Source organism: Halovenus anhuiensis, from assembly GCF_037080055.1.
Lineage (GTDB): Archaea > Halobacteriota > Halobacteria > Halobacteriales > Haloarculaceae > Halovenus.
This window is the reverse complement of record NZ_JBAOJI010000005.1, coordinates 111,342-166,326: the sequence shown is the minus strand read 5'-3', so window position 1 is coordinate 166,326 and position 54,985 is coordinate 111,342. Positions and strand designations below refer to the sequence as shown.

The 54,985-nt window shown below is 61.4% G+C and carries 60 protein-coding genes (2 of these 60 only partly in view); 38 read left to right on the top strand and 22 right to left on the bottom strand.

What is annotated here, in order from left to right:
* The 4 genes from V8P86_RS13250 to V8P86_RS13235 all read left to right on the top strand — a co-directional run.
* A protein-coding gene (locus V8P86_RS13250; RefSeq protein WP_336327753.1) for an NAD(P)/FAD-dependent oxidoreductase crosses the window boundary here: on the top strand, positions 1–942 show its 3' portion. 303 nt of this gene lie to the left of the window's left edge; only the last 942 of its 1,245 coding nucleotides appear in the window; its start codon lies beyond the left edge, outside the window; its stop codon occupies positions 940–942.
* A gap of 92 nt (positions 943–1,034) precedes the next feature.
* Positions 1,035–1,445, top strand: coding sequence for a DUF7124 domain-containing protein (locus V8P86_RS13245; RefSeq protein WP_336327752.1), 411 nt, complete (start codon positions 1,035–1,037; stop codon positions 1,443–1,445).
* Between the two features lie 2 nt (positions 1,446–1,447).
* Entirely contained in the window at positions 1,448–1,975 is a 528-nt protein-coding gene (locus V8P86_RS13240; RefSeq protein WP_336327751.1) for a DUF5815 family protein, read from the top strand.
* 115 nt (positions 1,976–2,090) lie between these two features.
* Positions 2,091–2,681 carry a DUF8054 domain-containing protein gene (locus tag V8P86_RS13235; RefSeq protein WP_336327750.1) on the top strand — a complete coding sequence of 197 codons (591 nt, stop codon included), beginning with the start codon at positions 2,091–2,093 and terminating at the stop codon, positions 2,679–2,681.
* Between the two features lie 4 nt (positions 2,682–2,685).
* On the opposite strand, the gene V8P86_RS13230 is transcribed toward V8P86_RS13235, so the two are convergent.
* The 8 genes from V8P86_RS13230 to V8P86_RS13195 all read right to left on the bottom strand — a co-directional run bounded on the left by V8P86_RS13230 (position 2,686) and on the right by V8P86_RS13195 (position 11,171).
* On the bottom strand, positions 2,686–3,222 hold the full coding sequence (locus tag V8P86_RS13230; protein WP_336327749.1) for a DUF7974 family protein: 537 nt from the start codon (positions 3,220–3,222) through the stop codon (positions 2,686–2,688).
* A gap of 49 nt (positions 3,223–3,271) precedes the next feature.
* Positions 3,272–4,654 carry an ABC transporter ATP-binding protein gene (locus V8P86_RS13225; protein WP_442909402.1) on the bottom strand — a complete coding sequence of 461 codons (1,383 nt, stop codon included), beginning with the start codon at positions 4,652–4,654 and terminating at the stop codon, positions 3,272–3,274.
* The gene (locus V8P86_RS13220; protein WP_336327747.1) at positions 4,647–5,996 is read right to left on the bottom strand and encodes an ABC transporter ATP-binding protein; all 1,350 of its coding nucleotides are present in this window, start codon (positions 5,994–5,996) and stop codon (positions 4,647–4,649) included. Before V8P86_RS13220 ends, V8P86_RS13225 begins: the two co-directional genes overlap by 8 nt.
* On the bottom strand, positions 5,993–7,018 hold the full coding sequence (locus V8P86_RS13215; RefSeq protein ID WP_336327746.1) for an ABC transporter permease: 1,026 nt from the start codon (positions 7,016–7,018) through the stop codon (positions 5,993–5,995). Before V8P86_RS13215 ends, V8P86_RS13220 begins: the two co-directional genes overlap by 4 nt.
* 1 nt (position 7,019) lies before the next feature.
* Positions 7,020–7,976: an ABC transporter permease gene (locus V8P86_RS13210; protein WP_336327745.1), complete on the bottom strand. Its 957-nt coding sequence runs from the start codon at positions 7,974–7,976 to the stop codon at positions 7,020–7,022.
* A gap of 33 nt (positions 7,977–8,009) precedes the next feature.
* On the bottom strand, positions 8,010–10,061 hold the full coding sequence (locus V8P86_RS13205; RefSeq protein ID WP_336327744.1) for an ABC transporter substrate-binding protein: 2,052 nt from the start codon (positions 10,059–10,061) through the stop codon (positions 8,010–8,012).
* Between the two features lie 353 nt (positions 10,062–10,414).
* Positions 10,415–10,837, bottom strand: coding sequence for a hypothetical protein (locus tag V8P86_RS13200; protein ID WP_336327743.1), 423 nt, complete (start codon positions 10,835–10,837; stop codon positions 10,415–10,417).
* A gap of 103 nt (positions 10,838–10,940) precedes the next feature.
* Complete coding sequence (locus V8P86_RS13195; protein WP_336327742.1) at positions 10,941–11,171, bottom strand: Lrp/AsnC ligand binding domain-containing protein; 231 nt, start codon at positions 11,169–11,171, stop codon at positions 10,941–10,943.
* Positions 11,172–11,266: 95 nt separating this feature from the next.
* Here V8P86_RS13195 and V8P86_RS13190 point away from each other — a divergent pair, with 95 nt between their 5' ends.
* Positions 11,267–11,950 (top strand): potassium channel family protein, encoded by a 684-nt coding sequence (locus V8P86_RS13190; protein ID WP_336327741.1) that lies wholly within the window; start codon positions 11,267–11,269, stop codon positions 11,948–11,950.
* A gap of 2 nt (positions 11,951–11,952) precedes the next feature.
* Positions 11,953–12,183 carry an Lrp/AsnC family transcriptional regulator gene (locus V8P86_RS13185; RefSeq protein WP_336327740.1) on the top strand — a complete coding sequence of 77 codons (231 nt, stop codon included), beginning with the start codon at positions 11,953–11,955 and terminating at the stop codon, positions 12,181–12,183.
* On the opposite strand, the gene V8P86_RS13180 is transcribed toward V8P86_RS13185, so the two are convergent.
* Complete coding sequence (locus V8P86_RS13180; RefSeq protein WP_336327739.1) at positions 12,180–12,698, bottom strand: DUF5813 family protein; 519 nt, start codon at positions 12,696–12,698, stop codon at positions 12,180–12,182. The two genes, V8P86_RS13185 and V8P86_RS13180, sit on opposite strands and share 4 nt — an antisense overlap.
* A 91-nt stretch (positions 12,699–12,789) precedes the next feature.
* Between V8P86_RS13180 and V8P86_RS13175 the strand changes: the two genes are divergently transcribed.
* The 8 genes from V8P86_RS13175 (at position 12,790) to V8P86_RS13140 (ending at position 18,310) form a co-directional block, all read left to right on the top strand.
* A complete protein-coding gene (locus V8P86_RS13175) occupies positions 12,790–12,960 on the top strand; it encodes a hypothetical protein (RefSeq protein WP_336327738.1) in 171 nt (56 codons plus the stop codon).
* 71 nt (positions 12,961–13,031) lie between these two features.
* Positions 13,032–14,210 carry a bifunctional sugar-1-phosphate nucleotidylyltransferase/acetyltransferase gene (glmU, locus tag V8P86_RS13170; RefSeq protein WP_336327737.1) on the top strand — a complete coding sequence of 393 codons (1,179 nt, stop codon included), beginning with the start codon at positions 13,032–13,034 and terminating at the stop codon, positions 14,208–14,210.
* A gap of 3 nt (positions 14,211–14,213) precedes the next feature.
* Positions 14,214–14,762, top strand: coding sequence for a GNAT family N-acetyltransferase (locus tag V8P86_RS13165; RefSeq protein WP_336327736.1), 549 nt, complete (start codon positions 14,214–14,216; stop codon positions 14,760–14,762).
* A 220-nt stretch (positions 14,763–14,982) separates the two neighbouring features.
* Positions 14,983–15,543, top strand: a complete 561-nt coding sequence (locus V8P86_RS13160; RefSeq protein WP_336327735.1) for a DUF7287 family protein — start codon at positions 14,983–14,985, stop codon at positions 15,541–15,543.
* Positions 15,543–16,163 (top strand): DUF7288 family protein, encoded by a 621-nt coding sequence (locus tag V8P86_RS13155; RefSeq protein WP_336327734.1) that lies wholly within the window; start codon positions 15,543–15,545, stop codon positions 16,161–16,163. The genes V8P86_RS13160 and V8P86_RS13155 overlap by 1 nt, the downstream gene beginning before the upstream one ends.
* Positions 16,151–17,095 carry a hypothetical protein gene (locus tag V8P86_RS13150; RefSeq protein WP_336327733.1) on the top strand — a complete coding sequence of 315 codons (945 nt, stop codon included), beginning with the start codon at positions 16,151–16,153 and terminating at the stop codon, positions 17,093–17,095. The genes V8P86_RS13155 and V8P86_RS13150 overlap by 13 nt, the downstream gene beginning before the upstream one ends.
* Positions 17,092–17,529: a DUF7266 family protein gene (locus V8P86_RS13145; protein WP_336327732.1), complete on the top strand. Its 438-nt coding sequence runs from the start codon at positions 17,092–17,094 to the stop codon at positions 17,527–17,529. The genes V8P86_RS13150 and V8P86_RS13145 overlap by 4 nt, the downstream gene beginning before the upstream one ends.
* Positions 17,522–18,310 carry a DUF7289 family protein gene (locus V8P86_RS13140; RefSeq protein WP_336327731.1) on the top strand — a complete coding sequence of 263 codons (789 nt, stop codon included), beginning with the start codon at positions 17,522–17,524 and terminating at the stop codon, positions 18,308–18,310. The genes V8P86_RS13145 and V8P86_RS13140 overlap by 8 nt, the downstream gene beginning before the upstream one ends.
* A gap of 32 nt (positions 18,311–18,342) precedes the next feature.
* Here V8P86_RS13140 and V8P86_RS13135 read toward each other — a convergent pair whose 3' ends face one another.
* The gene (locus tag V8P86_RS13135; protein WP_442909399.1) at positions 18,343–19,824 is read right to left on the bottom strand and encodes a DUF7289 family protein; all 1,482 of its coding nucleotides are present in this window, start codon (positions 19,822–19,824) and stop codon (positions 18,343–18,345) included.
* Positions 19,825–20,092: 268 nt separating this feature from the next.
* Here V8P86_RS13135 and V8P86_RS13130 point away from each other — a divergent pair, with 268 nt between their 5' ends.
* The 5 genes from V8P86_RS13130 to V8P86_RS13110 all read left to right on the top strand — a co-directional run bounded on the left by V8P86_RS13130 (position 20,093) and on the right by V8P86_RS13110 (position 23,116).
* Positions 20,093–20,554, top strand: coding sequence for a 30S ribosomal protein S15 (locus V8P86_RS13130; RefSeq protein ID WP_336327729.1), 462 nt, complete (start codon positions 20,093–20,095; stop codon positions 20,552–20,554).
* Position 20,555: 1 nt separating this feature from the next.
* Entirely contained in the window at positions 20,556–21,677 is a 1,122-nt protein-coding gene (locus V8P86_RS13125; RefSeq protein WP_336327728.1) for a hypothetical protein, read from the top strand.
* On the top strand, positions 21,674–21,934 hold the full coding sequence (locus V8P86_RS13120) for a KEOPS complex subunit Pcc1 (RefSeq protein WP_336327727.1): 261 nt from the start codon (positions 21,674–21,676) through the stop codon (positions 21,932–21,934). The genes V8P86_RS13125 and V8P86_RS13120 overlap by 4 nt, the downstream gene beginning before the upstream one ends.
* Entirely contained in the window at positions 21,931–22,557 is a 627-nt protein-coding gene (locus tag V8P86_RS13115; RefSeq protein WP_336327726.1) for a 30S ribosomal protein S3ae, read from the top strand. Before V8P86_RS13120 ends, V8P86_RS13115 begins: the two co-directional genes overlap by 4 nt.
* Positions 22,558–22,726: 169 nt before the next feature.
* Positions 22,727–23,116, top strand: coding sequence for a cupin domain-containing protein (locus V8P86_RS13110; protein WP_336327725.1), 390 nt, complete (start codon positions 22,727–22,729; stop codon positions 23,114–23,116).
* Positions 23,117–23,164: 48 nt separating this feature from the next.
* Here the strand turns inward: V8P86_RS13110 and V8P86_RS13105 are convergent, their stop codons facing one another.
* A complete protein-coding gene (locus V8P86_RS13105) occupies positions 23,165–23,608 on the bottom strand; it encodes a plastocyanin/azurin family copper-binding protein (protein WP_336327724.1) in 444 nt (147 codons plus the stop codon).
* Between the two features lie 370 nt (positions 23,609–23,978).
* Here V8P86_RS13105 and V8P86_RS13100 point away from each other — a divergent pair, with 370 nt between their 5' ends.
* From V8P86_RS13100 to V8P86_RS13075, 6 genes are all read left to right on the top strand, one after another.
* On the top strand, positions 23,979–24,119 hold the full coding sequence (locus tag V8P86_RS13100; RefSeq protein WP_442909398.1) for a DUF2080 family transposase-associated protein: 141 nt from the start codon (positions 23,979–23,981) through the stop codon (positions 24,117–24,119).
* 3 nt (positions 24,120–24,122) lie between these two features.
* Positions 24,123–24,788: an RNA-guided endonuclease InsQ/TnpB family protein gene (locus V8P86_RS13095; protein ID WP_336327722.1), complete on the top strand. Its 666-nt coding sequence runs from the start codon at positions 24,123–24,125 to the stop codon at positions 24,786–24,788.
* Between the two features lie 77 nt (positions 24,789–24,865).
* Positions 24,866–25,453 (top strand): DUF7310 family coiled-coil domain-containing protein, encoded by a 588-nt coding sequence (locus V8P86_RS13090; RefSeq protein WP_336327721.1) that lies wholly within the window; start codon positions 24,866–24,868, stop codon positions 25,451–25,453.
* A 3-nt stretch (positions 25,454–25,456) separates the two neighbouring features.
* Positions 25,457–27,364 carry an ATPase, T2SS/T4P/T4SS family gene (locus V8P86_RS13085; RefSeq protein WP_336327720.1) on the top strand — a complete coding sequence of 636 codons (1,908 nt, stop codon included), beginning with the start codon at positions 25,457–25,459 and terminating at the stop codon, positions 27,362–27,364.
* A complete protein-coding gene (locus V8P86_RS13080; protein WP_336327719.1) occupies positions 27,361–29,079 on the top strand; it encodes a type II secretion system F family protein in 1,719 nt (572 codons plus the stop codon). The genes V8P86_RS13085 and V8P86_RS13080 overlap by 4 nt, the downstream gene beginning before the upstream one ends.
* Before the next feature lie 70 nt (positions 29,080–29,149).
* The gene (locus V8P86_RS13075) at positions 29,150–30,289 is read left to right on the top strand and encodes a CBS domain-containing protein (protein WP_336327718.1); all 1,140 of its coding nucleotides are present in this window, start codon (positions 29,150–29,152) and stop codon (positions 30,287–30,289) included.
* A gap of 8 nt (positions 30,290–30,297) precedes the next feature.
* Here the strand turns inward: V8P86_RS13075 and V8P86_RS13070 are convergent, their stop codons facing one another.
* A complete protein-coding gene (locus tag V8P86_RS13070) occupies positions 30,298–31,023 on the bottom strand; it encodes a fumarylacetoacetate hydrolase family protein (RefSeq protein ID WP_336327717.1) in 726 nt (241 codons plus the stop codon).
* A gap of 135 nt (positions 31,024–31,158) precedes the next feature.
* Here V8P86_RS13070 and V8P86_RS13065 point away from each other — a divergent pair, with 135 nt between their 5' ends.
* The gene (locus tag V8P86_RS13065) at positions 31,159–32,952 is read left to right on the top strand and encodes a histidine kinase N-terminal 7TM domain-containing protein (RefSeq protein WP_336327716.1); all 1,794 of its coding nucleotides are present in this window, start codon (positions 31,159–31,161) and stop codon (positions 32,950–32,952) included.
* 114 nt (positions 32,953–33,066) lie between these two features.
* Positions 33,067–34,398, top strand: a complete 1,332-nt coding sequence (locus V8P86_RS13060; RefSeq protein ID WP_336327715.1) for an ATP-binding protein — start codon at positions 33,067–33,069, stop codon at positions 34,396–34,398.
* Positions 34,399–34,504: 106 nt separating this feature from the next.
* Here V8P86_RS13060 and V8P86_RS13055 read toward each other — a convergent pair whose 3' ends face one another.
* Entirely contained in the window at positions 34,505–34,663 is a 159-nt protein-coding gene (locus V8P86_RS13055) for a hypothetical protein (RefSeq protein ID WP_336327714.1), read from the bottom strand.
* A 98-nt stretch (positions 34,664–34,761) separates the two neighbouring features.
* Here V8P86_RS13055 and V8P86_RS13050 point away from each other — a divergent pair, with 98 nt between their 5' ends.
* Positions 34,762–35,640 carry an MBL fold metallo-hydrolase gene (locus V8P86_RS13050; protein WP_336327713.1) on the top strand — a complete coding sequence of 293 codons (879 nt, stop codon included), beginning with the start codon at positions 34,762–34,764 and terminating at the stop codon, positions 35,638–35,640.
* On the opposite strand, the gene V8P86_RS13045 is transcribed toward V8P86_RS13050, so the two are convergent.
* From V8P86_RS13045 to V8P86_RS13025, 5 genes are all read right to left on the bottom strand, one after another.
* Positions 35,635–37,398 carry a sensor histidine kinase gene (locus tag V8P86_RS13045; protein ID WP_336327712.1) on the bottom strand — a complete coding sequence of 588 codons (1,764 nt, stop codon included), beginning with the start codon at positions 37,396–37,398 and terminating at the stop codon, positions 35,635–35,637. The two genes, V8P86_RS13050 and V8P86_RS13045, sit on opposite strands and share 6 nt — an antisense overlap.
* A 77-nt stretch (positions 37,399–37,475) precedes the next feature.
* A complete protein-coding gene (locus V8P86_RS13040) occupies positions 37,476–37,925 on the bottom strand; it encodes a TIGR00725 family protein (RefSeq protein ID WP_336327711.1) in 450 nt (149 codons plus the stop codon).
* A 62-nt stretch (positions 37,926–37,987) separates the two neighbouring features.
* Positions 37,988–38,776 carry a mechanosensitive ion channel domain-containing protein gene (locus tag V8P86_RS13035; protein ID WP_336327710.1) on the bottom strand — a complete coding sequence of 263 codons (789 nt, stop codon included), beginning with the start codon at positions 38,774–38,776 and terminating at the stop codon, positions 37,988–37,990.
* Between the two features lies 1 nt (position 38,777).
* Positions 38,778–39,587 (bottom strand): diadenylate cyclase DacZ, encoded by an 810-nt coding sequence (gene dacZ / locus V8P86_RS13030; protein WP_336327709.1) that lies wholly within the window; start codon positions 39,585–39,587, stop codon positions 38,778–38,780.
* Between the two features lie 83 nt (positions 39,588–39,670).
* Complete coding sequence (locus V8P86_RS13025; RefSeq protein WP_336327708.1) at positions 39,671–40,642, bottom strand: methyltransferase domain-containing protein; 972 nt, start codon at positions 40,640–40,642, stop codon at positions 39,671–39,673.
* A 160-nt stretch (positions 40,643–40,802) separates the two neighbouring features.
* On the opposite strand from V8P86_RS13025, the gene V8P86_RS13020 reads away from it, so the two are divergent.
* Both V8P86_RS13020 and V8P86_RS13015 read left to right on the top strand, forming a co-directional pair.
* Complete coding sequence (locus V8P86_RS13020; RefSeq protein WP_159764363.1) at positions 40,803–41,363, top strand: TATA-box-binding protein; 561 nt, start codon at positions 40,803–40,805, stop codon at positions 41,361–41,363.
* Positions 41,364–41,481: 118 nt separating this feature from the next.
* Positions 41,482–41,817: a hypothetical protein gene (locus tag V8P86_RS13015; protein WP_336327707.1), complete on the top strand. Its 336-nt coding sequence runs from the start codon at positions 41,482–41,484 to the stop codon at positions 41,815–41,817.
* Between the two features lie 2 nt (positions 41,818–41,819).
* Here the strand turns inward: V8P86_RS13015 and V8P86_RS13010 are convergent, their stop codons facing one another.
* Positions 41,820–42,923: a DNA-methyltransferase gene (locus V8P86_RS13010; protein ID WP_336327706.1), complete on the bottom strand. Its 1,104-nt coding sequence runs from the start codon at positions 42,921–42,923 to the stop codon at positions 41,820–41,822.
* Position 42,924: 1 nt separating this feature from the next.
* Positions 42,925–43,770 carry an ATP phosphoribosyltransferase gene (gene hisG, locus V8P86_RS13005; protein WP_336327705.1) on the bottom strand — a complete coding sequence of 282 codons (846 nt, stop codon included), beginning with the start codon at positions 43,768–43,770 and terminating at the stop codon, positions 42,925–42,927.
* 119 nt (positions 43,771–43,889) lie between these two features.
* Here hisG and V8P86_RS13000 point away from each other — a divergent pair, with 119 nt between their 5' ends.
* The 7 genes from V8P86_RS13000 to V8P86_RS12970 all read left to right on the top strand — a co-directional run bounded on the left by V8P86_RS13000 (position 43,890) and on the right by V8P86_RS12970 (position 50,353).
* Positions 43,890–44,978: a CPBP family intramembrane glutamic endopeptidase gene (locus V8P86_RS13000; RefSeq protein ID WP_336327704.1), complete on the top strand. Its 1,089-nt coding sequence runs from the start codon at positions 43,890–43,892 to the stop codon at positions 44,976–44,978.
* A gap of 52 nt (positions 44,979–45,030) precedes the next feature.
* Entirely contained in the window at positions 45,031–45,372 is a 342-nt protein-coding gene (locus V8P86_RS12995) for a 2Fe-2S iron-sulfur cluster-binding protein (RefSeq protein WP_336327703.1), read from the top strand.
* Positions 45,373–45,407: 35 nt separating this feature from the next.
* A complete protein-coding gene (locus V8P86_RS12990; protein WP_336327702.1) occupies positions 45,408–46,706 on the top strand; it encodes an amidohydrolase in 1,299 nt (432 codons plus the stop codon).
* 175 nt (positions 46,707–46,881) lie between these two features.
* Positions 46,882–47,679 carry a hypothetical protein gene (locus V8P86_RS12985; protein WP_336327701.1) on the top strand — a complete coding sequence of 266 codons (798 nt, stop codon included), beginning with the start codon at positions 46,882–46,884 and terminating at the stop codon, positions 47,677–47,679.
* Between the two features lie 127 nt (positions 47,680–47,806).
* The gene (gene folP / locus V8P86_RS12980; RefSeq protein ID WP_336327700.1) at positions 47,807–48,931 is read left to right on the top strand and encodes a dihydropteroate synthase; all 1,125 of its coding nucleotides are present in this window, start codon (positions 47,807–47,809) and stop codon (positions 48,929–48,931) included.
* Between the two features lie 142 nt (positions 48,932–49,073).
* Positions 49,074–49,775, top strand: a complete 702-nt coding sequence (locus tag V8P86_RS12975) for a 6-hydroxymethylpterin diphosphokinase MptE-like protein (protein ID WP_336327699.1) — start codon at positions 49,074–49,076, stop codon at positions 49,773–49,775.
* A 68-nt stretch (positions 49,776–49,843) separates the two neighbouring features.
* Positions 49,844–50,353, top strand: a complete 510-nt coding sequence (locus tag V8P86_RS12970; protein ID WP_336327698.1) for a hypothetical protein — start codon at positions 49,844–49,846, stop codon at positions 50,351–50,353.
* Positions 50,354–50,393: 40 nt separating this feature from the next.
* Here V8P86_RS12970 and V8P86_RS12965 read toward each other — a convergent pair whose 3' ends face one another.
* Positions 50,394–51,284, bottom strand: a complete 891-nt coding sequence (locus V8P86_RS12965; protein ID WP_336327697.1) for a coiled-coil protein — start codon at positions 51,282–51,284, stop codon at positions 50,394–50,396.
* 209 nt (positions 51,285–51,493) lie between these two features.
* Positions 51,494–53,344: a glycoside hydrolase family 2 protein gene (locus V8P86_RS12960; protein WP_336327696.1), complete on the bottom strand. Its 1,851-nt coding sequence runs from the start codon at positions 53,342–53,344 to the stop codon at positions 51,494–51,496.
* Positions 53,345–53,436: 92 nt separating this feature from the next.
* Here V8P86_RS12960 and V8P86_RS12955 point away from each other — a divergent pair, with 92 nt between their 5' ends.
* A protein-coding gene (locus V8P86_RS12955) for an acetate--CoA ligase (protein ID WP_336327695.1) crosses the window boundary here: on the top strand, positions 53,437–54,985 show its 5' portion. 110 nt of this gene lie beyond the right edge of the window; 1,549 of the gene's 1,659 nt are visible here — the first part of the coding sequence; it begins with the start codon at positions 53,437–53,439; the stop codon falls past the right edge of the window.

Here is a 54,985-nt window from a genome sequence, read left to right as displayed (position 1 = left end):
AAACTGCTGGTCGCGACGGGGGGGACACCGGCGCAGGTGCCAGTCGAGAACTCGGACGCCGACGGTATTCATCACTTCTGGACGTTCCAGGACGCTCGGGGGATCAAAGAACACGCAGACACCGCCGAGACGGGCGTGATCGTCGGGGCCGGACTGCTCGGTATCGACCTCGCCGCCGTCTGTGCAGCACAGGGGATGGACGCAAAATACCTGATGCGAGGTAACCGCTGGTGGCGGTACGCGCTGTCACTCGAAGGCGCAGAGATCATCCACGACGCCCTCGAAGAGAAAGGCATCGAGACGGTCTTCGACTCCGGCGTCGATCACTTCGAGGTCGACGACGACGGCCACGTCGAGGCGGCAGTCGACCCCAACGGCGAACGCTTCGACGCCGAGTGGGTCGGCGTCGCAATCGGTCTGGATTTCAACACCGAGTGGCTCCACGGCAGTGGCGTCGAGACCGACAACGGCGTCGTGGTCGACGAACACATGCAGACCAACGTCGACAACATCTACGCGGCCGGGGACATCACACAGTTCCACGATACGATCCTCGGCGAACGCGCCCAGAACGGCGCGTGGGGGTCGGCCAAAGAGCAGGGCGCGGTCGCTGCCAAGAACATGGTCGCAGACGACACCGAAGAGGAGTTTCGCTGGGTCTCCTCGTATTCGATCACCCACTTCGACTTCCCGTTTCTCTCCTTCGGCCATCCGACAATCGGTGACGAGACGGCCGAACGGAAGTACTCGGAAACTGAGTGGCGTCGCCTGGCCTTCAAGAACGGCCAGCTCGTCGGCGGCGTCCTGATCGGTGACCTCTCACAGCAGTCCGCCCTGAAACGGATCATCCGTGAGGAACGACAGGTCGTCGACCAGAAGGAACTGCTGCTCGAACCCGAAATCGACATCGACAGGCTCGAAGCACCGCCACAGGCGAAATAGCCAATAGAGTCCCTGAGAAGCCAATTACAGAAGGTTCCCGAATCCTGAGAGGGACCGACGGTCTTTTTTCAGTAGACACCCCACCTTTGGGTATGGATGGCGGCAATGGCGATATGACACTCGCGTTCGAGTTGGCCGCGCTCAAAGAACTCCGTGCGCCGGATTCGGTCTTCACCGACGCCCGGCAGTGGACCAACTACGTGGGTGTCATCTCGGACAAACCAACCTACGTCGTGACGAATTTCACACGCAAACACCGGATCAGACAGGACTTCTTCTCGGGGCCCCGGAGCCGCGAAGAGAGTCTCGAAAATATCAAAGACCAGTTCGACAGCGAGCGGTACGTCTTCGTCGGTACCGAATCCGCAGACGAAGAACTATCGGAGCAGACCGGCTGGGAGTACGTCGACGTGGAAGCCGCCGCCGAGGCTGCCGACTGGGAGTTAGCCCCCGAGGAGAAAACCCCGGACATCGAGCAGGAACAGCGTGAGGACTGGCCCTGAGAATGGCAGAACCACGCGTCCCGGGCGGCACCGACGAACAACTGGAGTTGCCGTGTGGTGAGACGGTCAGTACCCACGATCTCGATCTCGGCATGCGCGAACTCGCGTGTGCCTGCGGAGAGACACACGCTGTGGTGATGGACGTTCACCCGCTGGGTCGGTTCGTCCCCGAATTCCTCGTCGATACCCTCCGGGCGACAATCTCGACAGAGGACGAGTTCGACGAGTTCAGCACCCCCCACGCGCTGGCGATGGTCCGCGAAGAGTACCCCGAAGAAGTCGCCGTCGCCGACTGTTCCGGCGACGGGCAGGTCGGCTACGGCCTCGTCTGGGTTGCCGACATGGAGTCGCGGGAACTCCACAAAACGGTGGTCGAACTGCTCGTCGAACTGATGGAGCACGCGATCAGCCACGCCGACGACGGCCCGACCGTCGCGGAGTTCGAGGAGCAACTGGCGGAGTTCGATCTGGATGCCTTCGTCGATGCCTACCGCGAGGAACGCGACTTCGAGGAAGAAGGCGTGATGTGAGGGAGGACCGCCCGCGTGAGGCGGACACAAGCGCTCGATCAATCCGTGCAAGGAGGCGTCGTCGAAACCCACAGGAGGGCCTGATTTTATGAGTCGTTGTGAATAACAATGAGCCATGTCTGAGGAGCAGACGAATCCGGCCGCCGAACGAATCAAAGAGCGGAAACGAAATGCAGTACAACCAGAGGAATTTCTGAAAGGTGCTGACGCAATTCGGCCGACAGGGAACGAACAGAAACTCAGTTTCACCGACTCCTTCGCTGATCGACTCACAGAGCATCTCGAACAGGTTCAGGCCGACGGAATCGGTGTCACAGATCTGGCGAAACTGTTCGGTGTTCCCGAGTCAGAAGTCACGGAGAGAGAGTTCGAGTATACCGCCTGGCAGATTCGGAACGTCGTGTACAATTGGCCGTCCGAAGGGGCGCTGCTTTTCGATATCGCAACAGATCAGACGCTTCGGGCGATCAGCGGCGAGTGGGACGATGTCCCGCCGAGACAGCGGTTCATGATCGCCCAGTCGCTGCGCTCGTTTCAGGACGAGTGTCTCTTCTGTGGCGGCATACCGGATTTCAACAACAAACCGGTCACGTCCTGTTGCAGCGAGCGTCGGGTGCTGACCTTCCGCTGCCCGGACTGTGAACGACGGTTCCTCGAGTTCTCGACGGAATCCAGAGAGAACAGCCACATCGGCTCGAACGTCTGAGTCGTCAGTCGATCTGAATGGTCGTCTCGTCGGCGAGGTCCGCGTCGTCGGCGTCGTCGACGTTGATCGCCGCTCGAATCGTATGTTCGCCCGACTCGGCCGGCACCCACTCCCGTTTGCTGACGCGGAACATGCCCGACCAGTTACGCCGAATTTGGTGGCGTTCACCGCGGTCGAGCCGGAGCTTGCTCTTCGTGGCCGGCGGGTCTTCGAGGGAGACGCGAGAAGCGTTCGTGTGCCCGTCGATGGACCACGTCCACAACCGCGAGGAGTTCGTTGCTATCGCAACCGGAATTGGAAGCCGGTTTTTGAGCGTGATCTGGAACGGGACGCTGTCGCCCTGCTCGAACGCCTGATCGGGCACCGAGAGACTGACCGACACGGCTCGTTTGCGAATGCCGTGTGGGAGAAGTCGGTCGCTCCAGGCCGACCCGCTGATCGAGCGAAACGACTGGGGCTCGGTCTCGCGCTGACGGTCCCGAGGCGACAGCGGATCGTCGTCGTCGCGCTTGAGCGCGTCCGATTCGTAGATCCGGCGCATTAATTCGTTTTGCACCGCGAAACTAAACAACGTATCGCTTCACAGCCGATCAGTCGTCGGCGTCGGCCGCGGTATCGCCCGTCTGATCGTCGATCACTGCGGGCTGGCCGTTGTCGTACTCGTCGGTGTACAGCAGACAGGAAACCTTTGTCTCCGAAGTCTGGACCAGTTCGGGTCGGTCCTTTTCACACGGCGAGACAAAGACCTCCTCGAGTTGTTCCGCCATCGTCGGCGGCTCGTTCGACTCGGCGAGCCGTTCGACACCACTCGAGAGAGAGTCCTCCGCCGTGGGATCTGAGAGTCGATCCGGAATGTCGTACGAGTCGCGAATCATCTCATCAACGTCGGTCGGATCGGAGGCGTCGTAGTCCTCGGTTAGCTGTCCGCTACTGCCGAGCGTGACCAGTTCGGTCGTGGTATCCGCCTGCCGGGCGTACTGCTTCAGTGTCAGAACCGATCGGAACGTCTCCTGTTCGATAGAGAGGTCGTCGGGCGGGATGACGCGGTGACACCGCGTGTGGAATCGACAGCCAGACGGCGGATTGATCGGTGACGGTACGTCGCCTTCGAGGAGGACTTTGTCGCCCTCCCAGCCGGGATCCGGCTCCGGAATCACCGAGAACAGCGCCTCGGTATACGGATGCCGCGGCGCTCTGAACAGGTCGTCGGTCGTGCCGACCTCTGCGACCTCGCCGAGATACATGACCGCGACGCGGTCCGAGATGTGCTCGACGACACTCAGGTCGTGGGCGATGAAGATGTACGACAGGTCGAACTCCTCCTGAAGCTCCGACAGCAGGTTGAGAATCTGCGCCTGAACGGAGACATCCAGCGCACTGACCGGCTCGTCACAGACGATAACCTCCGGATCGACTGCGAGCGCGCGAGCGATCCCGATCCGCTGGCGCTGACCGCCGGAGAATTCGTGCGGATACCGGTACGCGTGACTGCGGTTGAGCCCGACTGTATCGAGTAGTTCCTCGACGCGCTGGTTGCGTTCGTTGCCGGAGGCGATGTTGTGGATGTCGAGTGGTTCGCCGATGATGTCGCCGACGGTCATCCGGGGGTTCAGGCTGGAGAACGGATCCTGAAAGATATACTGGAGGTCCGTCCGAAGATCCCGGAGCTTGGATCCAGACAGTTCTGTCAGATCGATCTCTTCGGTTGACCCGTCGTCCGCTTGCTGACGGTAGGTGACCGAGCCTTCTGTCGGCTCGATCAGCCTGAGCAGCGACCGCCCGAGAGTCGTCTTCCCGCATCCGCTCTCGCCGACGACCCCGAGCGTTTCGCCCGGATACAGTTTCAGATCGACACCGTCGACGGCTTTGACCGTGTTCGTTCGACCGAGCAAGTCGTCGACGAAGCCGCCGCCGGAGGTGTAGTACTTCTTCAGATTATCGACTTCGAGGATCGGCTGTTGGTTCCTACTCACTGGAATCACCCGAGATTCGGTTGTCACCGCGTGCATTCTCGACGCGAACGTCGAAGGACAGCGATTGAGTGAGATCACCGGTGTACTCGAGACAACTCGCGCCACGCTCGTCTTCCGGTCCCGTTGGCTCGCCGGTCTCCGGATCGACTAACACCGGCTCTTTGCGCGTGCAGGACTCTTCGGCGTAAGGACATCGAGGGTGGAACGAACAGCCCGACGGAACCTCGATGAGATCCGGCATCGTCCCCGGAATCGTCTTCAGCCGTTCGACCCCCGTTCCGATACGGGGAATCGAGGCCATGAGACCGACCGTGTACGGATGTTTCGGGTCGTAGAAGAGATCATCGACCGGTGCTTTCTCGACCGGTTTGCCGGCGTACATCACGACCACACGCTCGCACAGTTCCGCGATGACCCCGAGGTCGTGGGTGATGAGTTGGATTGAGGTGCCGAACTCGTCGCTGAGTTCCTCCAGTTCGCCGAGGATCTTCGCTTCCGTCATCACGTCCAGCGCAGTCGTCGGCTCGTCGGCGACGAGGATGTCCGGATCGCACGACAGCGCCATCGCGATCACGACACGCTGTTGCATTCCGCCGGAGAATTCGTGTGGATAATCCGAGTATCGCGTCTCTGCGTCCGGAATACCGACACGATCCAGTAGCTCGATTGTTCGCTCTTTGGCCTCCTTGTCGGTGAGATCCATGTGATGGCGGATCGCCTCAGAGATCTGGTCGCCGACGGAGTAGACCGGATTGAGCGCAGTCTGTGCGTCCTGAAACACCATCGCGATCCGGTTACCCCGGATGCGTTGGATCGCCTTCTTCGGCGCTCGGAGCAGTTCGACGTAGCTCTCGTCGCCGTCGTGGACGATAAAGTCGTGTTCGCCGATCAGACCGACGTCGTCCCCGTATCCGAGTTCGAGGATATCCTGTATCTCGAAGGCGTTCGTCGGTACGTCCGTCGGATCGTCGCCCGCGTACTGCGGATCGCCAGTCAACTCCTCGGCGGAGACCTCCTCCTCAGTCAGCGACTCCGCAATCTCCCGTTTGTCGGTGGTCTGTCGGAGGTCTTCGAGATCGACCACGTGGTTCGAGAAGTCCGACTCCAGTGCCGAAACGGTTTCCTCGTCGTAAAAGCGGATTGCCCCGCTTTCGATCTGACCCGGGTTTTCGATCAACCGGAGCAGCGAGAGTGCGCTAACACTCTTTCCGGCACCGCTCTCGCCGACGACCCCGAACCGCTCGCCGCGGTCGATCTGGTAAGAGAGTTCGTCGACGGCCCGCACGACGCCATCGGGGGTGTAGAACTTGACTGTCAGGTCACTGACTTCGAGCAGTGTCATCCGCCACCACCCGCAGCGTTGATTTCGTCGCCACCCTGTGCGTCGAGGGCATCGTTGATTGCGTCACCGATCATGTTCATCGCCATGACGAACAGGAAGATCATCAGCCCGGGGAAGACGGTGACCCACCAGGTCGTCCACGTGCCGGATGCACTGACAATCGTCCCGCGTTCGGCATCGATCATCGTCCCCCACTCGGCGGTTGCGCCACTGAAGCCGATACCGAGGAAGCCAAGCGCCGCAACCCCGATAACAACCGTCCCGATGCTGAGCGTCGCCTGGACGATCACCGGCGCAATCGCGTTCGGGACGACGTGACGGAACAGCACGCGGCGGTCGCGCCCACCGAGTGCCTTCGCTGCGAGGACGTACTCGTTCTGTTTCACTTTCAGGATCTCTCCACGAATGAGGCGGGCGTACCCCGCCCAGCCGGTCGCTGCGAAGGCAAATACCAGTTGCCAGTAGCCGCGGCCCAGCATGGCCACGATGACGATTGCGAGGACCAGTCCGGGGAAGGCAAAGACCATGTCCACGAACCGCATGAGAACCCCGTCTACTTTTCCGCCGAAGTAGCCGGAGATTCCGCCGTAGATCACGCCGAACCCACCGGCGATAGCCGTCACGACCAGCCCGATGGTCACGCTGAATCGCGCGCCCGCCATGACTCGTGAGAGGAGGTCGCGACCAAGTCTGTCAGTCCCCATCGGGTGATCGAGACTCGGCGGGGCGTGTGGCTCGGCGATGAGGGTCTCTCCCGGATCGTACGGCGTGATCGAAATTGGCTGGATCGTCACGCCGAACATTTCGATCGGCTGGGAGAGAATGGCCGTCAAGAACATCACAAACACGACTGTCCCGCCCACTAACGCGAGGCGGTCGTGGACGACTTTTCGGCCGACCCTCCGCCACCGGCTTTCGATATTCGTTTCTTTGTCGTCGGACCACTCCGATAGCTCGTCTCGCTGTTCAACTTCGTCCGCGTCAAATCCGCTTATCTGGATTCTTCCTCGTTGTGTTGACATGCTAGTATTCGTCTCTGATTCGTGGATCGAGAACGGCGTACAGGATGTCTGCGAGGAGATTCGCGAGCACGATTGCGACCCCAGTGAACAGTGTGATCGCGAGGATCAGATTGATCTCCTGTTTGGTTGCCGCCTCGACGAGCAGGATACCCAAGCCGGGCCAACCAAACACTGACTCGACAACGACCGATCCGGCGACAATTCCTGCAGTGAGGAACGCTGCCACCGTTACGACAGAGATCAGTGAGTTCCGAAGGACGTGTTTGAGCACGACTGTTCGCTCGGGAAGCCCTTTCGCACGCGCTGCTGTGACGTACTCTTTGTTCAACTCCTCAACCATCGAGGTACGCATGATTCGCATCAGGTTCGCTGCTGCGGCCGAACCGATCGTGATGCCGGGCAGTATCAGCCACTTCAGCATCTCGGCCGACCACAGTGGTGCCCGTGGGACGCTCGCGCTCCAGAAATTGAACTGGACCGCAAACAGTGCGAGAAGCGTCAGCCCGAGCCAGAAGTTCGGAATCGAAATTCCGGTCAGGGCGACGAACCGCGCCGCATCGTCGCCGAATTTCCCCTTTCGGACGGCAGCGTAGATGCCGGTTGGGATGGCGATCAACAAGGCGAAGGTCCAACCGAACAAGCCGAGCAGAACCGTCTCCTGCCAGCGCGATGCGATGAGTTCACCGGCGGTTTGCCCACGTGTGTACACTTCACCGAAGTCGCCTTGGAGTGCGCTCGTAAGCCAGTCGATATACTGGACGTAGATTGGCCGGTCGTATCCTAGCTCTGCGCGTAACTGGGCCTTATCCGCTGCTGTCGCATCAGGATCAAGTCCGATTATGATATCCACGACATCGGTTGGCGCGAGATGAACGAGCCCGAAGGTAATCACTGATACCCCGAGTAACACCGGGATTGAGACCAGTATTCGCTGGGCGATAAATCGTCGAAGGCTCATAACTATCTGAATTACAATACCGTATTATTCAGCTTATCGATCGATGTAACTAACCAACTCGTCGTATGGCGCGAACAGCCCGTAGGTCAGGAAACTCCGCTGGTCGGGGTAAGCGTTGTATCCGTTGACTGCGGGGTTGGCGACGACGACGTTCAGCGAGTAGTCGATAATTGCATTGCCAACAGCGTCAGTGATGCCCGGCCAGACTTCGTTCTCGTAGATTTCGTGTCGATTACTGACATCTTCGACACTCTCGATCCCGTATCGCGCCTCGTCGATGGCATCCTCGAACTCGAACGTCCCCGACGGGAAGAAGAAGTTACAACAGCCCTGATAGCTGTCGGGATGGTGAATCCCCCGAGCGTACCCGTCCGCATCGAAGCCACCAGTGAGACCGATCGTCGCCGTCGCGTTCCGTGAGGCGAAGTCGTCCTGTGGCGCTCTCGCCAACGTCTGGACGAACCACGGGTTCAGGTCCGCGGGCGTTTGTAGTTCTGCCTCGAAGGCGTCCGTGTTGTTCATTTCGCCAACGATCAGTTCGATCTTGTCCTGGCGCTGTGGGCTGTCTGCGTTGGTTTCCAGCGTTACATCGATCGGAGTCTCGACATCTGCTTCGTCTACGAGTGATGTCGCCTCATCGGGTCGTGATTCGACCGAATACGAGAAGTCTGCATTCTCGGCGACTTCGTCGTATTCGCCCGAGACACCTGTTTGAGCAGATGGTTCCGGGAAGGGGAGTCGTGCCGGCGACGCCCAGCCTTCCTCGACAACCTCGACAATCGACTGCCGTGGTATGAGTTCCGAGATTGCCTGCCTGACCTCTTTGTGATGCAGGTCACCGCCGTTCTCGTTGACCGGGATCTGCATGAACTGGTAGCCGGTCGCGTCGGCAGCAGTGACACGATAGTCACTGTACTGATCCTGCTGCTGGAAGGCCGTGTTGTTGCTTGCATCGAGACCGTAGGCCATATCGATCGACCCGTCTTGCAGGGCCGCGGTTCGCTGGCCTGGGTCGGGCTGGAAGCGGATATCGATCTCGTCGATCACTGGTCCTTCGGGGAACTCGTCGGGACCGTCCCACCACTCCTTGGAGTCGAGGCCGACCTCTTCGAGCCAGTACGTGTCCGTCCGCGTGAGTATGAGTTCGCGGCCCTCCTCGAAGCTATCGACTTCGTATGCACCCGTCCCGACTGGCACCGGACCGTCACTACGGGGATCGAGATTGCCCGGAGTGACATCGATGTGATCCGATGGGAAGATCCAGAACGGCGGCACTGAGACGTCTGCATCCGCGTCTGGCTCGACAGCGTACATCTCGATGTCGTAGCCGTCCGCGCCGTCTGTCGCCCGGGCGTGGAGGAACGACTCGAACTGCTGTCCTTCATTCGTACTTCCGACCATCCGGTCGTACGACGAGATGACGTTACCGGCAGTGAGTTCCTCGCCGTTGTGGAAGGTGATGCCTTCGTGGACACTTGCCTCGATTTTCATCCCGTAGACGCCGTCGTCGACGGCGTCGCCCGACTCGTTGCGAGTCAACAACCGCATCGTGTCGCCTGCGGAGAGGTCGCCGTTGGCGACGGCCTCTGCATCGTCCGGGTGGCGAGCGAGGACGAGATTGTCCGGTCCGAGTTCGAACGTTGCGATGCCCCTGTCGGTGACACTGGCAATCTCGTACTCTCCCATGTACGAGGTGTAATCCTGCGGCAAGGAGGCTTCCTGAACGTCTGAAACCTCGAACGAGGAGGCCATCCAGTTCAGCGTCTCGCCCGTCGTGGTTACTCGCTGAAGTCCGTCGTATACTGCCTCGAATACGACGCTGTCGGCCGCCTGTGTAGACTGGGCCTGATCGTAGTTTCCGATACTGTCGGTCGGCAGTGAGAAAGTCAGTGTTCCCCCCTCTACGATTTCATCGAGGTCCGCCTGTTCCTCTTCTCTCGCTTCGTCTGGGTCTGCTTCCCCCTCATCACCGCCGCCGAAACAGCCAGCGGCGGAGGCCGCGATACCGGTCGCGGCGAGGCCTTGGAGGAGTCGTCGTCGGTTGAGTTGCGGTGCACGCTCGTCGGTGTTAGGTGATTCACTCATGGATACTTAGTGATGTTTTGTGTACCAGTCCAGCGGTATGCTAGTCCGGGAATTATTGATAGTACATCGAACGGTGCGATCTGTTTCAGTAAATTCCTACTATACTAATAAACTTTTCCCGAAATCACCCGTAATCAACCACACAAATAAGCTTGTACAACCGCAGAACGTCACCGGCCGTGGACGTGCATTGCACCGGCCGCCCGAAACCGATTCAAAGTGTACAGTAGTGGACAGGTGTGTAGTGATACGAACATCTTTCCGAGGAGGGCATCTTACAACGCAACCGCTCCGACCACTCCCGCGCAGACGGTGCGGACGGGACTCGGACAGAGAGCCCCAATGGGTGTCGCTCAGTAGCCGAGTACTCCACCCAGTTTCTTCCGCGTGTAATCGCCGACAAACGCACCGAAATACGCTAACGGGAGCAGAATAGTCGCGACGACGATCAGCCACGCGAGCAGGAGTGCCCCAGAGACGAACAGCGTATCGCCGAGGCCCTGAATACCAAAGACGAACGTAACCCGCGAGTACGCAATGATTGGAGAGATTGCTACCGTCCCGAGGAATGTCCCCACAGCGGCACTGTTCCCCGAGTTCTGGTAGTAGCCGCTTCGGAAGGAGGCAACAATCCCAGCGACTACTGCACCGTGACCGAGCAACTGAGGTCGCCCCAACGCAAAGTTCCCGACCAGCCCCGCAGCGAGGACCACACCTGCGGCCCAAAGGGCGGGAATCCAGTTGAACTCGATCTCGGGGTTGAGCGCCGCTCTCATTAGATTAGTGTGAACTACGGCGATAAAATAAACTTGTGTTCGCGGGACAGAAAACAACTTCAGGAGACTCCCTCAATCAAGGTAGCGAATGCGTTCGGTAGGATTACTCCAAACAGATGTACGTGCGCGTGTCGACGACTCCGTCCAGACTCGTCAGGTCAGTCGCAACGGCGTGAATCACCGAATACACCTCCTCACCCTGCACTTCTGCGATTACGTCGTACTGGCCGGCAACCACGTGAGCTTCGAGCACTGCGTCCATCCCCACGACCTGTTCGCGGACCGTTGCGGACTCCCCCGCAGCCGTTTTGACCATAATGAATGCCTGAACCATTGTGGTATGCTACGCTGTGTCATGCAAAAAGTGTTCCCCCAGTGAATTACCGCTGCCGGGATAGCTTTATTCCCCTCCTTGTCGTACGGTAGCACATGCAATTCATAATTCTGGGCGCGGGCCGGGTGGGACTGCGGACCGCCCGTGCAATCGCCGGGACGGATCACGAGGTGACGCTCGTCGATCCCGACGAGGAAGCCGTCGAGCGAGCACGTGCCGAGGGGTTCACAGTGATCCACGGTGACGCTGCCAGCGAGGAGATCCTGCTGGAGGCCGGTATCGAAGAGGCGGACGCAGTCGGCGCGCTGACGGGTGATCTCAACGCCAACTACGCGGCCTGTGCGATTGCCGACCAGTACGGCTGTCGGACGGTTATGCGGATCGACGAGGATTACCGGGAAGACATCTATCGCGAACACGTCAAAGAAGTCGATCAGATCGTCTATCCGGAGCGACTCGGCGCAATTGTCGCCAAAAACGCACTGACCGGCGGGAACATCCGGGCGATTGCGGACATCGAACAGTCCCTGCAGATCGTCGAGTTCACGATCACCAACGACTCGCCGATGGAGGATTACACGCTGAGCGAACTCGAACTCCCGGGGACCGCTCGACTGATCGCGTACGGATCGAAGGGCAATTCCCTCCGACTTCCGACCATGGACGACTCGCTCGAAAATGGGGATCGAGTCGTCGTCCTCGGCGACACGGAGAATCTCGACGAGATCCGGCAGTTGATCGTCGGTGAGAGCGCGCGACCGCAGCCAGGAGGTGCATAAGCATGGTTAGAGCATACGTTATGATCAAGGCGAACACGAGCGAGGCGGACCGACTCAAGGAAGCAATCACGGCAATCGATGGCGTAGAGCGGACCCACATCGTCGCCGGCGATGTCGATCTCATCGCCGTCGTCGCCGTCGATTCGCCCGGCGACGTGAAGGATATCGCCGCGACAGAAATCCAGTCCATCGACGGCGTCAGCAGCACACAGACGTATATTGCGATGGACTAAAGCGGGGTTCCGCCCCGGGTCGCGCTGCTATCGTCGCCCTGACTCGCGTTCGAGAGCAGATCAGCAACTGGTGACTCGTACTCGTAGCCGGGGACGATGCCTTCGACGTAGGTTCCCTCGACGTACTCGACGAATGTCTTGGCGATATCGGCCGCCCGGTCGGCGTCGCCCCACTCGAAGGTGAAGGTGATCTGGAGTTCGTCGTCGACTTCTTCCACATCGAGCGCGTGGAGGTCGACGTTCGACCGGGTCGATTGCGGGGCGTCCTCTAACCGTCGTTCGAGCGTGTCCCGCCAGCCGTCCTCGACGGCCGGACCGATGGCCTCCGCTGTGGCCGCCGACAGCGTCGGCACGAACACCGTGACTGTGTAGGTATGTTTCCAGTCCGGCCCCTCGCTCGCCCGCACGAATCCGTCGAAAACGGTCGTCTCGATCGCGTATCCTTCCTCGGTCGCCGCAATTTTCTCGTGGGCCTCGAAGGCCTTGCGGGCCGAGTCGGGAATCTCCTCAGTCATAGCCTGGTATAGGCGATCAGTCGGCAAAAATCCAGCGTGTCGGGCTGAAAATAGCACTGCGAATTTTACCGATGCGGTCCCAAGGTTTGGTATGGCTCGACAAACGACGGTCTGTGATCGCTGTGGCTATCGCGTTCGGTGGGATCCGGAGACTCGCGAGGGTCCCCGTGAATTCTTCGAGGACGGCGACTGCCCCAGTTGCGGAAAATCCTTCGAGGATCGTGCGCCGGTCTCGGCCCGTCGCGGATCCAAACGGCAATAACCGACGACTGGTGGCCGATCCAGCGAGTCGGTGACGGTACTCATTTCAGTTACGGGCGAGACGATACGGCCATGCAAGCAGTACTGCTGGCCGCGGGACAGGGAACTCGGATGCGACCGCTGACCGATTCACTCCCGAAGCCGATGGTCCCAGTCGCCGACCGGCCGCTCGTCGCCCACGCCGCCGACGCGGCCGTCGACGGCGGCGTCTCGGAGTTGATCGTCGTCGTCGGCTACGAAGCCGAAGCAGTCACCGAATACTTTGGTGACTCGTATCGCGGCGTTCCAGTCACCTTCGTTACACAGACAGAACAGCGCGGCACCGCCGACGCCGTCCGTACGGCCGCCCCCGAACTCGACGGTCCCTTTGTCGTCCTCAACGGCGACAATCTGTACGACGACGGTATCGAAACGCTGTTCGAGGCTGGTCCTGCAATCGCCGCCGTCGAGGTCGAGAATCCCACGAGTTACGGCGTCCTCTCGACTGACCGCGCGACGGTGACCGATATCGTCGAGAAACCTGACGATCCGCCCTCGAATCTCGCCAACGCCGGTGCCTACCAGTTTCCGGGCGAAGCGGTCGAGTATCTCGATGTCTCGAAATCCGAGCGCGGTGAGTACGAACTGACAGACGTGCTCGCACGCGTGATCGACGAGTTCGATGTCCGGGCTGTCGAACTGGACCGCTGGCTGGATGTTGGCCGGCCGTGGGAACTGCTAGAAGCCAACGAGTGGAAACTCGATGGATTAGACCGCCGACTCGACGGGACAGTCGCCGACTCGGCGACGATCCGCGGCCCCGTCGTCGTGGAGGAGGGCGCGACGGTCGAACCCGGAACTGTCATCGAAGGCCCGGCGCTGCTCCGGTCTGGCGCGACTGTCGGCCCGAACGCCTACGTCCGCGGTCGGACGCTGCTCGGCGAAGAGACGAAAGTCGGTCAGTCCGTCGAAATCAAAAACAGCGTCGTCATGGCCGACAGCAGTGTCCCACATCTCTCCTACGTAGGCGATAGCGTGCTCGGCCGCGAGGTGAACTTCGGGGCCGGAACGAACGTCGCCAACCTCCGTCACGACGACGAAGACGTTCGAGTGACCGTCAAGGGTGAGCGAGTCTCGACCGGCCGCCGGAAATTTGGCGTCGTCGCCGGCGACGGCGTGAAGACGGGGATCAACACGAGTCTGAATCCTGGTGTCGTGCTCTCGACCGGCGCGCGGACAGAACCCGGCGAATCAGTCTTCGAGGACCGCTGAACCATGCCCGAGGAGTTCCGATTCAGGCGGTACGATCCACGAGACAGCGATGCGATCGTGGAACTCCACGAGTGGGCGATGCGGGACGCGGGCGCAGACCCGGCCGACATTCCCGGCACCGAGGACCTCGAATCAGTCGAGTCGGCGTACTTTGAGACTGGCGGTGAGTTTCTCGTCGGCATCTCCTCGTCGGTCGATGCCGACGGTGTGCCGAGCACCTTCGACGGGAGGGTCGTTGCGATGGGGGGGTTTCTGCCGAACGAACACGGCCACGCCGACGAGCGAACAGTACCAAACAGTGTCGAACTCCACCGGATGCGCGTCGCGCCGCCGCTGCAGGGTAACGGCTACGGGCGTGCGCTGCTCGACGAACTCGAACGCCGGGTCGACAGCGACGCCTACGATCTATTGCTGGCCACGACATCCGTGCGCCAGCAGCGCGCGATCGTCCTGTACGAAGCGGCCGGCTACCGCGAGGTGGCCAGATCCGAACACGGAGCCTACGAGTTGATCCACTTCGAGAAGTCACTCGAGTCAGCGGCCGACAACTGATCCGTGCGCTGCCCGTCCAAGAATCATCAGTTGATACCCTGGATCAGTTGGCCACAACGGATATAAGAAGAGAGATCATTGGTTTCGCCGAACAAGCAGAAACTGCACGCAGCCAGACCGATAGCTGGCGTCCGGACGACTCGGACCCACTGCCGCTTTCCGGACCGCGCGCAGGCCGGCTGATACCAACTCGTGATAACGGGCAGAAAACTGGGCGACTATGGAGAGTCAGGAAATGGGGACAAGAGGACAGACGACGTTAGATTTCACCATCGGAATTAGTGTCTTCCTCGGGGCGATTATCTTTATTTTTCTGTTCGCACCGGGAATACTGACGCCGTTTACCGTGACCGGCCAGTCGGAGACCGTCACAGTCGACCGGACGGCCGATTATCTCGCACAGGATGCGCTCGGTAGCCCGGACGAGCCGTACGTTCTCGACCGGGGCTGTACAGTCGCCTTCTTCGACAGGGAAGCGGACGAGGACCCCGCGACAGGTGCTCACGACTGTCGGTACGACGAGTCGGCGCTCAACGAGCAGGTCGGTATCGGAGAGTACCAGACGGTCAACGTAACGCTGCTCGGGAATTTGAGTGATGGTACCCAACTCGAACAGCTGTATTGGGACACGAGCGATCGAAACTTGACGACATCGTCAAACTCCAACACGATCGAGCTGACCATTGGTGGCGATATCGAACAGCGGCGGGCAACGACGACAGCGACGAGAGTCGTCACGCTTCACGGGAGAGACGTGATGATGCAGGTGGTGGTTTCCTGATGGGAGCGAGCGACCAGCGAGGGCAGGCGTTCACCCTCGAAGCCGTTGTTGCCGCAATCGTTCTCTTGACTGCCGTCGCGTTTGCGCTACAGGTTACGATCGTAACGCCGCTCTCCGCGAGTACGTCGAGCCAGCACATCGAGGGCCAACAGCGGTCCGTCGCACAGGGAGCGTTAGCCAGCGCGGCCGAGGATGGCTCGCTAAAAGAAGCGATTCTGTACCGAAACCAGACCGCCCGGCAGTTCCACAACACAGGGGATCAGGGATTCTACACTGACGATCCACCGGATATCGAGTTCGGTGAGAAACTCGACCAAGCCTTCACCGAGCAAGGAATCGCGTACAACGTCCTCGTTCGGTATCAGGTCGGCGAGGAAGCGATCGACACCGAAGAGATGATTCTGCAGGGGACGCCCAGCGACAACGCCGTCTCGGCGACATGGACGATCAGCCTCCGCAACGACGACCACGTTATCAACGAGGATGGCTCGCGCAACGAGACGACCGTTCGAGAGTCTGATAGATTTTATATCCCGAACGGCCCTGCTGATAATGCGAAGTCGTCTGATAACGGACTGTACAACGTCGTCACTGTCGAGGTGGTCGCATGGCGGATCTGAGCAGCGGCCAGCGCGACCGGGGACAACTCATCCTCGTGACGGCGTTCGCACTCGCTGCGATCTTTCTCGGACTGGCGATCATCGTCAACTCAGCAATCTTCACGGAGAATCTGGCGACCCGGAGCGAGAACGTCGATTCGACGAAGGCGCTCGAATACCGTCACGGTGTGACGCAGTTCACCGGCGAGGTCATCGGGTTCGCGAACGAGAACAACGCGACCACCAACGAGACGATTCGCAGAAACGTCACCGATGGGATCAGAGACATCAACGATTACACCGGCATCCAGCAAGCCCAGCGCGGGACGGGTATCGCGCTCGAACTGGACAGTTCGACCAACGGCTCACGCATTTTCCAGTCTGATGCTGGCACATTCGAGAACAACGAGACGACTGCGGACTGGACGCTGGCCACGGACGTGACACGAACTCGGGCGTTCGAGATCAACGTAACAACGCACTCCACCGGCGATTTTACCGTCGCTGTGGAGGATACTGACAGTTCTGACGAGTGGGACCTGACGATCAGCAACAGCACAGTGACAGTCGACCGCAGCGGTATCTCCACTGAGAGCTGTTCGGTCGGGACCGTCGAAACAGTCGACGTGACTGCTGCGACGGTCAACGGCGAAGTCTGCCCGGCGCTGCAGGACACGGAAGCCGGTGAGGACCTGTACTTCGCGGCCGGAATCGACGACGAGTACGAGATCAACTTCGAGAATGCGGACAATATCGAGGGAACCTACAGTCTGGTCGTCGACAACGCGAGCCTCGATGGGAGCACGAACGACAACTACGCCGAGGTTGACGGACCGGGATCGGGCGCACGGGTGACACCAGCGATGTACAGCGCGATCCTCGATTTCGAGTACGAGACGCCAGAAGTCGAGTACGAGACCGACGTAAGGGTCGCTCCGGGTGAACCAGCATGACTCGCGGACTGTCGACTGCGCTCGGCTACGTCCTCACGCTGGGGATAACGGTCATTCTCGTCTCTGGGCTGTTCATGGCAGGTGGGAATTTCGTCGACAGCCAGCGCGAGGAGGTGGTTCGTACCGAACTCGAGATCGTCGGGGAACAGGTCGCGACACACGTCAACGCGGCTGATCGACTCAACGAAAGCGGCATGGGTGAAACGAACGTGACGATCGAACAGCGGTTCCCGCCCAGCGTCGTCGGAACCGCCTACCGAATCAATCTGGAGGAGGACGACCAGCGCTTGCGACTCACGACCGACAATCCATCCATCGAGGTGACGATTCCACTCGCGAATACGACCACAATCGCGGATTCGAGCGCGTCTGGTGGTCAGATCGTCATCGAATACGACCAAGGGGAGAACGCGGTGGTGATCGACAGTGCCTAACCTTCCCGGCAGTCCCGGCGAGCGCGACCGGGCACTGAGCGAGGTTGTCGGCTACATCCTCGTCTTCTCGCTGATCTTCCTGACTGTCGGCTTCGTCTCGATCAGCGGCTTGCCGACGCTGGATACCGCCAAGCAATCGGAACAGGTCCAGAACGCCGAACGAGCGTTCGATATTCTCGATAACAACCTCGCAGAGGTCTACAAACACGGGGCACCGAGTCGGGCGACGGAAATCAGCGCCGACAACGGGGCTGTCGAGACCAGATCTGCCGTCACAATGAATGTCAGCCTCACGAACAGCACTGGGAATGTTAATTACACGTCCCAAGAGATCAACCCGATTGCGTTTACTGGCCTCGGAGAGACAGAGTACGTCTACTCGGCTGGTGCAGTCTTCCGCCAGCAGTCCGGGAGTAGTTTCATGCTCTCGGAACCGCCTTTCGAGTTCGACGCCGAGCGTGGGTTCGTGACCATCGTGCGGACGTTCAGCAAAAACCAGACATCCGCAAGCGGTGGGACGGTACTCGTACGGGCCTCCTCGTCGAGTCGGTCCGTCTGGGCTGCCGATACCTCGCTCCAAGAGATGCAGTACGACCAAATGACGATCAACATCACGGACTCACCGCGACAGGATAGCTGGGAAGAGTATCTGGAGTCCGAACTTCCGAATCCAAACTGTTCGACGAGCGACGGTCTCAGTTGCGAGGTGGATCTCGACGGCGAGGGAATTACACAGACGTTCGTGACCGTGCAGGGGATCGAGATCACGATCGAGGTGTGAGTGCCGCAGAGAACAATCACGAAGGGTCGAGCCTAGCGGGAGGTGACCGTGACCGGATTCGTGCTGATGTGCAGGAACGTGAGGACGTTCACCGGTGCGCCGAGTTCGATTTCGAGATTGTTTTCGTTCTTGTGTTCGAGAACACCGGTGCCCACGTCGACCGTCTCTGCGACGACGCCGCCGAGAACGTTTTCGTCTTCGCTGCCACCCCCTTTGATATTGAACTCGCTATTCGGCGCGTAGATGTACCCCGTGAACTGAACGGACCCGCCGTTGCCCACCTCGTCGACAGTCGAGTGCGCCAAGAGGATCACATCTTCCGGGTTTCCGCCAGTATTGACGTTCGGAGTCCCGCCAAAGTAGACATCACCTTTCGAGTACATGCGGACCTGTCCGCCATCGTTGTCGGAGCCGACGACATCGAGGTCGGCGTTCCCTTTGAATTCGACGCCGTCTTTGAACACGAGATTGACATCACCGTCAGAAACGTCCAGATCGATGTCTTCGTCGATGGTGATCTTATTCCCAGTGTCGACGTAGTAGGTACCCGAGGTGAGTGTCTCTCCGTCGCTGAACCCAGATCTGTCGGTACAGCCGCTGGGATCACACGCAGAGATTTTCTGGTCGACGTTCGGACTGACTGACGGGGCGTTCACGTTCTTTCGAGTGGTCCCGATGATCTCACCTTTGTTTTTATTCTGTGTTTCTGGGGAGGTCGCTGAAGTTGTCGCGGCGGCGTGCTCGAACTCCTCGACGGCGGGGGCGGTCAGATTGACACTCACCCGTTGCTCGTCGGGTTCGTGTGTCACGTCGCCTTCAGTCCGGGTCTCGAAATACGCCTTCCAGCCCTGATGGTATCGGCTCTCGACGGTCACCTGAACGATTTCGTTTTCGAGAGGGTTGGTGAGGTTTTCGTCTTTCGACGCGTTCGGGAAATAGCTCGTGCTCGGGCCGTCCTTTTCGACGACTGCGCCGCCATCTAGCGAACGCTCTCCCGAGATCGTCACCAGCGGCAGCGTCAGCGTCTGATCGCGGTAGTTGAACTCCGGCGGGGAGACCATCCCACTCCCCTCCGAACCGTCGGCACGCCAGACGCCACCACCCTGGTAGGCGATCTTCGTGTTCGCTCGCTCGAAAATGACGGCCCCGAGGTCCGTGTCTGGCATCACGACGATATTGTCATCGCCGCCGATTGTCGTGATATTGATCGTCCCAGCCTCGTCATCGACGGTGAAGTCAGATCCCGACGCGCGGTCGAACTCCATCTCCTGGCTGTCCGTCCGGCCGAGCGCGACCATCGAGATTTCCGAGTCCATCTGCGTCATCACTTTCTCCGCGCGGTCTGCGGAGAGACTGTTCTGTGAATCCGACACGGCAACGGCTCCGAATGCGATGATCGTCCCCGCCCCAATTAACACGAGTGAGAATAGGAGGACGAACCCGATCGTTTCGCTCTGGGCCCGCCTACGGCCAGAATTTCCGTTTTCGCGACGCTCAGCGTTTCGGGCCCTCATTCTAGTTCAGCTACTCTATCACACCTGATAAGCGTTATTGCCACTTATCAGCTAAGATACTCGAATCGCACCGAGAGCGGTCGCGGGGGTCGAAAGGGTAACGATTAACCGTCGGTAGCTGCTTCGCTCGGATGGGAACGCACGACCGCAAATCTGACTCGCCGTCCGCTTGGACGGCTTGGGATTGTGGGAGTGTCGGCCTCGCAGAGGCCACAGCGTCCAGACGGACGTTTCGCTTGCAGCGGTTCGTGCAGTTCCAAACAGACACATGGCACGAATGCACTCACGCCGCCGTGGCTCGTCCGGATCGGACAAGCCGGCGGCAGACGACCCACCGGAGTGGAGCGACGTAGACGAAGACGCAATCGAGGAGCGCGTCGTCGAGCTGGCCGAAGAGGGCCACAGTCCGAGCGAGATCGGACTGAAACTGCGCGACGAAGGCGTTCAGGGCACGCCGGTCCCCGACGTGAAGCTGGCGACGGGCAAGAAAATCACCGAGATTCTCGAGGAGAACGATGCCGACCCAGATATTCCCGAGGATCTGCGGAACCTGATGGCCAAGGCAGTTCGCCTGCGCGATCACGTCCAGGAGAACCAGACTGACCACCAGAACAAGCGCGCCCTGCAGAACACGGAGTCCAAGATCCGTCGCCTCATCAACTACTACCGAGGCGACGAGATCGACGAGGACTTCAGTTACAGCGTCGACGAAGCCCGAGACCTGATCTGAGATGTCGACTGCCGGTCACCCAACGGAACCAACCCCGAGCGATCTCCAGGCCGCGCTGCGTGAGGCGACGTTCGTTCGCCTCGTCGCGGCGGCCGACGCAGACAGCGTCGCCGCCGCAGCGCTTTTGGCCGACGGTCTCGGCCAACAGGAGATTCCTTACCAGACTTCGGTCACGCCGCTGGCACAGCCAGCAGAGCGCTCGACCGACGTGGATCTGACAATTGGGATCGGACGACCGGTGACTGGCAGCGACGCACAGATCGGACTTGACGGCGCAGCCGCGCGGACTGCACACGCGGCCGCCCGCGACCTCGGTGCTGGCGATCTGGCCCTGGCACTCGCCGGGACGGTCGCCGCCGAGGGACATCCGGGCGACGAACTCGCGACAATCGCCAACGAACGCGGACTCGAACGCAGACCCGGCGTTGCGGTGCCGACGGTGGATCTCGCTGACGGACTCACACACTCGACGCTCGTCCGCGCGCCCTTCTCGGGCGACCGCAAGGCAGTCGAGTCGATGTTCGACAGACTAGATCTGCCGGCAGATCCCAGCGAAGAAGACCGACGACGGCTCGCCTCGGCGGTTGCGCTGGCGGTCGCCGGCGATCCAGAGGGCAGTGACCGTGGGAGTGAGGCAGTCGAGACGCTCCTGCGGCCGCTTTCGGGCGGCCCGTTCGGGACCATCGGCGGCTATGCCGACGTGCTCGCGGCGGTCGCTCGCGAACAGCCGGGACTGGCAATCGTGCTCGCACTCGGCAAACTCGACGACGAGCGCGCGCTCGACCACTGGCGTACCCACGGCCAGCGCGCACACGAGGCGATCCGGACGGCGACAACCAGCCGGTACGACGGGCTATTCATCCTCCAGTGTGAGGACGACACGCCGGTCAGAACGGTCGCCGAACTCGCCGCAGGCTATCGGTCGCCGGAATCGGTCGTGCTCGCAGTCGACTCGCGGAGTGCTGCCGTGGTCGCACGGACAGAAGAGGTCGACGTATCCACCCCGCTCGAAACCGCCACGACGGCAGTTGGCGGGACCAGCGGGGCAGCAGGACAGCGCGGCCGGGCGGAGTTTACCGGCGAGTCGACCGAGTTCGTCGCAGCGTTCACGGAGGCAGTATGACCGGGTCGCGAAGCGCTCACATCGAGACCGAGCACGCCGACGCCGAGACAGCGCGAGCAATCGCGCAGGCGCTCGGCCCCGACAACACCGCAGAGATGGAGACGGTCGTCGACGGACGACGGATCGTCACGACCATCGAGCGGGATTCGACGGGTGGCTTGCAGTCGACGATCGACGATTACGTCGTCAATCTCCAGGTGGCGGTACAGCTTGCAACCACGGACGGGGACACGTCCACGACAACCACAAACACATGAGCGAACGATCAGTATCCAAGCAGAAGCAGGAAAAGCGGTGGTACACCGTGCAGGCTCCCGAGCAGTTCGACAGGGAGGAACTCGGTGAAACACCAGCAGACGAACCGGACATGGCGCTCGGTCGAACGATCGAGACCACGCTCGGCGATCTGAAAAACGACGCCAGCGGAAACAACACCAAACTCAAATTCAAGATCACTGAGGTCGCAAGCGACACGGCCTACACGGAGTTCATCAAACACGAACTGACGCGGGATTACCTGCGCAGTCTGGTCCGCCGTGGCTCCTCGAAAATCGAGGCCTACATCACGGTGCTGACCGCCGATGACTACCGTGTCCAGATCCAGCCCGTCGCGCTCACGACCAAAAGCGCCGACGAGAGCCAGGAGAAAGCGATCCGCCGGACGATGATCGACCTCGTCCGCGAGAACGCACGCGAACGAACCTTCGAGGAACTGACTGACACCGTCGTCGAGGGTCGACTCTCCTCGGCAATCTACAACGAAGCGAAGACGATCTACCCACTTCGCCGCGTCGAGATCCAGAAGATGACCCTCGAAGCCCGACCAGAAGAGGTCGCCGCCGAAGAGGAAGCCAGCGTCGACGTCGACGACGAGGAGTAATTCCAACCCGGCGTGACTTTGCTTTCGTTTTTTGACGCTGAGACAGTAGTCTCCGTGTCGATCGGTTCGAGCAGCGCTCAGTATCGCTGACTATACTGCGACGGTATCTCGTCGGAGAGGGCAATCATCAGACTGCGGTGTTTTTGTCGGACACCAGTCTAGAGCAAATATGGGATACCATCTCCTCGATCCCGACGAACTCGGCCAGTGGGACGATAGACCGACAGACGTTCGCTCGCTCAGCGTCGCGGCAGGATACGAGTACCAAGACTCGAAACTCGGTCTCCGCGTCTACGAGCTTGCACCAGGCGAGCAGGCCGGCCTGAGCTATCACTACCACGACGAACAGGTCGAGGCCTTCTACGTCTTGGAGGGGACGTTGCACGTCGAAACGCCAGACGAAGAGTTTGTCGTCGAGTCTGACCAGGCGTTTTTCGTCGATCCTGGGAGCCCACAGCGGGCGCACAATCCCGAAAAAGCCGATGCAGCGGTGCGGGTGCTCGCTGTCGGTGCACCCTCTGTCGACGACGCAAATCCGTACGACCCGGAAGAGGACTGAGTCGTCTCTACCAGCGGCGGGAGAGTTCGAGAACGACAGAACCAGTGGTCAGTACGAGGAGGAGTTGTCGCTGCTGTCGTCGGCCTCGACGTGAATTACACCTTCCATGCCGGCGTCGAGATGTGGGAGACAGACGTAATTGTGCGAACCGGGAGTCGTGAACTCGTGCTCGAAGACATCACCCTGCGTGAGGATGCCGCCGTTGTCGTCTTCCCACCCGGATTTTGCGGCCTCGTAGCTGTCGAAACCGCCGGAGGCGAAGTACTCGGCGTCGTCAGGAATTCCCGACGCAGTGACCGTATGCCCGTGGCTGCTCGTGTTGTCGAACGTAACCGTCGTGCCGACAGAGACGGTGAGTTCCTCGGGACGAAATGCGACCTGCGTCATCGTAATCCGATTGTCGTCGGCTGCGGCCGCTTGCCCGTCGAAACAGCCCGCGAGACTTACGGACGCACCAGCGCCAGCGAGGGCCAGAAAGGCACGACGTTTCATATCGGATTCTCAGGACTGCAACCATTTAGCTGTTTATAAGCGGTAAGCCTCCTTCCTCAAGGAGTCGTTCGGGGATCGAAGATCCAGCTCAGTCCCAAAATCTCCAATTTTCGGACGACAACGCAGGGAACAAAGCGACCGAGTAGCGTTGACGAGAGCTCCGCTCTCGTTCGCACATCAGTACGTGAAGCGTTCTGAGGACGCTGTAGGAAGGGGATACACCGTCCCCAGAAATCTTTGATTTCTGGTGTATGAACGAATCGCTCTGCGAGTCGTCCACGCGGTCATCGTCTCCCACACGCCCGATTATTGCTAATCCACAGACCCACGTACCGACATATTATGTTAAAATAATGTATAAATCTGGGTGATGGATAGACACGAAATCGAAGGCCACGAAGTCATCGAAGGGGAAGTGAAACCCACCGGCAACGGTGCACACGTCCTCGTTCCAAAACAGTGGCGCGGCGCAGACGTGAAGATTGTTCGAACTTCTGACCCCGACAAATAACCAATGCACTACACCTACAGGTTCCGGCTCAAGCCCACGCCTGAACAGCGTGAGCTACTGGATTACCACCGTGATACCTGTAGGCAACTGTATAACCACGCTCTCAGAGAGTTTGAGCAAATACCTGAATCTGCGGGGACACTCAACCAACGGGTACGACAGGTTCGGGATCAACTCACCGATCTCAAAGAGTGGTGGGATGATCTGAATGACCTGTATTCGACGGTCGCACAATCCGCAGTCATGCGAATTGAAGACAGTATCAAAGCCCTTTCTGAACTGAAACGCAAGCGGCGAGACTTCTTGCACAAGCTGTCGAATTACTACGCCACCGAGTACGATTTGGTGGCCGTTGAAGACTTGGATGCGAAGGGACTGGGCGAACCGAACGATACGACCAGAGAGTGCGCGTCCTGTGGCGTGAAAACAGACAAGCCACTGTGGGTTCGGGACCACTTCTGCCCCTCGTGCGGGTTTGAGACGGATAGGGACGCGAACGCGGCGATCAACATCCTTTCTCGCGGTTTGAACCAGCTAGGAGTGGGACACTCCAAAGGAACGCCTGTGGAGACTGCGCTCCCTGTGGATACACCCGTATCTGCAAAGTGCGTCGTAGAGACAGGAAGCCCCATCCTCAAGGAGCGAACGGCGTCAGCCGTGAGCGAGTAGGGTGGGGTAGTTCACACCGCTCGGTTCCGGCTCTTTCCGCCCGAAGGTTCAAATACCAGCACCGGACCACCGCCCGTATGGACGACGCACTCGAAGAGCGAATCGAGGCGCTCGAACGAACAGTTTCGGACGGGGAATTCGATCACGAATCGAGTGAATACGCCGAGATGGAGACACGACTCGCGGCGGTCGAATCGCAACTCGACGAGATCGAGACGCGGATCGACGACCTCGAAGCCGCAACGCAGGCACTGCGGGGCTACGTCGGGAACATCCGAGCGGTTAACGACGATATCGAGCAGCGAGCCAACACGGCCCTCGCCAAGGCCGAGGCACTCGAACGAGCGGCGCAATCGACCGTCGACGGACAGACAGCGGCCGGCGAGAATCGGAAACAGGCGCTGTCGAATTCCTCGGCGGACGGCGACCGGTCAGCGACGAGCGAGGCAGAACAGTCGGGGAACGAGCGGTGTCAGGCGTGTGGCCGGACACACGACAGCGAAACCGGGAGTGAAGCGGAATCACGAGCCACGAATCCACCTAGTGCGACCGACGGAGGAGCAGCCACGCACAGGAACCCCCCGGGCGAGACCAACGACGACCCGCTGTTCCCCGACGACGCTGCTGAGACCGGAACGCTCCAGCGGATCAGAGAGTTGCTGTAGACGATGTCGCTCCACAGTCGCCTCCCGGACCGAGTGCGGTCGATATTCGGTGACGAGTCTGCGTCGAAGGATTGTGATTGTGAACCGACGTTCGATGGCGAGACGCTGCTGGTCGATTCCTCGACCTGTGAGGGAGAGGGTCGATTGGCCGACAGTCCCGCCTGCCGCGAGACGGTCATCGATGCCCTCACCAGCCGCGACGCGGACGCGGTCCGAACCGAAGCCGGCGGCGTCGTTCGCGCCTACGAGAATCAGCAGGCGGCGTTGCTCGTCGCCGCCGGGCGCTTCGTCGAAGCGATACAGTTTCACGACGACCGACTCGCACAGCGAGCGCGGCGTGATCCGCTCGCGGCCGCCCGCGAAGCGACCGGTCGGGCTGATGCCGCCCGAGACATCGCCGCAGAAACCGGGCTCGCCGAACTCGCTGCCGATGCCGGCGACTACGAGACCGCACTCGCACCGGCCGTGGGGCCGCGGGTGAGTCACTGGCGAGTGCGAACCACCCCGCCACCGGAAGCGAAGCTCCGGGAGGTTCGAGAACTCGATACCGGGGCGACGGTCAGACGGTACGAACCGCCGAACGGCGTCGATCAGTACTACCTCTCGCCCGCCGAGCGGGGCCTCTCCGCCGCAGGACTAGAGATGTTGGCCACAGCGTACGACCGCCTCGCAGCCGGAGAGTTCGAGGGCGAGCAGCGCGCGCCGGGGCGTGCGGTCCGGGCCGTTTCAGAAGCGGCCGAGCATTCCGAGTCGATCCCCGTCGAGGCGGTCGCTGCGGTCCTGCGGAAACACACCCACGGGTTCGGGTTGCTCGAAGATCTGTTCGCGGACCCCAACGTCTCGGATGTCTTCGTCACTGCACCAGCACCGTCGAACTGGCTGCGAGTGACCGTCGATGGTGAAACCTGCCGGGCGAACGTCCGACTCACGGAGGCAGGAATAGAAGCGCTGTCCTCACGCTTTCGCCGCGAGAGCGGACGGGCGTTCTCGCGTGCCGATCCGACACTGGATGCCACCTCGACGGTCGCCGGTCGACAGGTGCGCGTCGCCGGGGTGACGGAGCCACCGAGTGACGGAACGGCCTTCGCTTTCCGGGCCCAGGACGACGCTGTCTGGACGCTTCCTGCACTCGTGGGAAACGGGACGGTTTCGGATTCGGCAGCGGCGCTCGTGTCGGTCGCCGTCGAGCGTGGTGCGGCAGTGCTGGTCGCCGGGCCGCGGGGCGCGGGCAAGACGACGTTTCTGGGCGCTCTGTTGTGGGAGTTGCCGCCGGAGGTGCGGACCGTCGCAATCGAGGATACGCCGGAACTCCCGGTGGATCCGTTACAGGACGCCGGACGAGACGTGCAGCCGCTGCTCGCGAGCGCGGACAGCGAAGAACTCTCACCGGCGACCGCCCTGCGAACCGCACTCCGACTCGGTGACGGAGCGGTCGCAGTCGGCGAGGTGCGCGGTGAGGAGGCGAGTGTCCTCTACGAGGCGATGCGCATCGGCGCAAACAGCGAAGCCGTTCTCGGGACAATCCACGGCGATGGTGGAGAGGCGGTTTACGAGCGCGTCGTCGAGGATCTCGGTGTCTCCCCCGCCTCCTTCGGCGTGACCGACCTGATCGTCACCTGTGAGATCACCGCTGACGGCACCCGCCGCGTCAGCACCGTCGAAGAAGTCAGCGGCGGAGAGACTCCGCAGTTCGACACGCTGTTCGATCGGACGGGCGACGGCCTGGAATCGACGGGACAGATCGAGCGAGGCAACAGCACCCTCGTTGATGGGCTCCGGGCAGCGGGCGAAACGTACGCGAACCTCCGCGAACAGCACCAGCGCCGAGAACGACTGCTCCGGTCGCTGGCGGACCGCGGAGCGACAGATACGGACGCCGTCCTCGACTCTCACGGAGAGCGACAGCGATGAGCACGAACGTCCATCCGACAGTGCGCCTGCTCGAAGCGACGGCCGCCTGCTGCCCGTTCGACGTCGAGGCGAGTTCTGATCTCCGGCTCGCGCTGGATTTTCTCGGTCGCCCGGTCGCACCGACAGTCGTGATACAGGCGAGTTACGTCGCCGCCGTCGCTATTGGCGTTGCACTCTCACTGCTGGCGTTGTTCATTCCGGGACAGTTTCGACTCGTCGTCGTGCTTGCGGGAGTGACAATCGGCTTGCTTACGACACACACGATCCAGGCTGCCCCCCAGTTGTGGGCCACCGCTCGCCGGACGAGCGCACTGGGGGCCGCCCCAGACCTCGTCGCCCGGACAGTACTCAGTATGCGCCTCTCGCCGACGCCGGAACGGGCGGCAGATTTTGCTGCCCGGACGGGCGACGGCATCCTCGGCGCGAGTCTCGCGAATCACGTACGCCAGCACCGTCACAGCGGACTTTCGGGCCTCGTCGCGTTCGGCGACGCCTGGGCCGATCTATTCCCCGCGCTACGCCGGTCCGTGGCGCTTGTTTCGGCTGCTGGCAACGCGAGCGGACACGACCGAGAACGGCTGCTCGACCGCGCGCTGTCGGTCGTCATGGCGGGAACACGGGACCAGATGGAGTCGTTCGGTGCACAGGTTCGCACGCCAGTGACGGCGTTGTACGCCTTCGGCGTGTTGCTGCCGACGGCGCTGGTGGCGCTGCTCCCCGCGGGGAGTGCCGTTGGCGTCGCAGTGACGCCGCTGACCGTCGTTGCGATCTACAACGTTGCGCTCCCAGCAGTCCTGCTCGGTGCCGCGGCGTGGTTGCTCGCCAGGCGACCCGTCGCCTTCCCGCCGCCGGCAGTCACGACCGACCAGGATGGGGTGCCGGACAGAACCGGCCTCGCGATTGCACTCGGCGTCGGGGCTGGCGGCCTCGTGGCCGTCAGTGCATCGGTGATCGCACCTCGCTGGGCCGCAGTCGTCGGCGCCATCGGAATCGGGACGGGGCTTGGGATGGTCTGTTACTACCGACCCGTCGTCAGTCGATACGACCGCATCCGCCGGATCGAAGCGGGGTTGCCTGACGCGCTGACGCTGATCAGTCGTCGGGTCGCGAACGGCCGGGCGGTCGAGACAGCCATCGAACACACTGGCGAGGAACTCGACGACGAGATCGGTGCCGTACTGCGTGCCGGCGCGTTGAGACACCGGCAGTTACAGATCAGCGTCGAAGAGGCGTTTCTCGGCCGAGATGGTGTGCTCACCGACGTGCCGAGTCCCCGCGTGCGGGGGAGTGTGGCGCTGCTCGCGCTCGCGAGCGAGGAAGGACGCCCTGCCGGGACAGCCTTGCTCGCACTCGGAGATCACGTCGAGGACCTGCAGGCGATCGAACGGGAAGCGCGGCGAAGCCTCGCTCACGTCTGCCAGACGCTCCAGACGACCGGCATGCTCTTCGGTCCGCTGGTCGCGGGCGCGACGGTCGCACTTGCGGAGGGGATCGGCGGCGAGGCGTTTCTCGCCGAGCGGACCCAGTCGCTGATCTGGCTTGGCGGGCCGGTCGGCGTGTACGTCCTGTTGTTGGCGGTGATCCTGACAGCGCTGGCGACGGGGCTGACCCGGGGACTGGACCGGGAACTGCTGGGCTACCGGATCGGCCGGGCGCTGTGCTCGGCGACGGGAGCGTACCTGAGCGCGTATCTACTGGTCGGAACACTGTTGTGATATCCCGGGACTCTGGGATCGAAACCAACTTTGATTATGCCACGTGTTGAAATTCGAGATGGAGATTACGATGGATATTGCTGACATAGCCACTCCCGACTACGCCGAGATTGATGCGGACGAACGCCTCGGAAAGGTCCGGTCAATGTTCGAAGAGGACAGACCAAAAGGGATCGTGGTCACAGAAGATGGCGAATATACCGGGATTATCAACCAAAAACAACTCATTCAGTCACATATTCAGGATGGGGCGAAAGTCCGGGGACTAGTGCGGTCAGCACCGAGAGTTGGTCGAACCGACGACGTACGCGAGGTTGCGCGCGTGCTGGTCGAAAGCGGCGCGAAGATCGCACCGGTGTTAGAGGGCGACAATCTGTGGGGTATCGTCAGCGAAGAAGCGATTCTCGAGGCAGTACTCGACAACCTCGAAACCCTCGACGTCGCAGACATCTACACGGACGAGGTCGTAACGGTGACCGACGACACCCAGATCGGCCGCTCGATCAACATGCTCCGGGAGAACAACATCTCCCGACTGCCGGTCGTCGACGAGGGCGGCCAGCTAACCGGGATGGTCACGACGCACGACATCGCCGATTTCGCAGTCCGTGACATGGAACGCCAGCAGAAAGGCGACCGCTCGGGCGATATCGACCGGGTACTCGATATTCCGGTCTACGATATCATGTCCAGCCCCGTCGCGACGACAACGGCCGGAGCGACGGTCAAATCGGCGGTCAAGCAGATGCTCGATAACGACTATGCAGGGCTCGTCGTCACGCCGGACGATGACGAGACGGTCGCCGGCATCATCACCAAAACCGACGTGCTCCGGGCGCTGACCTACACCGAAGAGGACCACATGGATGTCCAGGTCACAAACATCAAGCTACTCGATACGCTGACCCGCGAGGAGATCCGCGAGGAGATCCAGCAGACTGCGGACAAGTACCAGGACATGCAGGTCCAGCACGCACACGTTCGCTTCCACAAACACAAGGAAAAACTCCGCGGGACGCCGCTGATCCAGAGCCAGGTTCGGCTCCGAACCAACAAGGGACAGGTCGCCGGATCCGGTGAAGGCTACGGTGCCGATACGGCCTTCAACGTTGCACTCGACAAACTCGAGCGCCGCGTCCTCGAACTGAAAGGCGTCCGCGCAGACGAGGAGTACCGCGGCCAGTTGCTCCGCAAACTCGGCGAACTGTAGCTGTCGAACTACTCTTTTGGCTCGACGACGGTATTTTGTAGCCGACCGATTCCCTCGTACCAGATGTCGATATCGTCGCCGGGTTCGAGCAGGCCGGGATTCGCCGGACTGCCGAAGGAGATCACGTCACCCGGCTTGAACGTGTACCGCTCGGAGAGGAAGGCAATTGTCTCGTACGGATCGAAGATCATCCAGTCGGTCGTCGCGTCCTGCCGTTTCTCCCCGGAGATGTGGGTCTCGATCTGGATGTCGCGGGGATCGAGATCTGTCTCGATGACTGGTCCGAGCGGGGCGGACCCGTCGAAGGCTTTACGTGCAGTGCGGCGTTCCTGATCCAGGGCGTCCAGATCGTTCAGAATCGTCCAGCCGCGCAGAACCTCTCGCACGTCATCCTCGTCCTCGAGATCCGTACACTCCTCGTCGATGACCGCTGCCAGTTCCCCGGCGTAGGTCAGTTCCTCGGTCCACTCGGGGTACTCGATCGGCTCGTTCGGCGGATGCAGCGAGACGGCGGACTTGATGAACCAGTCGGGGATGTCGGGGATGTCGTAGTCCATCTGGTCGATCTTTTCGGCGAAATTTCGGCCGACACAGTAGAACGTCCCCGGTTCGCAGGGTGCGCGGAGGTCGGCATCCTCGCCAATCTCGTAGCTTTCGCCATCGACTGTCACTGTCCCGTCGTCGTACTCGCCGGTCAGAATCCCGTCGTCGGTTTCGATGCGCGCAAGTTTCATGCTCGGTGTTTTCACGCGGCGGTTTACAACAGTTTCGAGGTCGGTCACCGAGTCGATTCTCTTCGCGGAGAACACCAATCGGTGACAGCTACCCCCGAGCATTAAGTAAGTTCAGGAACGCCTGATACATAATCGATGTCGACGGGGGTCTGGGCGGTCAGGGGAATCTATCTCGCTGCGACGGTACTGGGGGCCGTCCTGGGGATTATCCTCTGGCATAATCGGGATAAGAAGGGGGCGATACCGCTGTGTATCGAGTTGTTCGCAGCGGCGTTCTGGGCGTTCTGTCTGTTCGTTTCGACCCTTCCGCAGGAATGGCTCGCGTTCGCTGTCATCCGGATCATGTACCTCGGTGTCGGTGCCACTGTGGCGTCGACGTTCGTGTTTGCACTCGAATATACGGGTCGGGAGCGGTATCTCACCCGGAAGACGCTCGCAGTGCTCTCGATCCACCCCATCTTGGTCGTGCTATTCGCGGTCGTCAACCCCGGTAAGCTGTTCTTTGCCGAGTTGAGTACAGCCGGCGTCGTCGGTATCGAGCAGCAGTGGGGGCCGGCATTCTGGGTCCACTCCGCGTACAGCTACACGCTCATCCTGTTCTATACGGTGCTTCTGGTCGGCTTCATCTATCGAACCAGACATACGCTGTACCAGGGCCAAGCGGCAGCGCTGGTTGTTGGCATCACATCGCCGGTCCCGCTCAACCTCATCTATCTCGCCGGCAACGTCGAATTCGATACGACACCGATTGGCTTCGTCGTCGCATCGGCGTTTTTCACCGTCGCTATCGTCCGATACCAGTACACGAATCTCTCGCCGATCGCCCGCAAGAAAGTCATCGCCAACGTCCGGGACGGGATGATCGTCGTCGATACCGACCAGCGCATCGTCGACGATAACCCTGCTGCCCGAGAGATGCTCCGGGCCGAGGAGTCGATGGTCGGTTCCTCGATTAGAGAGATTGTCAGCCTGCCGGACGTAGCGGCCGAGTTCGAGTCGATGAGTGAGCAAGACAGTGAGCGGATCGTCTCCTACGGCGAGCGCTCGCTGCGTATCGAGTCGACGCCCATCCGAGACGACCGCGACCGCCTCGTCGGGTGGCTCTACCTACTCGAAGACGTAACCGAGCAGAAACGCCGCGAGCGCGACCTCGAACAGCAGATCGAAAAACTCGACCAGTTCGCCAGCCTCGTCAGCCACGACCTCCGAAATCCGATCAACGTCGCCTCGGGATACATCCAGCAGGCGAAAACGAGCGGCGATCTCTCCTATCTGGACAAGGCAGAGGAGGCGACCGAACGAATGGAAGCGATCATCGAGGACGCCCTCGCGCTGGCACGCGAGGGGCAGGACGTGACCGATCCGACGGAAATCTCACTCGAGGCAATCGCGAACTCGGCGTGGGAAACCGTCGAGACCGACGGTGCCTCCCTCGTCGTCGAAGGGGATCGAACCGTCATCGCCGACGGCACCCGTCTCCAGCGACTGTTCGAGAATCTCTATCGTAACGCCGTGGAGCATGGCTCCACGAGCCCTCAGTCGTCTTCGACTCCTGGGGACACCGGAAGCGAAGCTTCCGAGGACGCTGTCGAACACGGGACGGATCCCGACGGAGCAGATGGCCCCGTGGCCTCGGAGTTAGTCGTCACAGTCGGGATCGAGGATGAGACAGGAACCGATCTGACGGTCACCGTCACGGACAACGGCTGCGGACTACCGGAAGACGACCCCGACCGCGTGTTCGAGGATGGCTTTACGACGAATCGGGACGGAACGGGACTCGGACTGGCAATCGTCGAGCAGATCGCTCGCGCCCACGACTGGGAAGTTCAGGCCAGTAATGTCAGACAAGTGGTCGGTGCCGGCGACGGCAGCGGCGAGGTCAGCGGCGCAAAATTCGAGATCAGCGGCGTTCGAAAGCCACTGTGAGCCGACAGCCAGTGGTGAGCTGCGGCGAAAAAGGCCGCTTCGTCGGGGTCACTGGGGTGGATTACGGCGCTGCTTCGAGTCACTTATTGGGCTCGCGGCGCAACCTTTGTGAGAATGAAGGACCCGGAACTCGCCGTCGTCGAGTTCGTTTTGACGACGAATGCATACAACGAGACGAAGACACTCGATGCCGACGATCTGCCCGCAGCCTACCGAAGTCCGTTCTGGAGCGACGGCCGAATCGAGCGCCCGCTCTCGCCGACGGTCGGCGGCGCAGAGGGCGCCACCGGCGTCGACCAACCGTGGGAAACCATCTCCGGACTGATGTTCACCGATTACGACGATTTCTCGGGGACGCTCTCCTTTACCGATCAAGAGATGGCCGAAGAGTGGTATCTCGACCGGGCCGACGACGACCGCATCGAAGCCAATCCGGTGCTCGCGCACTATTTCTCCGACGCTCGGGATGTCTCCTACGAACAGGCCAGCGAGCACAACCGCCCCGCCCGGGCCGACCGGGAGTTCATCGACTCGCTGCTCGATGAGTACTTCGACGACGAGGAAGAAGAGGAGATGCTCGATTTGGTCGACATCCGTGCACCGGAAGAAATCGAGCAGACGCTCGACGAAATCGTCCTGACGGGCGAACAGGAAGGCGAGATCCAGAAGATCGTCAAGGCTATCGAACACCGGGAGTATCTGGCCAGTATCGGTCTGCGCGAGATCGGAAAGCTGCTCTTCGTCGGGCCACCGGGCACCGGGAAGACGAGCGTCGCGCGGGCGCTGGCGAGCAAACTCGGCCTGCCCTTCGTCGAGGTCAAGCTATCGATGATCACCAGCCAGTACCTCGGTGAGACGGCGAAAAACGTCGAGAAAACCTTCGAGGTCGCCAAGCGACTCTCGCCGTGTATCCTCTTCATCGACGAATTCGACTTCGTCGCCAAGACCCGTTCCAGCGACGAACACGCAGCGATCAAGCGGGCAGTCAACACGCTGCTCAAAAGCATCGACGAGGTCTCGCTCATTCAGGACGAAGTGCTGCTGATCGGCGCGACCAACCACCCCGACCAACTGGACGCGGCGGCGTGGCGACGGTTCGACGAGATTGTCAACTTCCCGAAACCGGACCGCACGATGCGCGCCGGAATCCTCGAAATTGTCACGGAGCAGATGGAGATCGTCGATTTCTCCGCGGACGAACTCGCGGAGTTGACCGAGGGGCTAACCGGCAGCGACCTTCGGCTGGTGCTCCGGGAAGCTGTCCTCGAAGCGCTCACCGAGGAGCGGACGACGCTCACCCAGCAGGATCTGATCGACGCGATCGAAGACTTCGAGGAGCGAGACACGCTGAAAAACCTCGATATGATCGAGGGCGATCACGACGCACTCGTCGCCGGCGGCGGCGGGTTCGACAGCGATCACAATCACGACCACAGCCACGACTGACCGACTACCACCGCCACGGCCACCGACTGACCGAATCCGACAGTTCGTCGCTCTCTCTCGCGAGTCGCTCCGTCGCCGCCGCGAGTCGCTCAACTGCCTGAATCAGTTAGAGTGTAAAGTAGCCGACGGCCAGCACGACGACCCCGGTGATCGTAATTTCGATGCGAAGCGAGCGAGCGGCGGCGAGGCCGACCCACAGGACGGCGAGAACGCCGAAGACGGCCTCCCGTTCGGGCGAGCGGCGAAATAGGGAGGGCTCGTTCATGTGCCGCAGTACCGCCAACGGCATGTTAATGATAGCGAAATGACTGACCCGCAGTATCCACCGTCTTTTTGTCCGTCGTCGCCTTACCTGTGCTGCAGATGCAGGTAACGTTGCTCGGGACGGGCGATACGACAGGGACGCCGACGGTCGGCTGTGAGTGTGACACCTGCGAGACTGCGCGTGATCCCGACGAGGAACTGCTAGAACGGGCCCGCGATCAGGGCGCGACGATCACCGCCGGTGGGGGCGTCGAGCGGTCCCGGTTTTCGGTCCACGTCTACAACGAGCGCACCGATCAGTCGCTGCTCGTCGATTTCAGCCCGGATTTCAGACAGCAGTTTCTCCGCGAAGACGTTCCGTTGCCTGACGAGGCGATCATCACCCACATTCACTTCGACCATCTCGACGGACTGGGCAACTGCTTTCGTCTCATCGACGATCTCGACGTACACGCGGCCGACGAGACCGATCCGGAGACCGGCAAAAGCGTCGCGGAGACGGTTGCGAGCGACTACCACTACCTCGATCAGATCAGCGTGTCTCCGCAGACGCCATTCGAACCCTTCGAGGCCTGCGGCTTCGAGATCACGCTCGTCCCCGTCGACCATCCGCCGCTCGTCTGTTACGGACTCACAATCGAGGATCCCGAGACGGGCGCGAAGTTCTCTCTGTCTGGCGATTCGAGCTACGGCCTCCCGGAGCAGTCTCGGAACACCCTCGCCGACCCCGATCTGTTGCTCGCCGACGGGATCGTCCCCGCTCATCTCTGTGAGTACCATCCGATGGGCGGCGATCACCACGACGACGGTGTTCCCCGGACGTTCGGAACCAAACATATGACCCGAGAGGGTGCGCTGGCGCTGGCCGACGATCTGAACGCAGCGGAGACACGGATCGTCCACATCGCCCACTACTACCCGGTTGAGGAGGCCTTCGAGCAGCCGTTAGCACTCGACGGCGAGCGATACGAGCTATAGTGCAGTGTCAGCGATGGCTTCAGCGTCCGACTCAGCTTCTGGCAACCGAATGATGACGGTCGTTCCGTCCTCGCCGGTCTCGAACCGACAGTCCCCACCGGAGTGTTCGGCGGCGATCTGAATGAGCCACAGTCCAGCCCCGCTGCCGTGGTCCAGCGAGGTTTCCTCCCCGCGGTCGAGCACGTCCAGTTCGTGCTCCGGGATGCCCGGACCGTTGTCGGTGATGCGGAGTTCGACACCGCTGTCGACACGGTCGCCGGTGATGCGTATCTGTGAATCACCCTCGTTGTGAACGACTGCGTTTTCGAGCACTTCCGCCAGCGCGGCGTCGAACTCGGGATTGATCATCACCTCGTGGTCGGGAACGTCGATTTCGACAGTCGCCGCGGGAAACTCTGCGCGGGCGTCCTCGACCGCCCGAGCGACGAGCGTTTGCAGCGAAACCGGGACCGGATCCATGCTGTCGATGACGTTTTTGATCGCCCGTGCGGTCTCGCTCGTGTTCAACAGGACGTTCGTCCGGTCGACGATCCGGTCGGCCGCCGAGGCTGCCTGTTCGTCGCCGTTGTCGGCAATCGAGGAGGCGAATCCCCGGATGACGGTGATCTCGTTGCGGAGGTTGTGGCGCAATACCCGCGAGAAGACTTCCTTGAGAATATCCAGATCCTGTGCGCGCTCGCGCTCGGCCGTGACTTCCCGGAAGACGACGAGTTGGCCGGCGGTCTCGGGGCCGGCCGAGAGATCCGTGCTCGTGACGGTGTAGTACTCGAGTTCGCTCTCGGTGACGAGGCCGAACTCGGCGTCTGGAATCTCGCTGCCCTCCCGGAGTGCTGCGATCACCGGGTGGTCGGGATCGAAATGTCGTTGCTCACCGAGAACGACGCCACCGACGACATCGGCCGCCGAGGAGGGAACGCTCTCGGAACTCGCCAGTTGCTCGTCGGGCGTGAACACCGCCGCCGACTGCTGGCCGATCACGTCGTCACTGATCGCGAAGGCGTCTTTCGCGGCCCGATTCGCATCGGCGACGTGGTTTCGCTCGTCCAGCGCGATGACGGGATCGGAGACGTAATCGAACAGCGTCTCGCGGGCAATCGGGCCAGTCTCGAGGAATTCGTACCGGAACAGTGCGACTGCGAGCACTACGCAGCCACCGGTCATGCCCAGTAGCGTGAATTCGACGAACGGGACAGTATAGAACCGTTCGAGCAACCCGAAGCCGGCACCGATTGCCAACCCGATGATCAGCGCGCCCGCCTGTTTCCGGTAGACGCCCTGCGAGTCGAGATACTGGCGGGCAAACAGGGAGAGACCCGCCACGGCGACGACGACTCGATACAAGAAGTCGGCGTTCGCAAGCGGAGAGAACGCCGGACTGTCGACAGCGCCGGCGACGATCCGGGCGAAAGGAAGTCCGACAGCGAGCACGGCCAGCACGGCGAGCAGCCAAGGCCGAATCAGCCACCGCCGGTTCGTGTACTCGACGGCGACGTACAGCGCACCTAGCACAGCGAGGTTGACGCTCGCGAGCAGGCCGATGTGGAGGATGATCGAAACCGATTCCGGCAGTCCGAGCGGCACTTCGAGAAATCGGCCAGCCTGAAAGACACTCGCCATGCCCGCGCCAACCCCGGTCACGACCAGCGGTTTGGCACCGGATTTCTCCCGGTTGCGCCAGGAGACGACGGCGACTCCTCCCGGAACAGCCCCGAGGAGAGCGTAGACGGCCGCAGCGACAAACGTAAGGTGACTACTCATGGCTGGCCGGGTGACTTGCCATCATTTGTGTCGGGGAGGATATATACCGTCTGGTCCCCGGAACAAGCACTCCGGGGTCAGGAGTCGCTGCCTGCCGATTCGACGTACTCGACCGCTGTCTGCGGCGAGTCGACCTGTTCGACTCCCTCGATCTGGTGGGTATCGAGACCGGCAACCGGCCGCCCGTAATCGAGTGCGAGCCCAATCTCCGAGAGCGTGCCGGTGCTGCCGTCGATTGCAATGGTCGCGTCCCCGTTGAGCACAACCAGCGGGTTGCGGGCATTTCCCATCCCCGTTGCAATCGGCGTATCGACGTAGGGGTTTGCGGCCGTTCGATCCGAGCCCGGCAGAATACCGATTGTATGGCCCCCGGCCTCCCGTGTGCCACGACAGGCAGCCTCCATGACGCCACCGCGGCCGCCACAGACGAGTTCGTGACCGCGAGTTCCGAGGAGATGGCCGACCTGACGGGCCTGTTCGTAGACCACGTCCGAGACTGACGATCCACCAATGACACTCACGCGCATACGCTCACTGGGGAGTCCAACTGGGTAAAGGCCCCGAGTCCGTCCACACGAAGCCGCTGCGATCAGTCCCGAACCCTGATGATTCCCGAGTCGAAGACCTGCTGGTTCGGGATGATGTACTCCTCGCCGTCGGTCTCGATTTTGGTGGTGAACATATCGACTTCCTGAACGATACCGCGTTTGTCGTCGATCCGGACCTCGTCCCCGATGGTGTACGGCTCGACGAGCAGCAGATAGACGCCTGCCGCGCCGGCCGCGAGAAACTGCTGGAATGCGACCCCACACAGGAAGACCAGCCCGAAGGCGTACGCGGCGAGCAAGACCAGAAGCGCCGTCGTGGCGACCCCGAGTTGCGCGAGCGCGATCAACGCTGCGATGTAATAGATGCTGTATTTGGCGATACCACCGATCACTGTCACTTCCGGGAGTTTCACCGAACGAAGTCGCTCCTGAATGATGATCTCGGCCTTATCGCCGGCGATCAACCCGACGATGATCGCGAGGACCGCGATGAACAGTCCCGGCAGATTCCGGGTGACCTGCGCCCAGAACAGCTCGAAATCGAGCAATCGAGCGACGTTGAAGGCCGTAATCGCCGTCAAGAGGTAGACGAACACGGCGAGCAGCATCGCGATAATCCCGCTTGTCGATGTCCCGAAGCGACCGACGGTCCGTTCGAAGGTAGTTCCCTCGATGGCATCGTTCAGCCCGGTCCGGCGAAAGAGTGTGTGTGTCCACCGCCAGGTGAGATAGGAGAGGAACAGCCCAGTGATGAGCAGGAGCAGCGCAGCGGTAAAGGCCGCCTCTTCCGAGAAGAGTCTACGGATGAGGTTGGGCCAGTCGAACTGCATGTCAGTATTCCTCCGGGTCGAGTTCGAAGACTAGTTCACCAGCTTTGAACGCCCGCACCATCCCGTCGCTTTCAGAGAGGACGATTGCCGTGGCGTTGGTGTCCTGCGTGATCGCGCCGGCAGCCATGTGTCGCGCACCGAGTCCCTTCGGGATATCGAGCCCCTCGACACTGGGTTCGAGATAGCGGTACGCGGAGACGATTTTCCCGCTGTCGGAGATCACAAAGGCGCCGTCGAGCCGGGAGAATTCCTTCAGCATCACGTTGACGATCGGATCGCCGACGTGGACGTGTGATTTCTCGAAGGGGTTGTACGATAGCGGTCGGGACTTGTTCATCACCTTCCCTGCGTCCCCGACGACGAACAGCGCACCCACTGGCTTGCCCTTCTGTCCTTTCTTGCCGAGTTCGATGGCAACCTCGAAGACATCTCGGACCACGTCGGCGTCGGCACGGGAGTTGACGAACAGGTCGTACAGCCCAGTCTGTGTGAACTGGTCGGCCCGCACGCGGATGATCGAGTCGATTCCCTCGGTGAACGAACTCGTCAAGCAGACGACTTCGTCGCCGTCTTCGATCAGTTCCTGATCGAGCGCTCCCTCAATCCCGAATCGGATCCGGCTGTCGATCTCGTCGAACTGCAGCGGCAGCGAGACGAAATCTTCCGCATCCACCGCGTTCGTCGTTCCGACGACGATTGTCAGCGTCTCGTCGTCGTGAAAGCGTTCGAACGTATCCGAATCTTCGGTAAAGAGCAAGATGGCGTCGATCTCTTCGACAACTTCATCCAGCAGGTCACCCAGCCCGGTCATTGGTATATCGACTCACCAAGCGGGAAAAAATGTTGTGGCACGTCAGCCGCCCGTCCGCGCTCTGTCGGCCGCTCGTCTGACCCCTACGTCCGGAGGACGACGATGTATCTGGTCAGCGAACGATGCACGCGCCGGTCGAAGACTGCTTCGGTCGTCCAACCGGCGTTGTGCGCGGGTTGCGCCCACGGCTTGTCACCGACGACGACACAGCGAGAGCCGACCCGCCGAGCCTCACGGAGCGCATCGGAGACGAGTTCGCCGAGGTCTCCCTCGATTTTCGACTGTCGGCCGTAGGGGGCATCGAAAACGACCGTATCGACGGCGTCGTCCGAAAGCGGCAGTCGGCCGCCGTCGCCCCGGATCACCTCGAATCCGCCGTCGAGGGCATCTGCGAGATTCTCGCGGCTGCCGCGGGCCATCTTCTCCTGGACGTCGACGCCGACCACGTCGGCCCCGGCGAGGCCAGCCTCGATGAGGATTCCGCCGGTGCCACACATCGGGTCGAGCACCGTCGCGCCCGGCCGCGCCCCGGCGATGTTGGCGAGCGCTCGGGCCAGCATCGGATCCATACTGCCGGGCTGGAAGAAAGGACGGTCCGTGGGGGTATGCTCACCGAATCCTCGGTTGGTTTCGGCAGCGAGCCAGCCCAGCGCGCAGGTTCCGTTCTCGCCGCCGGAAAACAGCGCCCGGAGTTCGTGATCCGGGTCGTCGAGATCGACCTCGAACCCGCGGTCGACCAGTTCTGCCCCGAGGGTCCGCTCGACTTCCTGCGTGTCGATGCCCGTCGTCGAGCGAACGTCGACCGCACGGACGGCAACCGACCCCTCGCGATCGATTGTCGCCGCCGAGAGGATCGCACGGGCGTCGGCGACGGTCGGAACGCCGCGGCCGATCAACTCGCTGGCGCGATGCGTGTATGCGAGGTGGTCGAACTGCTCGGAGAGTCCGCGTGCAGTCACCAGCCCCGGCGCGAGCGGAGACACGTCACTGGCCGCGTGTTCGGCCTCGTAGGCCGCGAACTCGTCGTCCTGTCCCGCGAGTTCGAGAACGTACACGCCTTCAATGACGGCCGAATAGATATCAGCGTATCGGTTGTTCCCCGAAACGTACAGATATAAACCGGATCTACCAGAACGGGAATACATTGAACGCCGGTTCCCAGTTTGCGGCGTCACGAACCTTTATAAATCTTAAATACGAGGTTTAAAGTGAGACATGGTAGATCCCAAGGAGACCATCAATATCGAAAACGTCGTTGCGTCGACTGGTATTGGCCAAGAGCTTGACCTTCAGAGCGTGGCCATGGACCTGGAGGGTGCGGACTACGATCCCGAGCAGTTCCCAGGACTCGTCTATCGGACACAGGAGCCCAAATCGGCGGCGCTGATCTTCCGGTCGGGCAAGATCGTCTGTACCGGCGCGAAAAGCACCGACGATGTCCACCAGAGTCTGCGGATCGTCTTCGACAAGCTTCGCGAACTGAACATTCAGGTCGAGGACGACCCGGAGATCATCGTCCAGAACATCGTCACCTCGGCAGATCTCGGTCGGAATCTCAACCTCAACGCGATTGCGATCGGCCTCGGTCTCGAAAAGATCGAGTACGAACCCGAGCAGTTCCCGGGACTGGTCTATCGACTGGAGGACCCCGACGTTGTCGCCCTGCTCTTCGGCTCCGGCAAACTCGTGATCACGGGGGGGAAAGAGCCAGACGACGCCAAGGAAGCCGTCGACAAGATCGTCACGCGACTGGAAGAACTGAGCCTGCTCGACTGAAACACATCTGTTCGACCGGGAACACTGGTCGATTGGTCTGTTGAGCTGATTTTCTCTACATCCGAACGGACTAGACAGGCCCCAAAAGTTCTATAGTGGCGGGGTCGCCGGTACACGTATGGACGAGATCTGGGACGAGGACGGCGGTCTCTCCGAGGATTTCGCCACCTCGTTCGGGAAGTGGGTCGCCCGCAACAGCGGGGATCTCGACGAAGTGACCGAGTCGAAGATCGTCTGCGAGTTCGATGACATCGGTGTCACGCTCGGCATGTACGAAGAGACGGGCCGCAAGGAGTTTCGACTGCGGACACTCCGCGAGGAGATCGAACTGCGAATGGTCACGAAATACAAACTCGGCGGCGAACGCCTCGTGTTACAGACCGGCCAGGGTAGCCGCCGCTTCGTCTTCGACGTTCCGGAAGAGGAGTGGACGATCAAGAAACGCTCCGTCTGAGCCTACTCTGAATCGAGGTCGTCGACAGTGGCCGTCCGCTCGGCCGGTCGGTGGCGGAGGCTGTACTCGGTGGCGGCGGCTGCCGAGGAGTCTCGCGACACCTCGTCGACGACGTACAGCCGAAGCGTCTCTTCTTGGCTCGTCATCACGGGAAACTCGTAGTACTCCGACTCGTAGTCGGGTTGGGTTCCCGAGTCGGACCGGTCGGCGACGAAATCCAGGTGGGCCTGCAGCCGCTCCCCCGCCACGTCTCGGGAGATATCGGGCACGTCCGCGACGCGGTCGGCGAAGTGGTCCAAGAATGCGGAATCACGCTCGTAGCCGACAGAGTTCCGGCCGGCGACCATCGCCGCCAGCGTCGTCGTCCCCGTCCCCCAGAACGGGTCGAGCACCGTATCGCCGTAGGCCGAAAACATCGAACAGAGTCGGTACGGAATCTCGAAGGGATAGGCGGCCGCGCGGTCCCGGAGATCGCCGTCGTCGAGATCCTGCAGGCGACCTCTGACTTCGCTCCAGATGTCAGTAAACCAGCGGTTGCGTTCCTCCCAGAAGTACGCCGCCTCGTACCGACGGTCAGCACCGGGTTCGAACTCCCTGCGGCCCCCGTTGCGGAAGACGAGGATGTGCTCGTGTTCGAGCGTGACGTAGGCGTTCGGCGGGAGCATCCCACTGCCCATGAACTTCGCGGCGCTGTTGGTCGGCTTGTGCCAGAGAATGTCGGGCATGGGATCGAAGCCGCGGCGCTCGAAGGCTGTCGTGATCCGACTGTGATTTGGATAGACGCGGAACTGGCCGTCGACCGTTCTTGTCGCGTCGCCGACGTTGATACAGACGATGCCGCCGGGTGTGACGACGCGCTGGAGTTCGTCCCACACCGAATCGAGAACGCCGTGCATCGCCTCGAAGGCTGCCTCTCCCTTGCCGGCGTCGAGATAGGCGTCGACATCGGGGACGAGTTCGGCGAAGAGGTCGTCCCACATCTCGACCATCGGATACGGCGGCGACGTGACGACCAGATCGATCGAATCGTCGTCGAGTGCGTCCAGGTCGCGGGCGTCACCGGCGTGGATTCGGTGGCTCGTCTGCCGCGTTGGCTCCTCGTCCATACTACTCGACCAGCCGCTCGATTTCGGTGACGAGGATGTCGCTCGCGCCGACGGTCTTGAGTTCGCTGATCGCCTCGAAGACGGCATCTTCGTCGACGACAGCGTGGACGGCGACCTGATCGGTCCCGGCGATATCCATCACCGTCGGCCCGCCCATCCCCGGCAGCACCTCACGAACGTCGTCGAGTCGGTCCTCGGGCGCGTTGAGCATGAGATAGCGCTGATCCTCGGCGGCGAGCACCGAATCGAGCGCTGTCGTCACCTGCTCGACTTTCGGGTCGTCGGCGACATCGTCGCGGGCGAAGAGTCGAACAGAGGAACTGAGAATCTCCTCGATCTCTTCGAGACGGTTCATCCGAAGCGTCGTCCCAGTCGAGGTAATATCGACGATTCCGTCGGCCATATCGACGTGGGGAGTCAGCTCCGTTGCTCCCGTGACTTCGGTGATATTCACGTCGACGTCCGTCTCCGCGAAGTACTCCTCGGTGATCCGCGGGAACTCGGTCGCGACGGTGCCGCCGTCGAGGTCGGCGACCGTCTCGATGTCGCCGTCCTCGGGGACCGCGAGGACGATGCGGCAGGAGCCGTAGTCGAGATCCAGCAGTTCGGACAGTTCGACGGGTGATTCGCGGGCCTGATCGTAGCCCGTGATGCCGAGGTCGGCCGCGCCGTCGGCGACGTACTCGGGGATGTCGGCACTCCGGGCGAACAGGACGCTCACGTCGGGATCGACCGTATCGGCGTACAGTTTCCGGTCGGCTCCGTCGACGAGGTGGAGACCAGCCCGTTCGAGAAGCTCCAGCGTCGGCTCGTGAAGGCGGCCCTTGTTGGGCACAGCAATACGCATATCCTATCCGTCGAGGGCCCGGGACAACTGTGTTTCGACCCGCCACGTTCGCCGGTTCGGGGTCACGAGGGTCAGCCGAAACAAAGGCTCTTTTTTCACCAACTCTAAGCGGAAACGACATGGGAGACACTGGTGGCGACGAGCAATACTGCCCCTCCTGCGGCGAGCTGTTGGAGCCGACTGATTACTTCTGTCCGCAGTGTGGGACCGAAAACGAGGCCGCCGACGGATCGACGCCCGGAGTCGCACGCGACAGGCAGAGGACGGACCGGTCGCCTGCGGAAAACGGTGGTTGGGAGTCTCAACCGGAACGCCAGCCCACCGGGCGAGCCCACAGCGGCGACCGACAGTCCCAGCAGACCCGCCGGGACGAAACCAACCGTGGCCGGGCACCGCCCGGGTTGCCCGGACTGACGCGGGACAGCGAACCAGGATGGCGACCGATTGCGGCGGGATTCGGGCTGGCGGTACTGAGTATCGTGCTTTTGCTGACGTTTACCCTTCTCTCAGCACCGCTGGTCGGCATCCTACAGCTGTCGACCGGAGCGGCGCTGATCGTCGGCGCGGCGGTCGGCCAGTACTTCGGCTTTTTCGGGCTCGCACTCGCCTATCTACGACATACACGGGAGTTCACGTGGACGAACATCCGCGAGTATCTCGGCGTCCGGTTCCCCAGCCTCAAGGACTTGGGGATGGTCATCGTCGGGTACATCGGGATTCTCGGGCTCGTGATCATCGTCTCGATTATCATCACGCTCCTCCAGGTAGAGGGTGCACAGAACGAAAGCGCCCAACAACTCACCGAGAGTGCCGGCACGGACCCGATTCTTATCGCCGGCGTGTTCGCACTCATGTTTTTCGTCATCGGACCCTGCGAGGAGATTCTCTACCGCGGCGTGATCCAGAACCGCCTCCGCGAACGGTTTTCGGCGGTGCCGGGAATCATCGCCGCGTCGGTCATCTTCGCGTCAGTCCACGTGATCGCACTCGGCTCGACTGACCCCATCGCCGTTCTCACGACCATCTCGGTGCTAGCGGTGACATCGCTCGTGCTCGGGGCCGTCTACGAGTACACCGGGAACCTGGTCGTCCCCTGGCTGTTGCACTCGCTGCACAACTCGATTCTCATCTCTGCGGCCTTCTTCGGTCCCGGTGGGGCCGCAACGGTGATACTCGCCCACCGGGCGGTCGAACTCGTTCCGCTGTGAGCGAGTCGAACCCACCAAGACGGTTTTTGCTCCGAAGTCCAAGAGAACGATAGTGAGTGACGAACAGGACACCGTCGCGGTCACAGTACTCGACGGCGACGACGAGCACACGATCGAGGTCGAACGCGGTCACATCCTCCGTGATGCCTTGCTCGAACACGGGTTCGAGGTGTACGGCACTGTCTCGAAACACGCCAACTGCGGCGGGCGCGGCCTCTGTGCCACCTGTACCGTCGAGGTCGATCCGGCACCGGAGCCGGAACACTGGCACGACGCCGCCGCGGTCCGCTTTGGCTATCCCAGACTGTCCTGCTGTCTCACAGTCACCGAGCCGATGACGGTTCGGCTGCTCGACAAACACGTCTGGGGACAGGTGTTACCTCGCCGCCAGTAAAAGAGACTAAGCGCGTTCGGCGAGCCACATGGGGTATGAGCAACCTGGCAGTCACAGGCGGGCAGGTCCTCCGGCCCGATCACAGTATCGATCGCGCAGACGTTCTCGTCGACACGGACGCAGGAACAATCGAGGGTGTCGTCGACCCGGGCGAGGCCGACGCCGACCGCGAACTCGACGCCAGCGACGGACTGGTCATTCCTGGACTGGTCAACGCCCACACCCACGTCGCGATGACGCTGTTCCGGGGCAGCGCCGACGACAAGCAACTCGACGACTGGCTACAGGAGGACATCTGGCCCGTCGAGGCCGAACTGCAGGCCGGGGACGTGCGGGCGGGCGCGGCGCTGGGTATCGCGGAGATGATCCGCTCTGGAACCACCGCCTTCGCGGACATGTACTTCTTCATGCCCGAGGTCGCCGAGGTTGTCGAAGAGGCCGGCATCCGCGCACGACTCGGCCACGGGGCGATCACCGTCGGCAAAGACGACGAGGCCGCACACGAGGACTTCGAGGAGGCACTGGCGTTCGCCCGGGAGTACGACGGATACGCCGAGGGCCGCGTACAGACGATGTTCACCCCCCACAGCCTCACGACCGTTGACGAGGCGTTCTATCGGGAGTACGTCCCGACGGCCCGCGAAGCAGGGATTCCGATCCACTTCCACGCAAACGAGACCGAAAACGAGGTCGACCCACTCGTCGCGGAGTACGACGAGCGACCGCTGGAATACGCCGACGACCTCGAGCTGCTCGCCGACGATTCGTTCCTCGCCCACGGCGTCCACGTCGACGACCGGGAGATAGAACTGCTCGCCGAACGAGAGACGGCAGTCATCCACAACCCGGCCTCGAACATGAAACTCGCCAGCGGGATGGCTCCCGTCCAGGAGTTGCTGGACGCGGGCGTCCCGGTCGGACTCGGAACCGACGGCGCGGCGTCGAACAACGACCTCGATATGTTCGACGAGATGCGCGACGCGGCGATGCTGGGCAAACTGGCCGCCGACGACGCGCGGGCCGTCGACGCATCGGCGGCCGTCGAGATGGCGACGACGGGCAGCGCCGAGGCCGTCGGCGTCGACAGCGGGCGAATCGAGACCGGCGCGAACGCCGACCTCGCAGTGCTCGACCTCGACGCCGCTCACCTGACGCCACAGCACGACCTCCTCAGCCATCTCGTCTACGCCGTCAAGGGGAGTGACGTTCGACACACGATCTGTGACGGGTCGGTCCTGATGGCGGATCGAGAGCTCCAGACGCTCGACCTAGATGGCGCCATCGAGGACGCCACCGAACATGCGACGGCGCTGTTCGAGCGTGCCCAGCAGTAAGACCGACAAGCCCCCAACGGAGAATTAAACTCCTAGACTCTGTTTTAAACCTTCTAAACACCGCTCTGACAGTACTGGAACGCGTATTCAAGTGGCTGAACGAACTGAACAGGAGAGGGGGTTTAGGTGTATTTCCGAGTAAGAATTGGTTACAATGCGTAGAAAGACAATACTGATGGTAGTCGCACTGGCACTCGGTGGGGCCGTGCTCGCCGCCGGAGCCACGACGGTCGCCGCGGACGGGCACGCGGACATCTCCGTTGCACAGGACGACGACGGGGAAGTTACAGTGACGATTACACAGAACGACTCGGCAGTCGAGAACAGTACAGTCGATGTAACAGCAGTCGATAACACCACGTACAACGGCACGGGAGCGTACACGACCGACGACGACGGTGAGGTCGAACTCCCCGCGCCGGACGATAACATGAGCGTCGAGGTGATGGCGACTGTCGACAACGGGACAGTCTCCACAGAGGCAGACCTCGAAGCGAGCGCAGAAGACGAGGAGAGTGAAGAAGAAGACGAAGAAGAGGCTGGAGAAGAGGACGCATTCGGGCAGCTAGTCTCCTCGTTCGTCGACTCGCTACTCGACGAGAACACGACGGACCAGAACGAGACGACCGAAAACGAGACCGACCAGCCGATCGGACAGTTGGTCTCTTCGTTCGTCCTCGATAACAACCCGGCTGCCGACAAGATTCCCGACCACGCCGGTCCGGGCAACGACAGCGAACCCGGTCCGCCCGAACACGCCGGTCCGGAGAACAAGAGTGACGCTGGGCCGCCCGAAGACGCCGGTCCAGATAACGACAGCGACGCCGGCCCGCCCGAAGATGCTGGCCCCGGTGATAACGGTGGACCACCGGACGACGCTGGCGGTGACGACGAAGAGGAGGAAGATGAAGAAGAAGACGAAGAAGAAGAGAAAAACCGCGGAGGGGGACCACCGGACAACGCCGGCCCCTGATCGGTGACACGAGCGCGCTGACCCAATCCCTTTCTCTCTGTTTTTGATGGATCCCGCGGAGCCGCTGCTGTCGGTAGAGACTGGCCGGGACCGACCGGCTTAACAGTCTCAAAGCCAACAGGCGTGTATGCGAACTGTCGACGCGGCCGGACTGAAGATCGGTGACGACCACCCCCCGCGGATCATGGGCGTGTTGAACGTCAGCCAAGAGTCCCCGTACAAGCCGTCAGTCTTCGACGACCCCGGCGACGCCGCCGAGTACGTCGACGAACAGCTCATCGGACAGGGTGCAGATATCGTCGACGTGGGTCTCGAATCGGCCAACAAAAAATTCGAGGTGCTCTCGGCCGAAGAAGAACTCGACCGACTCGATACCGCCATCGAGACGATGGAAAGCGTCAGCGGCGACGCCATCTTCTCCATCGAAACCCGCTATCACGAGGTCGCCGAGAAAGCCCTCAGCGAGGGCTACGAGATGGTCAACGACATCTGCGGGTTCGCCGATCCCGAGATGCCCCGCGTCTGTGACGAGTACGACGTTGCCGTCGGCAAGATGGCCAGCCCGCCGGATCTCGAACGGCCGGGCGCAATCGAGGATGTCGACGACATCTACGACGCCCTCTTCCAGAACGGACTGACCGAGAAGACGATCATCGATCCGGCCTTTGGCGGGTGGAGCGAGGACAAGACCATCGAGGACGACCGCGAGACCTTCCGCCGACTCCGGGAGTTCCGGGCCATCGGCCAGCCGATGCTCGTCTCGATCAACCGGAAGAACTTCCTGCGATCGATCGCTGACCGGGATACCGAGGAGGCTCTGCCCGTCTCGCTCGCTGCCACATCGATGGCCGTCGAGCGCGGTGCACACATCGTCAGAACACACGACGTGGCCGAGACCCGAGATGCCGCGCTGGTCGGCGATGCGTTCACGCCCGAGCGGACCAACACGACCATCGACGGAATCGAGGTCGAGGAACTCGACGTGCAGTCGGTGGGCGACGCACAGCGGTACGTCGACGACGGCGACACCGCCGAAGCCGGTGTGACGGTGGCGGCCGAACTGCGCGGGCTGGACGAGGAGGCGGCGGCGACGCTCCGGGAAGCGGGCAGAGAGTGCAACGTTGCTGTCGGCGGGGGCGACCCGGTGTTCGTCGCCGGATCGGTCAAATCGGTCCGAGCAGTGGCCGACACAGTGACGGCCAACGACCGACTCTCCCGGGCGTTAACGGCAATTCTGAGGGGTTCTCGGTGAGAAAACTTATACCCCAAGAGCCAAAATCAGCCAATGACGGCCGAAAGGGCATACTCGGGCAGGGGCAGTTCGGTGTGCCATTTCGGCTCAACCCGGTTTATATCGGACCCACTCGACATACCCGACAGAGAGGTGTGTAGCCGTGGATTTCGCCGACTGGGAACCGGTGTACGAGCAGATTCTTGCGGACTTCGGCTACGGTCGTGACGGTGACAAGCAGGCCCGTGATCGTCTCGCAACACTGCTGGACTCGGACACCTTCGAGCCCTCACAGCTCGATTTCGGTGACGAAACGGTCGCTATCGCCGGCGGTGCTGGCTCCCTGACCGAACAGGCCGAGTTGGTAACGGCCCGGAATGCAGATACTGTCGTGGCCGCATCGATCGCTGCTGATCGACTCCGAGAACACGGGATTGCGGTCGACTGTATGGTGACTGATCTCGACAAGAATCCCGACACTGTCCGCGAACTCACCGAAGAGGACACTCCCGTCGCAGTCCACGCTCACGGCGACAACGTTCCCACACTATCGGAGTGGATCCCGACGCTCGACGCCGAATTCGTAATCCCAACGACGCAGGCTGAACCTGCGGACGGAGTTCGGAACTTCGGCGGGTTCACCGACGGCGACCGGGCGGCGTTTTTTGCAGACGCCCTCGGCGCAGCCGAACTGGTCTTTCCTGGCTGGGCGTTCGACGATCCGACGGTGAGCACCGAGAAGCGTCACAAACTCCAGTGGGCCGAGCGATTGCTGTACTGGCTCGAACGCCGTCGGAGCGAACGGTTCGGCGTCCTCGACGGGCGACGCGACGCCATCGATACCGCTGGGCTCCCTGTCGAGTGAGTCGGAGGTCTGAGAGCCCGCGGTATCGCGGGACCGTTTTTTGCCGTCTCCGGTCAAAGAGGTGGGTGATGGTCGTACTGACGGCGGCGTACGTGTTGCACGTGCTCTCGGCGGCGCTGTGGACGGGCGCGACGCTGTACGTCGCGTACGCCGTCCTTCCGGGGGCACGGGCCGGTCGACTCAGCGCCGAGATGTTCACCGAACAGCTTCACCGACTCTTGCTGATCACGCGCTGGACCGGTGTCGTTCTCCCGATCACTGGCGCGTACATGATCTGGGCCCGGTATCTTCCTCTGTCGATCCTCCTCGAAACACCCCGTGGTTGGGCTGTACTGACGATGCTGGGGCTGTGGAGCGTGATGAATACGCTGATCGAAGTTGGTGTCCTCCAGATGCGCCGGACGGTCGGAGATATCGGGTTCGGTACCTACCTGCAGGAGGGATTTCCACCCGAGATACTGCCCCAGGGGGTGGAGACGGCGACGCTTCTCGACCGAGTGCAGCCGTATCTGCTGGGAAGCGTCGGCTGTGCGGTGCTGTTGCTGGCCGATGCTGCACTGTTGGCTGTCGGGATCTGAGCGGTGTGAAAATACGCCGTCTCGGATTAGCCGGAACTAATTACAGCAGACCCGTCTTCTGCAGTTTCATCAGATCCTCGGTATCGAGGGTTTCGCCTTCCTTGAACTGCTGGTAGATCTCTTCGGCTTCCTCGCGTGCGGCTTCCTGCTCTTCTTCGCGCTCCTCGCGCTCTTCTTCTTCCTCTTTCTTGTCGAGTTCGCGAAGTCGTTTCTGGACGCGGACGAAGTCCTCGTGGTGCTGGTCGGCCGCTTCCTGGGCCTCGACGAACTTCTCGTGCATCTCGTCGGCCTCGTCGCGGATCTCGTCGGCCTCGCGGTAGGCCTCGATCATCTCGTTGTGGTGTTTCTGAGCTTCGTCGGCGAGCTCGGTCACCTTCTGGTGGTGTTTGGATGCCTCGGCACGAACTTCCTCGGCTTCCTCCTCGATCTCGTCGATCTCCTCGTTCTGATCGAGTTTCTCCTTTTTGTCCTGGAGTTTCTCGCGTTTCTCCTCGATTTTCTCGATGAGTTCGCGCTCGTCTTCGGTATCGAGAACTTCGGTTTGCTGTTTGAACTCGAGATCTTCGATCTCGGATTCAAGCTCCTCGATATCCTTTCCCTCGTCGAGTTTGGCGTCGTCTTTGAGCTGTTCGACGCGGTCGAACAGTTCGTTGGCCTCGGCGTTGAGTTCGTTGCGCTGCTCTTTGTGTTCCTGGACCTGCTCGTTGAGTTCGTCACGAGTCTCCCGGTGTTCCTGAGCCTCGTCGACTTTCTCGCGGGTCTTAGCGTTGAGATCGTCGCGTTCTGAGGCCCGTTCGGAGGCCATCTGGTTTAGCTCGTTGCGCCGGTCGCGGAGCTTGCCAGCGAGTTTGATAAGTTCGCCTTTGGATTTGTTTTCGAGCTCTTCGTCTGTAACTTCAATGTTTTTGGACTGGTCTATCGAATCTGCCATGGTTGAACCTCGATGCCATATGCGCTGCGGCTGTCGTTGACACTCTTCCCTTGGATCTGCTGTCGTCGAAAACAGGCGTTCCCTATCATTTTGGGCGAAGTGCTGTACGACCGAAACGCCGCACGCGTTCTGGTGATTGATAGTATTGCAGGACTGGGTTTAAACATTCCGGTCGAATGACCCATTGACGCGTGTTGCCATGGGGCGGCTTATCGCCACTCGGAGAGATCGTAGCTGTTCGTCACTGTCCGGTCGTCGACAGCGATTTCGAGTCGGACCTGCGCTGCGTCTTCCGGAATTTCGATTGGGCCGCCGGCCCATCGCCCGCCTTCCCCGACTGTCAGATCGAGGGTCCCCTCCCGGTCGTCGACCGCCCAGCGAAGCGTCGCAGACAGTCCCTGTGGAGTATCGTTGATGACTGTGATCTGGCTTTCCTCCGCCGTGGGCGTGTCCAGAAACGCCTGAATCGGCTCGAACGCACGCCGGACGGTTTCGGCTGCCGTCTTCTCGGTCCCGTCGTGGGCGTACACGCCCATGCCTGCGCTATCCGTATCCCGAAGCGCGAACGCCATCGCCCCCATTCGGCGACGCCGGAGGTGTTCGATCAGCGTTCGCAGCAGGTGTGCCTGATACTCCTGGGACTCGGTAGCACCGCCGTCGACGTGGCGGTCGTGTTTGTCGGGATCGAAGCCACAGACGGTTCCCTCATCCCGACGATCACTCGCGAGCGAACCGGCCCCGAATTCGGCGACGACCGACGCCGAGTGGCTGTCGAGTAGTGACTCGATATCGTCGGCCTCACCGTAGGACCAGCCCGGATAGTACGAACGGACCTCGGTATCGACGCCAGGTCCACCGACGACCGGAAATGCTGGCCGATGATCTGGCAGCGACTTCGCAACCTGCTCGGCCGATCCGGTATCGTAGCTGGACTGCCAGACCCGATAGCGGAATCGAAGCCGATCGAGAACGCCCGTCTCAAGCCCATCCGCAAACGCATCAACGGGGTCGTCGTGTACGGTACTGACCGCGAGACAGGGATGGCGGCTGTACTGTCGGTCGAGGGCAGTAGCGACTTTCTCGCCGCGGTCGGTATCGAACTCGCCGGGGCCCGTGAGCGGGAGATCCTGCCAGACGAGTAGTCCTTCCTCGGTACAGCGTTTGTAAAACGCCGGCGGGAGCACCTGCCCGTGTGCCCGCACGAGATTCGCGTTAGAAGCGATTGCCCGCTGGATGTCGGCCTCGTCGGCCGTCAAAACATTCAGTCCGCGGATCGACAGCGACTGGCCGTTGACCCGCAGACTGCCGTCCTCGAACTCGATGGCGCAGATGCCAGTCGTACAGGTGTGTTCTGTCTCGCCGAGTTTCGCACGCAGGGTATACAGATGTTGCTCGCCGAGTCTTCGGGGCCACCACAGCTCTGGATCGTGAACGTCGACTGTGTGTTCGACGACGGTCCGCCCGGCCTCGTCGGTCTCGATGCTGCCTCGCTGCATCATCCCCCGAGAGTTGGTGTCCCCGGCTGGCCTGATCGAGTATGTGATGTGATCGTCGAGCGGTCCGTCAGTGATGACAGTCGTTCGGAGATCGAGTTGGACGCCGTCGTCCTCGATCACCGGCGAGATATCGATTCGGTCGACGTACGGCAGCGGGTGGGACTCGACTTCTGCTCCCCACCAGATCCCCGGAACAGACTGGCTGTCGGGGACCAGATCCGTGTCGTGGATCCCACCGAATCGGTCTTCAGGTTCGTGGCAGGTGACGGTGAGTTCGGTCTTCTCCTCGGGATCGAAGGGGATCCGGAGCGGTCGAAAGTATGTGTCGTGGTCGACCGGCCCCTCGCCGTCGAGGCGGTCTGCGCTCAGTTCAACCTCTGCGTGTGCGTACAGCCCCCGGAGTTCGAGGACCCCGATCTCGTCACTTGGGCCCCGAGGATCGTCGAACGAAGTCGTGTACTCGACTGCCCCCGCATCCGCGAACGACTCCGGTCGGCCAGGGACGGCGACCGATTGCTCGGCCAAATCCTCCCGCGGAGTCGTGGCCCGCCACTCATCGAACATATTACTCGGCGCGTCCCCCGCCGGCATAGCCTTTTCGCGTTCGCTCGGTCGAGCGGGGGGTTCTATACCAGAGCGACCACAACGCCAAGGGTGTGACCTGGTGTATCACCCTTGATTACGACACGTACGAACAGGCTCACGGGGAATTCGAGTGGGAGTTCCCCGACGGGTACAACCTCGCCTGGGATCTTCTCAGGAAACACGAGGACACCGATTGCCCGGCGCTGTATCAGGCCGCTCCCGACGGACAGCGCGAAACCTACACGTTCCGGGACCTGGACGAACTGTCGAATCAGGTCGCCCATGCGCTCGAAGCACGTGGTGTCGAGCGTGGGGATCGTGTTGCCATCATCGTTCCGCAGAAGCCAGCGAACCCGCTGACGCATCTGGCCTGCTGGAAGATCGGTGCGATTTCGCTACCGCTGTCCGTGCTGTTTGGCCCAGATGCGCTCAGGTATCGGCTGGCAGATAGCGGTGCCAACGTCGTCGTCGCCGACGAGTCGATACTCGATACCGTCCGCAAGGTACGCGAAGACTGTCCCGACCTGGAACATATCATCAGTGTCGACGCTACCGATCCCGGCAGCGACGTCGAGGACTTCGAGCAGATGCGGGCCGACAACGACACCGAGTACGAGATCCCCGAGATGGACGAGGATACTCCGGCCATCATTATCTACACGAGCGGTTCGACTGGGCCGCCGAAGGGTGTGCTTCACACGCACGGCCTGTGGGCTGGACACTGTCCCGCATTCTACATGTACTTCGAGCAGGACGTCTTCGACTCGACGTACTGGACGCCCGCCGACTGGGCCTGGATCGGTGCACTGGGGGACATCGTCTTCCCGGCCTGGCACTACGGCCAGCCCGTCGTGAGCTATCCAATGGAGTCCTTTAACGCGGAAACCGCCTTCGAGTTGGTCGAGGAGTTCGGCGTCACCGACACCTTCCTGCCACCGACAGCCATCCGGATGCTGATGGACGTCGAGAATCCGACTGAGCAGTACGACCTCGAACTGGAAACGATCTGTTCGGGCGGTGAGCCACTGACCCCCGAAATTCTCGACTGGGCAGCCGAAGCGCTCGACGGAGTCGTCGTCAACGAGTTATACGGACAAACCGAGGCGAATCTCCTCGTGACCAACTGTCGGGAGTGGTTCCCGGCCCAGGCCGGAAGCATGGGAAAACCGGTCGTCGGACACGATGTCTCTATCGTCGACCAAGAGACCGGCGCCCAACTCGAAGACGGTGAGGTCGGTATGATCGCAGTTGCCCGCGACGACGATCCCGTCATCTTCGAGGAGTACTGGAACGAACCGGAGAAGACCGAGTCCGCCAGTATCGAAAGTCCCGACGGGACGACCTGGCACCTCACCGATGATCTGGGATCTCGGGACGAAGATGGATACTTCTGGTTCAAGACCCGTGACGACGACGTCATCATCACCTCAGGCTACCGGGTGGGACCGGGCGAAGTCGAACGAGCGATTCTCGAACACCCAGACATCGAGCAAGTCGGTGTCGTCGGCACCCCCGACGAGACTCGCGGCGAGATCATCAAGGCCTTCGTGAAACCCGTCTCCGGTGCCACGGCTGATCCGAGCCTCCGGGACGGGATTCAGGAAATCGTCAAGAACAACC

What these genes read in the sequence shown, in the direction of transcription:
- folP (WP_336327700.1), top strand. Translation starts at nt 47,807, where the DNA reads ATGCGAACTGTCGACGCGGCCGGACTGAAGATCGGTGACGACCACCCC.
- V8P86_RS13120 (WP_336327727.1), top strand. Translation starts at nt 21,674, where the DNA reads ATGACCGGGTCGCGAAGCGCTCACATCGAGACCGAGCACGCCGACGCC.
- V8P86_RS12990 (WP_336327702.1), top strand. Translation starts at nt 45,408, where the DNA reads ATGAGCAACCTGGCAGTCACAGGCGGGCAGGTCCTCCGGCCCGATCAC.
- V8P86_RS13245 (WP_336327752.1), top strand. Translation starts at nt 1,035, where the DNA reads ATGGATGGCGGCAATGGCGATATGACACTCGCGTTCGAGTTGGCCGCG.
- V8P86_RS13035 (WP_336327710.1), bottom strand. Translation starts at nt 38,776, where the DNA reads ATGCAGTTCGACTGGCCCAACCTCATCCGTAGACTCTTCTCGGAAGAG.
- V8P86_RS13115 (WP_336327726.1), top strand. Translation starts at nt 21,931, where the DNA reads ATGAGCGAACGATCAGTATCCAAGCAGAAGCAGGAAAAGCGGTGGTAC.
- V8P86_RS13215 (WP_336327746.1), bottom strand. Translation starts at nt 7,018, where the DNA reads ATGTCAACACAACGAGGAAGAATCCAGATAAGCGGATTTGACGCGGAC.
- V8P86_RS13100 (WP_442909398.1), top strand. Translation starts at nt 23,979, where the DNA reads ATGGATAGACACGAAATCGAAGGCCACGAAGTCATCGAAGGGGAAGTG.
- V8P86_RS12965 (WP_336327697.1), bottom strand. Translation starts at nt 51,284, where the DNA reads ATGGCAGATTCGATAGACCAGTCCAAAAACATTGAAGTTACAGACGAA.
- V8P86_RS13185 (WP_336327740.1), top strand. Translation starts at nt 11,953, where the DNA reads ATGGTTAGAGCATACGTTATGATCAAGGCGAACACGAGCGAGGCGGAC.
- V8P86_RS13045 (WP_336327712.1), bottom strand. Translation starts at nt 37,398, where the DNA reads ATGAGTAGTCACCTTACGTTTGTCGCTGCGGCCGTCTACGCTCTCCTC.
- V8P86_RS13240 (WP_336327751.1), top strand. Translation starts at nt 1,448, where the DNA reads ATGGCAGAACCACGCGTCCCGGGCGGCACCGACGAACAACTGGAGTTG.
- V8P86_RS12970 (WP_336327698.1), top strand. Translation starts at nt 49,844, where the DNA reads ATGGTCGTACTGACGGCGGCGTACGTGTTGCACGTGCTCTCGGCGGCG.
- V8P86_RS13220 (WP_336327747.1), bottom strand. Translation starts at nt 5,996, where the DNA reads ATGACACTGCTCGAAGTCAGTGACCTGACAGTCAAGTTCTACACCCCC.
- V8P86_RS13105 (WP_336327724.1), bottom strand. Translation starts at nt 23,608, where the DNA reads ATGAAACGTCGTGCCTTTCTGGCCCTCGCTGGCGCTGGTGCGTCCGTA.
- V8P86_RS13160 (WP_336327735.1), top strand. Translation starts at nt 14,983, where the DNA reads ATGGAGAGTCAGGAAATGGGGACAAGAGGACAGACGACGTTAGATTTC.
- V8P86_RS13050 (WP_336327713.1), top strand. Translation starts at nt 34,762, where the DNA reads ATGCAGGTAACGTTGCTCGGGACGGGCGATACGACAGGGACGCCGACG.
- V8P86_RS13150 (WP_336327733.1), top strand. Translation starts at nt 16,151, where the DNA reads ATGGCGGATCTGAGCAGCGGCCAGCGCGACCGGGGACAACTCATCCTC.
- V8P86_RS13090 (WP_336327721.1), top strand. Translation starts at nt 24,866, where the DNA reads ATGGACGACGCACTCGAAGAGCGAATCGAGGCGCTCGAACGAACAGTT.
- dacZ (WP_336327709.1), bottom strand. Translation starts at nt 39,587, where the DNA reads ATGACCGGGCTGGGTGACCTGCTGGATGAAGTTGTCGAAGAGATCGAC.
- V8P86_RS13190 (WP_336327741.1), top strand. Translation starts at nt 11,267, where the DNA reads ATGCAATTCATAATTCTGGGCGCGGGCCGGGTGGGACTGCGGACCGCC.
- V8P86_RS13155 (WP_336327734.1), top strand. Translation starts at nt 15,543, where the DNA reads ATGGGAGCGAGCGACCAGCGAGGGCAGGCGTTCACCCTCGAAGCCGTT.
- V8P86_RS13110 (WP_336327725.1), top strand. Translation starts at nt 22,727, where the DNA reads ATGGGATACCATCTCCTCGATCCCGACGAACTCGGCCAGTGGGACGAT.
- V8P86_RS13085 (WP_336327720.1), top strand. Translation starts at nt 25,457, where the DNA reads ATGTCGCTCCACAGTCGCCTCCCGGACCGAGTGCGGTCGATATTCGGT.
- V8P86_RS13200 (WP_336327743.1), bottom strand. Translation starts at nt 10,837, where the DNA reads ATGAGAGCGGCGCTCAACCCCGAGATCGAGTTCAACTGGATTCCCGCC.
- V8P86_RS13020 (WP_159764363.1), top strand. Translation starts at nt 40,803, where the DNA reads ATGGTAGATCCCAAGGAGACCATCAATATCGAAAACGTCGTTGCGTCG.
- V8P86_RS13075 (WP_336327718.1), top strand. Translation starts at nt 29,150, where the DNA reads ATGGATATTGCTGACATAGCCACTCCCGACTACGCCGAGATTGATGCG.
- V8P86_RS13145 (WP_336327732.1), top strand. Translation starts at nt 17,092, where the DNA reads ATGACTCGCGGACTGTCGACTGCGCTCGGCTACGTCCTCACGCTGGGG.
- V8P86_RS13230 (WP_336327749.1), bottom strand. Translation starts at nt 3,222, where the DNA reads ATGCGCCGGATCTACGAATCGGACGCGCTCAAGCGCGACGACGACGAT.
- V8P86_RS13080 (WP_336327719.1), top strand. Translation starts at nt 27,361, where the DNA reads ATGAGCACGAACGTCCATCCGACAGTGCGCCTGCTCGAAGCGACGGCC.
- V8P86_RS13095 (WP_336327722.1), top strand. Translation starts at nt 24,123, where the DNA reads ATGCACTACACCTACAGGTTCCGGCTCAAGCCCACGCCTGAACAGCGT.
- V8P86_RS13180 (WP_336327739.1), bottom strand. Translation starts at nt 12,698, where the DNA reads ATGACTGAGGAGATTCCCGACTCGGCCCGCAAGGCCTTCGAGGCCCAC.
- V8P86_RS13065 (WP_336327716.1), top strand. Translation starts at nt 31,159, where the DNA reads ATGTCGACGGGGGTCTGGGCGGTCAGGGGAATCTATCTCGCTGCGACG.
- V8P86_RS13235 (WP_336327750.1), top strand. Translation starts at nt 2,091, where the DNA reads ATGTCTGAGGAGCAGACGAATCCGGCCGCCGAACGAATCAAAGAGCGG.
- V8P86_RS13210 (WP_336327745.1), bottom strand. Translation starts at nt 7,976, where the DNA reads ATGAGCCTTCGACGATTTATCGCCCAGCGAATACTGGTCTCAATCCCG.
- V8P86_RS13125 (WP_336327728.1), top strand. Translation starts at nt 20,556, where the DNA reads ATGTCGACTGCCGGTCACCCAACGGAACCAACCCCGAGCGATCTCCAG.
- V8P86_RS13175 (WP_336327738.1), top strand. Translation starts at nt 12,790, where the DNA reads ATGGCTCGACAAACGACGGTCTGTGATCGCTGTGGCTATCGCGTTCGG.
- V8P86_RS13205 (WP_336327744.1), bottom strand. Translation starts at nt 10,061, where the DNA reads ATGAGTGAATCACCTAACACCGACGAGCGTGCACCGCAACTCAACCGA.
- V8P86_RS13165 (WP_336327736.1), top strand. Translation starts at nt 14,214, where the DNA reads ATGCCCGAGGAGTTCCGATTCAGGCGGTACGATCCACGAGACAGCGAT.
- V8P86_RS13000 (WP_336327704.1), top strand. Translation starts at nt 43,890, where the DNA reads ATGGGAGACACTGGTGGCGACGAGCAATACTGCCCCTCCTGCGGCGAG.
- glmU (WP_336327737.1), top strand. Translation starts at nt 13,032, where the DNA reads ATGCAAGCAGTACTGCTGGCCGCGGGACAGGGAACTCGGATGCGACCG.
- V8P86_RS12960 (WP_336327696.1), bottom strand. Translation starts at nt 53,344, where the DNA reads ATGTTCGATGAGTGGCGGGCCACGACTCCGCGGGAGGATTTGGCCGAG.
- V8P86_RS13055 (WP_336327714.1), bottom strand. Translation starts at nt 34,663, where the DNA reads ATGAACGAGCCCTCCCTATTTCGCCGCTCGCCCGAACGGGAGGCCGTC.
- V8P86_RS13060 (WP_336327715.1), top strand. Translation starts at nt 33,067, where the DNA reads ATGAAGGACCCGGAACTCGCCGTCGTCGAGTTCGTTTTGACGACGAAT.
- V8P86_RS13015 (WP_336327707.1), top strand. Translation starts at nt 41,482, where the DNA reads ATGGACGAGATCTGGGACGAGGACGGCGGTCTCTCCGAGGATTTCGCC.
- V8P86_RS12985 (WP_336327701.1), top strand. Translation starts at nt 46,882, where the DNA reads ATGGTAGTCGCACTGGCACTCGGTGGGGCCGTGCTCGCCGCCGGAGCC.
- V8P86_RS13070 (WP_336327717.1), bottom strand. Translation starts at nt 31,023, where the DNA reads ATGAAACTTGCGCGCATCGAAACCGACGACGGGATTCTGACCGGCGAG.
- V8P86_RS13135 (WP_442909399.1), bottom strand. Translation starts at nt 19,824, where the DNA reads ATGAGGGCCCGAAACGCTGAGCGTCGCGAAAACGGAAATTCTGGCCGT.
- hisG (WP_336327705.1), bottom strand. Translation starts at nt 43,770, where the DNA reads ATGCGTATTGCTGTGCCCAACAAGGGCCGCCTTCACGAGCCGACGCTG.
- V8P86_RS13130 (WP_336327729.1), top strand. Translation starts at nt 20,093, where the DNA reads ATGGCACGAATGCACTCACGCCGCCGTGGCTCGTCCGGATCGGACAAG.
- V8P86_RS13010 (WP_336327706.1), bottom strand. Translation starts at nt 42,923, where the DNA reads ATGGACGAGGAGCCAACGCGGCAGACGAGCCACCGAATCCACGCCGGT.
- V8P86_RS13040 (WP_336327711.1), bottom strand. Translation starts at nt 37,925, where the DNA reads ATGCGCGTGAGTGTCATTGGTGGATCGTCAGTCTCGGACGTGGTCTAC.
- V8P86_RS13195 (WP_336327742.1), bottom strand. Translation starts at nt 11,171, where the DNA reads ATGGTTCAGGCATTCATTATGGTCAAAACGGCTGCGGGGGAGTCCGCA.